Source organism: Pedococcus sp. P1_H8, from assembly GCF_056405175.1.
In genome coordinates, this window is the sequence record NZ_JBFUCP010000007.1 from 112,356 (window position 1) to 169,389 (window position 57,034).

Annotated in this window: 50 protein-coding genes (2 of these 50 only partly in view); 20 read left to right on the top strand and 30 right to left on the bottom strand. The window is 70.8% G+C overall.

What is annotated here, in order from left to right:
- A protein-coding gene (sucD, locus tag AC1DYG_RS11620; protein ID WP_477616338.1) for a succinate--CoA ligase subunit alpha crosses the window boundary here: on the top strand, positions 1-364 show its 3' portion. Its footprint begins 527 nt before the window's first position; only the last 364 of its 891 coding nucleotides appear in the window; the start codon falls outside the window, past its left edge; its stop codon occupies positions 362-364.
- 139 nt (positions 365-503) lie between these two features.
- Here the strand turns inward: sucD and AC1DYG_RS11625 are convergent, their stop codons facing one another.
- Together AC1DYG_RS11625 and AC1DYG_RS11630 are read right to left on the bottom strand one after the other, a co-directional pair.
- Positions 504-1,931 carry a hypothetical protein gene (locus tag AC1DYG_RS11625; protein ID WP_477640017.1) on the bottom strand — a complete coding sequence of 476 codons (1,428 nt, stop codon included), beginning with the start codon at positions 1,929-1,931 and terminating at the stop codon, positions 504-506.
- Entirely contained in the window at positions 1,924-2,424 is a 501-nt protein-coding gene (locus tag AC1DYG_RS11630; protein WP_477640018.1) for an RNA polymerase sigma factor, read from the bottom strand. The genes AC1DYG_RS11625 and AC1DYG_RS11630 overlap by 8 nt, the downstream gene beginning before the upstream one ends.
- A gap of 154 nt (positions 2,425-2,578) precedes the next feature.
- Between AC1DYG_RS11630 and AC1DYG_RS11635 the strand changes: the two genes are divergently transcribed.
- Genes AC1DYG_RS11635 through purH form a run of 3 tightly spaced genes read left to right on the top strand, consistent with a single transcriptional unit; the run spans position 2,579 to position 6,095 of the window.
- A complete protein-coding gene (locus AC1DYG_RS11635) occupies positions 2,579-3,814 on the top strand; it encodes a cell division protein PerM (protein WP_477640019.1) in 1,236 nt (411 codons plus the stop codon).
- Between the two features lie 56 nt (positions 3,815-3,870).
- Positions 3,871-4,458, top strand: coding sequence for a phosphoribosylglycinamide formyltransferase (gene purN / locus AC1DYG_RS11640; RefSeq protein WP_477640267.1), 588 nt, complete (start codon positions 3,871-3,873; stop codon positions 4,456-4,458).
- Complete coding sequence (gene purH / locus AC1DYG_RS11645; protein WP_477640020.1) at positions 4,455-6,095, top strand: bifunctional phosphoribosylaminoimidazolecarboxamide formyltransferase/IMP cyclohydrolase; 1,641 nt, start codon at positions 4,455-4,457, stop codon at positions 6,093-6,095. The genes purN and purH overlap by 4 nt, the downstream gene beginning before the upstream one ends.
- Positions 6,096-6,114: 19 nt before the next feature.
- Here the strand turns inward: purH and bar are convergent, their stop codons facing one another.
- From bar to AC1DYG_RS11665, 4 genes are all read right to left on the bottom strand, one after another.
- Complete coding sequence (bar, locus tag AC1DYG_RS11650) at positions 6,115-7,254, bottom strand: barbiturase (RefSeq protein WP_477640021.1); 1,140 nt, start codon at positions 7,252-7,254, stop codon at positions 6,115-6,117.
- A 6-nt stretch (positions 7,255-7,260) separates the two neighbouring features.
- Positions 7,261-8,211, bottom strand: coding sequence for a carbamate kinase (locus tag AC1DYG_RS11655; RefSeq protein WP_477640022.1), 951 nt, complete (start codon positions 8,209-8,211; stop codon positions 7,261-7,263).
- Between the two features lie 146 nt (positions 8,212-8,357).
- On the bottom strand, positions 8,358-9,866 hold the full coding sequence (locus AC1DYG_RS11660; protein WP_477640023.1) for a carboxyl transferase domain-containing protein: 1,509 nt from the start codon (positions 9,864-9,866) through the stop codon (positions 8,358-8,360).
- Between the two features lie 28 nt (positions 9,867-9,894).
- Positions 9,895-11,064 (bottom strand): PucR family transcriptional regulator, encoded by a 1,170-nt coding sequence (locus tag AC1DYG_RS11665; RefSeq protein ID WP_477640024.1) that lies wholly within the window; start codon positions 11,062-11,064, stop codon positions 9,895-9,897.
- 152 nt (positions 11,065-11,216) lie between these two features.
- Here AC1DYG_RS11665 and AC1DYG_RS11670 point away from each other — a divergent pair, with 152 nt between their 5' ends.
- Positions 11,217-12,326: a ferredoxin reductase gene (locus AC1DYG_RS11670; protein WP_477640025.1), complete on the top strand. Its 1,110-nt coding sequence runs from the start codon at positions 11,217-11,219 to the stop codon at positions 12,324-12,326.
- Between the two features lie 9 nt (positions 12,327-12,335).
- Positions 12,336-13,652 (top strand): fatty acid desaturase family protein, encoded by a 1,317-nt coding sequence (locus AC1DYG_RS11675; RefSeq protein WP_477640026.1) that lies wholly within the window; start codon positions 12,336-12,338, stop codon positions 13,650-13,652.
- Positions 13,653-13,736: 84 nt separating this feature from the next.
- Here the strand turns inward: AC1DYG_RS11675 and AC1DYG_RS11680 are convergent, their stop codons facing one another.
- The 12 genes from AC1DYG_RS11680 to AC1DYG_RS11735 form a co-directional block, all read right to left on the bottom strand.
- Complete coding sequence (locus AC1DYG_RS11680) at positions 13,737-14,918, bottom strand: CaiB/BaiF CoA transferase family protein (RefSeq protein WP_477640027.1); 1,182 nt, start codon at positions 14,916-14,918, stop codon at positions 13,737-13,739.
- Positions 14,919-14,926: 8 nt separating this feature from the next.
- Positions 14,927-16,864: a hydantoinase B/oxoprolinase family protein gene (locus AC1DYG_RS11685; protein WP_477640028.1), complete on the bottom strand. Its 1,938-nt coding sequence runs from the start codon at positions 16,862-16,864 to the stop codon at positions 14,927-14,929.
- Entirely contained in the window at positions 16,861-19,032 is a 2,172-nt protein-coding gene (locus AC1DYG_RS11690; RefSeq protein WP_477640029.1) for a hydantoinase/oxoprolinase family protein, read from the bottom strand. Before AC1DYG_RS11690 ends, AC1DYG_RS11685 begins: the two co-directional genes overlap by 4 nt.
- 75 nt (positions 19,033-19,107) lie before the next feature.
- The gene (locus AC1DYG_RS11695) at positions 19,108-20,586 is read right to left on the bottom strand and encodes a serine hydrolase domain-containing protein (protein ID WP_477640030.1); all 1,479 of its coding nucleotides are present in this window, start codon (positions 20,584-20,586) and stop codon (positions 19,108-19,110) included.
- An 8-nt stretch (positions 20,587-20,594) separates the two neighbouring features.
- Entirely contained in the window at positions 20,595-21,029 is a 435-nt protein-coding gene (locus AC1DYG_RS11700; RefSeq protein ID WP_477640031.1) for a VOC family protein, read from the bottom strand.
- 39 nt (positions 21,030-21,068) lie between these two features.
- Positions 21,069-21,965, bottom strand: coding sequence for a carbon-nitrogen hydrolase family protein (locus AC1DYG_RS11705; RefSeq protein WP_477640032.1), 897 nt, complete (start codon positions 21,963-21,965; stop codon positions 21,069-21,071).
- Positions 21,965-22,579, bottom strand: coding sequence for an SRPBCC family protein (locus AC1DYG_RS11710; RefSeq protein ID WP_477640033.1), 615 nt, complete (start codon positions 22,577-22,579; stop codon positions 21,965-21,967). The genes AC1DYG_RS11705 and AC1DYG_RS11710 overlap by 1 nt, the downstream gene beginning before the upstream one ends.
- Positions 22,576-25,059: an aerobic carbon-monoxide dehydrogenase large subunit gene (gene cutA, locus AC1DYG_RS11715; RefSeq protein WP_477640034.1), complete on the bottom strand. Its 2,484-nt coding sequence runs from the start codon at positions 25,057-25,059 to the stop codon at positions 22,576-22,578. Before cutA ends, AC1DYG_RS11710 begins: the two co-directional genes overlap by 4 nt.
- The gene (locus tag AC1DYG_RS11720; RefSeq protein WP_477640035.1) at positions 25,056-25,619 is read right to left on the bottom strand and encodes a (2Fe-2S)-binding protein; all 564 of its coding nucleotides are present in this window, start codon (positions 25,617-25,619) and stop codon (positions 25,056-25,058) included. Before AC1DYG_RS11720 ends, cutA begins: the two co-directional genes overlap by 4 nt.
- A complete protein-coding gene (locus tag AC1DYG_RS11725; protein WP_477640036.1) occupies positions 25,616-26,557 on the bottom strand; it encodes an FAD binding domain-containing protein in 942 nt (313 codons plus the stop codon). Before AC1DYG_RS11725 ends, AC1DYG_RS11720 begins: the two co-directional genes overlap by 4 nt.
- Positions 26,558-26,706: 149 nt before the next feature.
- Entirely contained in the window at positions 26,707-28,161 is a 1,455-nt protein-coding gene (locus tag AC1DYG_RS11730) for a uracil-xanthine permease family protein (RefSeq protein ID WP_477640037.1), read from the bottom strand.
- 272 nt (positions 28,162-28,433) lie between these two features.
- Positions 28,434-30,182, bottom strand: a complete 1,749-nt coding sequence (locus AC1DYG_RS11735; protein WP_477640038.1) for a helix-turn-helix domain-containing protein — start codon at positions 30,180-30,182, stop codon at positions 28,434-28,436.
- Between the two features lie 92 nt (positions 30,183-30,274).
- Here AC1DYG_RS11735 and AC1DYG_RS11740 point away from each other — a divergent pair, with 92 nt between their 5' ends.
- The 5 genes from AC1DYG_RS11740 (at position 30,275) to AC1DYG_RS11760 (ending at position 35,417) form a co-directional block, all read left to right on the top strand.
- Positions 30,275-31,213: an oxamate carbamoyltransferase subunit AllH family protein gene (locus AC1DYG_RS11740; protein ID WP_477640039.1), complete on the top strand. Its 939-nt coding sequence runs from the start codon at positions 30,275-30,277 to the stop codon at positions 31,211-31,213.
- The gene (locus AC1DYG_RS11745) at positions 31,210-32,781 is read left to right on the top strand and encodes an FdrA family protein (RefSeq protein ID WP_477640040.1); all 1,572 of its coding nucleotides are present in this window, start codon (positions 31,210-31,212) and stop codon (positions 32,779-32,781) included. The genes AC1DYG_RS11740 and AC1DYG_RS11745 overlap by 4 nt, the downstream gene beginning before the upstream one ends.
- Positions 32,778-34,199, top strand: coding sequence for a YlbE family protein (locus AC1DYG_RS11750; protein ID WP_477640041.1), 1,422 nt, complete (start codon positions 32,778-32,780; stop codon positions 34,197-34,199). The genes AC1DYG_RS11745 and AC1DYG_RS11750 overlap by 4 nt, the downstream gene beginning before the upstream one ends.
- A 70-nt stretch (positions 34,200-34,269) precedes the next feature.
- Entirely contained in the window at positions 34,270-35,142 is an 873-nt protein-coding gene (locus tag AC1DYG_RS11755; RefSeq protein ID WP_477640042.1) for a bifunctional methylenetetrahydrofolate dehydrogenase/methenyltetrahydrofolate cyclohydrolase, read from the top strand.
- Positions 35,143-35,147: 5 nt separating this feature from the next.
- Positions 35,148-35,417 (top strand): DUF3017 domain-containing protein, encoded by a 270-nt coding sequence (locus tag AC1DYG_RS11760; RefSeq protein WP_477640043.1) that lies wholly within the window; start codon positions 35,148-35,150, stop codon positions 35,415-35,417.
- Between the two features lie 153 nt (positions 35,418-35,570).
- On the opposite strand, the gene AC1DYG_RS11765 is transcribed toward AC1DYG_RS11760, so the two are convergent.
- Entirely contained in the window at positions 35,571-36,563 is a 993-nt protein-coding gene (locus tag AC1DYG_RS11765; protein WP_477640044.1) for a malate dehydrogenase, read from the bottom strand.
- 103 nt (positions 36,564-36,666) lie between these two features.
- On the opposite strand from AC1DYG_RS11765, the gene AC1DYG_RS11770 reads away from it, so the two are divergent.
- On the top strand, positions 36,667-37,746 hold the full coding sequence (locus AC1DYG_RS11770; RefSeq protein WP_477640045.1) for a GNAT family N-acetyltransferase: 1,080 nt from the start codon (positions 36,667-36,669) through the stop codon (positions 37,744-37,746).
- Complete coding sequence (locus AC1DYG_RS11775) at positions 37,743-38,147, top strand: DUF6855 family protein (RefSeq protein ID WP_477640046.1); 405 nt, start codon at positions 37,743-37,745, stop codon at positions 38,145-38,147. Before AC1DYG_RS11770 ends, AC1DYG_RS11775 begins: the two co-directional genes overlap by 4 nt.
- Before the next feature lie 29 nt (positions 38,148-38,176).
- On the opposite strand, the gene AC1DYG_RS11780 is transcribed toward AC1DYG_RS11775, so the two are convergent.
- The 3 genes from AC1DYG_RS11780 to aqpZ all read right to left on the bottom strand — a co-directional run bounded on the left by AC1DYG_RS11780 (position 38,177) and on the right by aqpZ (position 41,763).
- The gene (locus AC1DYG_RS11780) at positions 38,177-38,587 is read right to left on the bottom strand and encodes a nitroreductase family deazaflavin-dependent oxidoreductase (RefSeq protein ID WP_477640047.1); all 411 of its coding nucleotides are present in this window, start codon (positions 38,585-38,587) and stop codon (positions 38,177-38,179) included.
- 38 nt (positions 38,588-38,625) lie between these two features.
- Complete coding sequence (locus tag AC1DYG_RS11785; RefSeq protein WP_477640048.1) at positions 38,626-40,839, bottom strand: NADP-dependent isocitrate dehydrogenase; 2,214 nt, start codon at positions 40,837-40,839, stop codon at positions 38,626-38,628.
- Between the two features lie 132 nt (positions 40,840-40,971).
- A complete protein-coding gene (gene aqpZ / locus AC1DYG_RS11790; protein WP_477640049.1) occupies positions 40,972-41,763 on the bottom strand; it encodes an aquaporin Z in 792 nt (263 codons plus the stop codon).
- Positions 41,764-42,151: 388 nt separating this feature from the next.
- Here aqpZ and AC1DYG_RS11795 point away from each other — a divergent pair, with 388 nt between their 5' ends.
- Positions 42,152-42,601 (top strand): hypothetical protein, encoded by a 450-nt coding sequence (locus AC1DYG_RS11795; protein ID WP_477640050.1) that lies wholly within the window; start codon positions 42,152-42,154, stop codon positions 42,599-42,601.
- A gap of 2 nt (positions 42,602-42,603) precedes the next feature.
- Here AC1DYG_RS11795 and AC1DYG_RS11800 read toward each other — a convergent pair whose 3' ends face one another.
- The 3 genes from AC1DYG_RS11800 to AC1DYG_RS11810 are packed head-to-tail and all read right to left on the bottom strand — an operon-like array spanning position 42,604 to position 44,019.
- Positions 42,604-42,909 carry a PqqD family protein gene (locus AC1DYG_RS11800; RefSeq protein WP_477640051.1) on the bottom strand — a complete coding sequence of 102 codons (306 nt, stop codon included), beginning with the start codon at positions 42,907-42,909 and terminating at the stop codon, positions 42,604-42,606.
- The gene (locus AC1DYG_RS11805) at positions 42,902-43,162 is read right to left on the bottom strand and encodes a hypothetical protein (protein WP_477640052.1); all 261 of its coding nucleotides are present in this window, start codon (positions 43,160-43,162) and stop codon (positions 42,902-42,904) included. The genes AC1DYG_RS11800 and AC1DYG_RS11805 overlap by 8 nt, the downstream gene beginning before the upstream one ends.
- Complete coding sequence (locus AC1DYG_RS11810; protein ID WP_477640053.1) at positions 43,159-44,019, bottom strand: hypothetical protein; 861 nt, start codon at positions 44,017-44,019, stop codon at positions 43,159-43,161. Before AC1DYG_RS11810 ends, AC1DYG_RS11805 begins: the two co-directional genes overlap by 4 nt.
- A gap of 89 nt (positions 44,020-44,108) precedes the next feature.
- Here AC1DYG_RS11810 and AC1DYG_RS11815 point away from each other — a divergent pair, with 89 nt between their 5' ends.
- Positions 44,109-45,764 carry a tyrosine-protein kinase domain-containing protein gene (locus AC1DYG_RS11815; RefSeq protein WP_477640054.1) on the top strand — a complete coding sequence of 552 codons (1,656 nt, stop codon included), beginning with the start codon at positions 44,109-44,111 and terminating at the stop codon, positions 45,762-45,764.
- A gap of 12 nt (positions 45,765-45,776) precedes the next feature.
- Here AC1DYG_RS11815 and AC1DYG_RS11820 read toward each other — a convergent pair whose 3' ends face one another.
- Positions 45,777-47,327: a S10 family peptidase gene (locus tag AC1DYG_RS11820; RefSeq protein ID WP_477640055.1), complete on the bottom strand. Its 1,551-nt coding sequence runs from the start codon at positions 47,325-47,327 to the stop codon at positions 45,777-45,779.
- 50 nt (positions 47,328-47,377) lie between these two features.
- Between AC1DYG_RS11820 and AC1DYG_RS11825 the strand changes: the two genes are divergently transcribed.
- Positions 47,378-48,181 (top strand): exodeoxyribonuclease III, encoded by an 804-nt coding sequence (locus AC1DYG_RS11825; protein ID WP_477640056.1) that lies wholly within the window; start codon positions 47,378-47,380, stop codon positions 48,179-48,181.
- A gap of 99 nt (positions 48,182-48,280) precedes the next feature.
- Positions 48,281-49,267: an SMP-30/gluconolactonase/LRE family protein gene (locus AC1DYG_RS11830; RefSeq protein ID WP_477640057.1), complete on the top strand. Its 987-nt coding sequence runs from the start codon at positions 48,281-48,283 to the stop codon at positions 49,265-49,267.
- Positions 49,268-49,273: 6 nt separating this feature from the next.
- Here the strand turns inward: AC1DYG_RS11830 and galK are convergent, their stop codons facing one another.
- Genes galK through AC1DYG_RS11850 form a run of 4 tightly spaced genes read right to left on the bottom strand, consistent with a single transcriptional unit; the run spans position 49,274 to position 54,442 of the window.
- A complete protein-coding gene (galK, locus tag AC1DYG_RS11835; protein ID WP_477640058.1) occupies positions 49,274-50,437 on the bottom strand; it encodes a galactokinase in 1,164 nt (387 codons plus the stop codon).
- Positions 50,434-51,648 carry a galactose-1-phosphate uridylyltransferase gene (gene galT, locus AC1DYG_RS11840; protein ID WP_477640059.1) on the bottom strand — a complete coding sequence of 405 codons (1,215 nt, stop codon included), beginning with the start codon at positions 51,646-51,648 and terminating at the stop codon, positions 50,434-50,436. Before galT ends, galK begins: the two co-directional genes overlap by 4 nt.
- Positions 51,645-52,457, bottom strand: a complete 813-nt coding sequence (locus AC1DYG_RS11845; RefSeq protein ID WP_477640060.1) for a DeoR/GlpR family DNA-binding transcription regulator — start codon at positions 52,455-52,457, stop codon at positions 51,645-51,647. The genes galT and AC1DYG_RS11845 overlap by 4 nt, the downstream gene beginning before the upstream one ends.
- Complete coding sequence (locus AC1DYG_RS11850) at positions 52,457-54,442, bottom strand: beta-galactosidase (protein ID WP_477640061.1); 1,986 nt, start codon at positions 54,440-54,442, stop codon at positions 52,457-52,459. Before AC1DYG_RS11850 ends, AC1DYG_RS11845 begins: the two co-directional genes overlap by 1 nt.
- A gap of 291 nt (positions 54,443-54,733) precedes the next feature.
- On the opposite strand from AC1DYG_RS11850, the gene AC1DYG_RS11855 reads away from it, so the two are divergent.
- The 3 genes in view from AC1DYG_RS11855 to AC1DYG_RS11865 are tightly spaced (at most 36 nt apart) and all read left to right on the top strand, a layout consistent with a single transcriptional unit that may run on beyond the window.
- Entirely contained in the window at positions 54,734-56,080 is a 1,347-nt protein-coding gene (locus tag AC1DYG_RS11855; protein WP_477640062.1) for an ABC transporter substrate-binding protein, read from the top strand.
- A gap of 36 nt (positions 56,081-56,116) precedes the next feature.
- Complete coding sequence (locus AC1DYG_RS11860; RefSeq protein ID WP_477640063.1) at positions 56,117-57,013, top strand: carbohydrate ABC transporter permease; 897 nt, start codon at positions 56,117-56,119, stop codon at positions 57,011-57,013.
- Positions 57,010-57,034, top strand: partial view of a carbohydrate ABC transporter permease gene (locus tag AC1DYG_RS11865; RefSeq protein WP_477640064.1) — the 5' end (the start) only. It continues 908 nt past the right edge of the window; the window shows 25 of its 933 coding nt (coding positions 1-25); it begins with the start codon at positions 57,010-57,012; the stop codon falls past the right edge of the window. The genes AC1DYG_RS11860 and AC1DYG_RS11865 overlap by 4 nt, the downstream gene beginning before the upstream one ends.

Consider the following 57,034-nt stretch of genomic DNA (forward strand, 5'->3'; position numbering starts at 1 on the left):
GACGGCGGTCGGCATCGGCGGTGACCCGATCATCGGCACCACCCACATCGACTGCCTCGAGGCGTTCGAGAAGGACCCCGACACCGACGCGATCGTCATGATCGGCGAGATCGGTGGCGACGCCGAGGAGCGGGCCGCGGCCTACATCAAGGACCACGTGACCAAGCCGGTCGTCGGCTACGTCGCCGGCTTCACCGCTCCCGAGGGCAAGACCATGGGCCACGCCGGCGCCATCGTGTCGGGCTCGGCGGGCACCGCTGCCGCCAAGCAGGAGGCCCTCGAGGCCGCCGGCGTCAAGGTCGGCAAGACGCCGTCCGCGACCGCCGACCTGATGCGCGAGATCATGCAGGGCCTGCAGAAGTAGCCTCTAGAACGCAGGCTCGGCAACGAGCTTCTGCTGCCGGCACGCGCCGGTTGCGAGTCTGAAGGATCCTCCGTGTCTGGACGCGGGGGATCCTTCAGTCTCGGGGGTCGTGGAGAGGCCGGTATGCCGTGTGGCCGGCTTACTTCTGGCGGGCCAGGGCGAGCAGACGGTCGAGCTCGGCGAAGCCCTGGGCGGCGGTCCCCTGGAAGCCCTGACCGTCGTCCGTCCCGTGGAAGACGACAGTCGTCATGGCGCCGGACGTCGTCACGGTCGTCGTGCCGACCCAGCGATAGGCCGTGCCGCTGGCGTCGCCGGTGACCTTCTTGGTCTGCAGGAAGGTGCCGGCATGGGGACCGCGCGTCACGGTGACCTTGCCGTCGGGTTCGGTGCACCCCTTGGCCAGCAGCGACTGCTCCTGCGAAACCTGGTCCTTCGCCCACGCCTTGCGAGCGGCTGAGCCTGCCGACTGGTCCACGCGCACCCGCTGGTGTCCGATCACGTTGGCGTCCCCAGCACCGGCCCGGAGCTCGACGACTCCGAACTGGCCGCCGATGCCGGACAGGTAGTCATCGGTCTCACAGAACACGCCGATCCCGCCCAGATCGGCCGACGAGCCGGCAGCGCCGGCGTAGGCCGCAGCGCCCGCGGCGAACTGCGTCGAGGTCCACTGCGAGGCCGCGACGAACAGGTCCGACGAGGGCAGCGGGTCCGCTCCGGCCACCGGCATCTTCTCGTTGATCGCCTTCGCGCCCGGGCCGCTGGGCACCGTCGTGGACGGCGTCGGGCCTGCGGCGGCGTAGCGGTCGAGTCTGACCTGTGCGGCAGTGGCAAGGGTCTCCACCTGGTCGACGGTGAAGCGGGATTTCGCGGCGCCGTTCTCCGCGATCGTCAGCAAGACGATGCCTCGACCGCCGGTCACGATCGCGTACCACCCGACTCCTGCATCCCCAGCGACGTAGGAGTAGATGACCGTGTTGGAGACCCGCTCGTTGCGGGTGGAGAAGCCCGGCCCGTTGTCGCATTTCTCGATGGCGTCGCGGGCCTTGGCTTCGGCGTCCTTCTGGTCGGCGACCAGCCAGTAGGCCCCGCCGATGGTGACCGAATCGGCCCCTCGCACGGTGCCGGAGTCCTGGGCGGTCGGCCCACCCAAGGGTGGCCCACACTCGACGCCGCCGCCCTTGGTCACCGGGGTGACGGTCACGGAGCCGACGGGCAGCTGCAGCGACTTCTGCCACTCCGTCGCGATGGGCAAGACCCCCGGGGTGTCGAGGCTGCTGGTGGTCGTGGGGGAGGGGGCGGCACTTGTCGTGCTGCTGCGCGTCGCGGGGACCAGTGGGCTGGCCGCGTCGCGACCGAACTGGGAGTAGCCCACCGTCCCCACCACCACCGCTGCCGCGGCAGCCGCCGCCGTCCACGTGAGCAGCCGCTGGCGACGACGCGCCATACCCCTCGCCTTGACGAAACGGACGTCGGGCAGGGGGGCGGCTTCGACGTCGGCGCGCAGCGACGTCAGGGCAGCCCGCAGCTGGGCGTCGTGGTCCGCCGTCCAGTCGTCGTGGTCAGCCATGGGGTTTCTCCTCGTGCCGCAGGGCCTGCGCGAGCTGCGCGCGGCCCCGGTGCAGGCGCGCCTTGACGGTGCCTGCGGGGGTGTTGGTCTCGTGGGCGATCTGGTCGATGCTCAGGTCGCCGATGTAGTGCAGCGTCACGGCCTCGCGGACCGGGTCGGGCAGCGTCCGCAGCGCCGCCACCACCGCGACCCGGTCCTCGGTCGGGGGCCCCGTGGTGTCGTGGGCGCCGTGGCGTTCGTGGGCGCGGTCCTGGCTGGTCCGCTTGCGCCAGCCGGAGATGGCGACCCGTCGGGCGACGGTGCGCACCCAGGCGAGGGGGTCGTCGTGCGTGCGGACGGTCGACCACTGCTGCCAGGCCCGGGCGTAGGCCTCCTGGGTCGAGTCCTGGGCCACGGTGAGGTCGCCGGTGAAGGCATAGACGAGGTGCACGACCCGGCGGGCGGTGTCGCGGTAGAACGCGTCGAACTCCGCCTCGGCGGACTGCGCGCCCATCGCCACCCCCTGTCTGGTCGAAACCACTGTGGCCATCACACCGCAGCAGACGCGCTCGCGCGAGGTTGGGTTGCGGCGCGTTCGGACATTTCTCCGGGGGTGTTCGGCGTTGCACGCCGGCTGCGTCGACCCCGTCGGCGACGATGGAGCAGCGATGACTGTGATGGAACTACTGCGTGGGGGCACCTCGTCGACCGACGGCGGGCCTGGCCTCGTCGCGCACCGGGGGGCCCTGGCGGCCGGGGCGTTGGCGGCGGCGGGTTCGGCGGCGGTCTTCGTCCTGCCCGCGCTGCTCGTCTGGGTGGCCGCGCCCGAGAGCACCGTGTCCTGGACCAGCTCACTGGGGGTCGGAGCCAGCCTGTGGCTGCTGTCCGGCGGCGCGCACCTGACCCTCGGTGCCGCGCACCTCACGGTGGTCCCGCTGCTGGCCTTCGCGGTCAACGTCGCGATCGGCTCGTGGGCCGCGGCACGCGCCGCCCGGGAAGCCGCCGAGGCGCGCACCATCCGCCTCCTGCGGGACACCGTGCACCGCCCCGTGGCCTTCGCCCTCGGAGCCTGGACCGCCGGGTATGCCGCGTGCGCGCTGCTGTGGGTCCTCGTCGCCTTCCTCGCCGGCCCGAGCCCGGTCGCCTGGACCCTTGTCCTGCCCGTGCTGGTGGTCCCGGTGCTGGCGGCCGCGACCGCACTGGCCAGGCTCGTCAAGGGGCGGCCCGAGCTCGCCGGACCGGGCCTGAGCCGACCGCGCTGGTTCCCCGATGCCGTGCGCCGGGCCGTGCGCCCGGGGCTGGAAGGTGCCGCCACGGTGCTCGGGATCGGCATGACGCTCTGTGTGCTCCTCGGTGTGCTCCACTTCGACCAGGTGGGCCACCTCCAGGGTGAGCTGGCCCCCGGGGTCATCGGTGGCGTGGTCCTTGCCCTCGCCCAGCTGGCGGTGCTGCCCAACCTGGGCCTCTGGGCGGTGTCGTTCGTCGCCGGCACGGGGTTCTCCGCGGTGGAGGGCGCGTCGGCGACCTGGACCGGCAGCCGCACCTCGCTGTTGCCGATGGTGCCGGTGTTCGGGGCGCTGCCCCAACCGGGTGCCTTCCCGGGCCTGCTGCCCCTCGTGGTCCTCCTGCCGGTCGCGGTCGGCGCCTTCATCGGCTGGCGGTCGCTGCGTGCGGTGGCCCGCCTGTCGACCGAACGCACCAAGCTCACCGTCACCGGCACCGCCGTGCTGGTGGCCGCGGGGGCGCTGGGTCTGCTCGACGCCCTCGGTGGCGGGTCGCTCGGGGTCGCGCGGCTGTCCGACATCGGGGCGCCGGCCGCGAGGCTGACCCTTGCGCTGCTCGTCGAGTTCGGGATCGGTGCGTCGCTGGTCCTGGCGTGGGACCGCTGGAAGCTCCGCCGCTAACCCATGCAAAAGGCGAGTTAGCGCCGCTCGCTGGCGGCGCTAACTCGCCCACCGGGATCGTCGTCCTGGTCTCCGGGTCGGGCACCAACCTCCAGGCCCTCATCGACGCCACGGCCGACCCTGCCTACGGAGTGCGCATCCTCGCGGTGGGCGCCGACCGCGCGGGCATCGCCGGTCTGCACCGCGCAGGTGCCGCGGGCATCACCGTGTTCGTATGCCGGGTCGAGGACTTCGACTCGCGCGCCGAGTGGGACGCCGCTCTCGCTGAGCGGATCGGCGACCACGACCCGGCGTTCGTCGTGTCCGCAGGCTTCATGAAGCTGCTCGGCCCGGCCGTCCTCGGCCGCTGGACCGTGATCAACACCCACCCCGCCCTGCTGCCGGCCTTCCCCGGCGCTCACGCGGTGCGCGACGCCCTGGCCGCCGGAGCCGCGCAGACGGGCTGCACCGTGCACGTGGTGGACGCGGGGGTCGACACCGGACCGGTGCTCGCCCAGGCCACGGTCGACGTCACTGCCGACGACACCGAGGACACGCTCCACGAGCGCATCAAAGCTGTCGAGCACCCGTTGCTCGTCGAGATCGTGGGCCGCGCGGCCCGCGAAGGAATCACCGTTTCCGATGGGAAGGCCACCATCCCGTGACCGAGCAGTCCGCCTCCACCACCCCCGCCGACGCCCCGGACTCCGGGCGCCGCCCGATCCGCCGAGCGCTGGTCTCGGTCTACGACAAGACCGGACTGGAGGAGCTGGCGCAGGGGCTGCACGAGGCGGGGGTCTCCCTCGTGTCGACGGGTGGCTCGGCCGCCCTCATCGAAGGACTCGGCCTCCCGGTCACCAAGGTCGAGGAGCTGACCGGCTTCCCAGAGTGCCTCGAAGGGCGGGTCAAGACCCTGCACCCGCGAGTGCACGCCGGGATCCTCGCCGACACCCGCAAGCCCGACCACCTCGCCCAGCTCGCCGAGCTGGAGGTCGAGCCGTTCGAGCTCGTCGTGGTGAACCTCTACCCGTTCCGCGAGACCGTCGCGTCGGGCGCAGGACCCGACGAGGTGATCGAGCAGATCGACATCGGTGGCCCCTCCATGGTGCGGGCCGCCGCCAAGAACCACCCGAGCGTGGCAGTCATCACGGACCCCGCGGCATACCCTGCCGTTCTTGAAGCTGCTGCGGGCGGTGGGTTCACGCTCGCCCAGCGCAAGCGGCTGGCCGCCCAGGCGTTCGTGCACACCGCCGACTACGACAACGCGGTGGCCAACTGGATGGGCAACGTCTACACCGACACCACCGACGGCACCGGCTTCCCTGCGTGGACGGGCGCGACGTTCCGGCGGGCCAACGTGCTGCGCTACGGCGAGAACCCGCACCAGCCGGCCGCCCTCTACACGCACTGGCGACCCGGCGTGGCCTCCGCCGAGCAGCTGCACGGCAAGGAGATGTCCTACAACAACTACATCGACACCGACGCCGCCGTCCGCGCCGCATTCGACCACGGCGACCAGCCGACGGTGGCGATCATCAAGCACGCCAACCCCTGCGGCATCGCCGTGGGCGCCTCGGTGGAGGAGGCGTATGCCGCGGCCCACGCCTGCGACCCGGTGTCCGCCTACGGCGGCATCATCGCGACGAACGTGCCCGTGACCAAGGCCATGGCGCTCGCAGCCAACGAGACGTTCAGCGAGGTCATCGCGGCCCCGTCGTTCGACGCCGACGCGCTGGAGGTGTTGCGGGAGAAGAAGAACCGCCGCCTGCTCCAGCTCCCGGCCGGCTTGGCGGCGCACCGCGACCCCATCGAGACGCGGCCGATCAGCGGCGGCCTGTTGGTGCAGCTGCCGGACCGCATCGACGCGGTCGTCGAGGGTGAGGTGCCGGGTGGCGACGACGCCTCCCGCTGGCGCCTGGTCGCCGGGGCGGCCTCCGATGAAGGGACGTTGGCTGACCTGCAGTTCGCCTGGCGAGCCGTGCGCGCGGTGAAGTCCAACGCGATCCTGCTGGCCAAGGACGGCGGCTCGGTCGGCATCGGCATGGGTCAGGTCAACCGGGTGGACTCGTGCCACCTCGCCGTGTCACGGGCGAACGCCGACGGAGCCGACCGGGCCCGTGGTGCGGTCGCCGCGTCGGATGCGTTCTTCCCGTTCGCGGACGGGCTCCAGGTGCTGCTAGACGCGGGGGTGCGCGCCGTCGTCGCCCCCGGCGGTTCGGTGCGCGACGAGGAGGTCGTGGCCGCGGCCGAGGCAGCCGGCGTGACGATGTACTTCACCGGCACCCGCCACTTCTTCCACTAGGCACAGCGCCGATGAGAGCTCAGGTGGTCGGGGCGCGGTAGCCGGTGGGCTCGCCCGAGCCGAGGTCGACGATCGCGGCCACCGGGCCACCGCCGTCCGGTCCCTGGTGGGCCGCCGACACGGACACGAAGACCGCCGGGTCGCCGGTGACCGACGCGGTGACCCCGCCGACTGCCGACTTGATCTGGCGGTGCCAGTGCACGTCGGAGTCGTCCAGCATGGCGTTGCGTCGACCGCGCACGGCGCCGTCCTGGCTGACCTCGCACTTGAGGAAGACGTTGACCAGCCGGCCCTGGAGGTCGCTCGTGTGCGGACGCTCGGGGAGGTCGAGGCCGGCGTCCTTGATGGCCGCCCAGATGCCGTCTGCGTCGAGGGCGTCGCGCATGACCGAGTGACCGATGCGGTAGCGACCACCGATCCCCTTGGTGTTGCCGACCACCACGACCTGGGCCTGGTCGAGCTCGACTCCCGAGGAGCAGGACGCGACCGCCGAGAACAGTGAGCGGTTGTTCATCACGTCCTCGTTCGTCGGCATCTCGATCTCGCCCAGCGCCACGGCGATGCCGAGACCGGTCGTGCCGTTGGACAGGTCCATCGACTCGTGGGTGTGGTGCGTCCAGACGGACTTGCCGCGGGACTCGGCGTCGCGGATGGTGTGGATCGTCAGCAGCGGGGTCTTGGTCTGCACGTAGTGGACGTCGGCGGGGTCGGTGATGCCCGCCTTCTCCATCGCGGCCCGCACGGCCGCGGCGACCTTCTCGATCATGCCGGTGTAACCGATCTCCTCGGGCAGGATCGGCTCACTCATCGCGAACCCGACCGTCAGCCGCGCCTCGTCGGACTGCTCGGCCTGGTCGGCCGGCACGGTGGCGAAGATGGTCGCGTGCGGGCTGATGATCCCGTCGGTGCCGCCGGACCAGACGATCGGCACCTGCTTCACCTGGTCGGCGGGAGCGCCCTTGGCGACCAGCAACTCGCGGAACGCGCGGTCGGCGATGATGCGGGTGTAGTCGTTGACCCCGCCGTTGCCCTCGGTCTTGCCGATGATGGCGATGACGCGGCTCGCGTCCATCACCCCGTCGTCGATGAGCTTGGCCAGCTCGCTCGCATCGGACACGCTGTGGATCGGGACCTTGCGGACCTCAATGGGCTCGGGCATGGGTGGTCACCTTCCGTTGTCTGTCGTGGATTCGATGATGGTGCCGACGTCTCCTGAGAGGGCGTCGGCGATGCGGTCGAGGGCGGTGATGACGCTGCGTCCGCCGCCTTCGCGGACGAACCGCATGGCGGCCTCGACCTTGGGGCCCATCGAGCCGGAGGCGAACTGGCCGTCCGCGGCATACCCCTCCATCTCGGTGAGGGGGACGCGGCCGACGGGTCGCGCCTGCGGCGTCCCGAAGTCGAGGACGGCGTTCTCGACGTCGGTCGCGATGACGAGCGCGTCGGCGCCGATGGCGCGGGCGAGGACGGCCGCGGTGAGGTCCTTGTCGATGACCGCCTCGACACCGCGGACGGTGCCGTCGGCGTCACGCACCACGGGTATGCCGCCGCCCCCGGCCGCCACGACGACGTAGCCCGCGCCCAGGAGGGTGAGCAGCGTGTGGGTCTCGAGGACCTCGACGGGTGCAGGGGAGGCCACGATGCGACGCCACCCCTTGTCGCCGCGGTCCTCCCACGTCTCGCCGTGCTCGATGAGCGGCCGGGCCTGGTCGTAGGGCAGGAAGCGGCCGATCGGCTTCGTGGGCGTGGCGAACCCGGGGTCGTCGGGGTCCACCAGGGTGCGGGTGACGAGCGCGGCGACGGGGTGGCTCAGCCCCAGTGCGGCGAGGGCGGGCTCGAGGGTGTCGAGGATGGTGAACCCGATCGTTCCCTGCGTCTGGGCGCCGCACCAGTCGAGCGGGACCGGGGGGACGACGTTGGCGGCGAGCTCGTTCTTGACGAGCAGGTTGCCGACCTGCGGACCGTTGCCGTGGGTGAGGACGACCTCGTGGCCGGCTGCGACGACCGTCGCGACGTGACCCATCGCCCGCCCGATGGCCTCCCGCTGGGCCTGCGGGGTGGCGCTGCCGTCGGGACCGGTCATGGCGTTGCCGCCGAGCGCGATCAGGACCCGCATGCCACCTCCGTTCGTCGTCCGTGCGGCGAGCCTAGGGATGCGCGACCGCCGATGACGTTGGCAGGACCTGCCCAACGGCCGGTCCCGCCTTGGCAGATGTATGCCGTGGGGCTGGGTGGGTTGCCCGCGGCACCCGCCCGGTTTGGTCACCCCAGTCGGCGGTAGCGCTCCAGCCTGGCGGCCAGCCTGGCGGCCGGTTCCTCGCGGGCGAGGGTGGCCAGCTCGTGCTGGATCGCCTGCGACATCCGGCGGCAGAACTCCTCGGGCTCGTCGGCGGCGTCGGGGTGCTCGGCGACGATGCGGTCCACGATCCCGGCGTGCAGCAGGTCGAGCGCGCGGACCCGTTGGCTGGTGGCCAGCTCGGGGGCGTGGCTCGTGTCGCGATAGAGGATCGCCGAAGCGCCTTCCGGGGGCAGCGGGGACAGCCAGGAGTGCTGCGCACTGATCACCCGGTCAGCCGGCATGACAGCAAGCGCACCGCCTCCGGTGCCCTGGCCGAGCAGCACGCAGACGGTCGGCGCGTCGAGCATCACCAGCTCGGCGAGGCAGCGGGCGATCTCGCCGGCCATGCCGCCCTCCTCGGCTTCCTTGGAGAGTGCGGCTCCAGCCGTGTCGATGATGCTGACGAGGGGCAGCTTGAGCTCGTGGGCCAGCTTCATGCCCCGCCGAGCCACGCGAAGTCCCTTGGGGGACAACGGTTCGTCGAAGGTCTGACGGTCCCTGTCCTGACCCAGCACGATGCAGGGGGCGCCTCCGAACCGGGCCAGGGCCATCAGCATCCCGGGGTCGTACTCGCCCTGGCCGGTGCCGTGCAGCGGCAGCACGTCGGTCGCGCCGAGCCGCAGGAGGGCGCGCACGCCGGGTCGGTCGGTGCGCCGCGACCTGGCGATCGACTCCCACGCAGGGATGTCGGCGAGCTGCTCCTTGGGCACCTCGGGGACGTCCGGCAGGTCATGGCGCGGGCCGGTCAGCACGGTGAGGGCCCGGTCGGCCACCTCCGCGAGCGCCTCGACGGGCAGGATCGCATCGATGAGCCCGTGCTCGAAGAGGTTCTCGGCCGTCTGGACCCCCTCCGGGAACGGGTGGTCGTAGAGCGCCTCGTAGACCCGGGCCCCGAGGAACCCGATCATGGCGCCGGGCTCGGCCACCGTGACGTGCCCGAGCGACCCCCACGAGGCGAAGACGCCGCCCGTCGTCGGGTGGCGCAGGTAGACCAGGTAGGGCAGCCCCGCCTCCTTGAACGCCGCACAGGCGGCGCTGATCTTGACCATGCCGACGAAGGCCGGTGTCCCCTCCTGCATGCGGGTGCCGCCCGACGAGGGTGCGGCGAAGAGCGGCAGCTCCTCGCGGCGGGCGCGCTCGAACGCGAGCACCACCCGCTCGGCGGCCGTGCTGCCGATCGAACCGGCGAGGAAGCCGAACTCGCCGGCGATGAGGGCGACCCGGCGCCCCCGGATGCGTCCCTCGCCGGTGATGATGGCCTCGTCGGCACCAGAGCGCTCGCGCGCCGCGGCGAGCTCCGCGGCATACGCCGAGCCGTCCTTGGCCACGTCACGGACGGGACCGTCCCACGAGACCCAGCTGTCTGCGTCGAGCACCGTGGTGGCGAGCTCGAGCCCGCCGAGTCGGCGTGCGGGCCTGGACGGGACTGACATGCCACCTCCGGAGTGCGAGGCGACGAGCCTAGGGCGTAGGCGTCCCGCCCGTGGGTGGAACGCCGAGCGCGAGGACGAGGTCGAGGACGACGAGCGGGTCGTCGAGGTCGTCACCGAAGAGCTCGCGCAGCTGCCCCATGCGGTATCGCACCGTCTGCGGGTGCACGAAGAGCCCGGCTGCCACCGCCTCGCGCCGACCACCGAACAGCAGCCACAGGCGCAGGGTCTCGACGAGCTTCTCCCGGGCCGTGGGCGACAGGTCGTCCAGCGGCTTGAGCGCGCGGGCCCGCAGGTCCGCGAGGGCTTCGGGGTCCGCGCTCAGGACCAGCTCGGCCAGGTGGGCGTCGGTGTCGTAGGCCGTGGTGATGCGGGTGTTCTCGCCCGCGAGCAGGCGCGCCGCCCGCAGCGCACGCCGGTAGGAGGCAGCCGTCTGCAGCCACGGCCTGGCCGGACCGAGCACGCAGCCGTAGTCGCGCAGGGACCGCAGCAGCCGGCGTCGGGCGGCCGCCCGGAGGTCGGGCACCAGGAGGACGACGTAGTCCTCGGAGGCCGTCAGATCGGGCAGGTCCTCACCGAGGAACAGTGACCGCGGGTCCACGAGGGCTCGGGCCTGGTGCAGCCGCTCGTCCGGTACGAGCAGCACGGTGACCGTCGTCGGCGCGGCCCAGTCGGCCCGCTCCGCGCGGCGGGTGGTCACCTCGTCGGACGCGCCGCGCACGAGGTCGAGGGCCAGTCGCTCGAGCCGGCGCTCCTGGCTGCGCTCCGCGGTGGCGAGCTCGTCGGCGTGACCGGCGACGCTGGCCGCGGAGAGCTCGTCGATGTAGGCGAACACCAGCTCGGCGAACTGCGCCAGGAGCGGCGCGGACATCCCCGCCCGCACGCCCACCGCCGACAGCTCACGCCACGAGACGCGGGCGCCGATGCGGTAGGCGGAGAGCAGGGCGTCCATGCTCCGTCCGCTGCGGGCCTCGCCGCGGCCCAGGGCGTAGGAGGCCTGGCGGGCGGGGCCGAGCGGCGAGCTGGGGTCGTCGGACCGGGCGGCCATGGTCAGGAAGCTGCCGAGGGCGACCTGCACCGCCGACTCGATGTTGCCGACGAGGTAGTCGCGGGCCTCGGCGTAGCTGGGAACCTCGACGATGATGGCCTGGACGGCGTCGGCCGCCACCTGGGGGAGAGCGCGCTTGAGCTCGCTCTGCACCTCGGGTGGGATACTGAGTTCCGCCGCGTGCTCAGCAGCGGTACCGCTGGCTGACGTCACCATTGGCTTTTGTCCTTTGCGAACAATTCTGGTCGCGATTCTCACGCGCTGTGGTCAGGAAATTACCCTACCTGATCGCCCATAGTGGAACCATGACCGCAGTTCTCCCGCTCCGCACGACGCCAGGGTCCACGAGACCCCGCCCGTCCCTGCGCACGGTCCTCCGCCGAGTTGCCGAGGCAGTCGTCACCCCCGTGCTGCCCGATGACTACCTCGACCTGATCGCGCCCATGCGCGCCGGCGCCGACCTTCGCGGTCGCGTCGTCTCCGTGACCCCCGAGACCCGGGACGCCGTCACGGTGCGCATCAAGCCCGGTCGCTCCTGGGCCGGCCACGTGCCCGGCCAGTACATCCGAATCGGCGTCGACGTCGACGGTGTGCGCAACTGGCGTGCCTACTCGCTCACCTCGCCCGTGGCCGCCCCGGACGGGATCATCTCGATCTGCGTCAAGGCGATCCCGGACGGCAAGGTCAGCAACCACGTCGTGCGCGCCCTGCAGCCCGGCACCCTGGTCCACCTCGACCAGGCGACCGGCGACTTCACGCTCCCGTCGCCGCGTCCGGCTCGCGCGCTGTTCGTCACCGCGGGATCGGGCGTCACGCCGGTCATGGGAATGCTCCGCAACCACCTCGACGAGCTGCACGACGTCGTCGTCATCCACTCCGCCCCCACCGAGGCCGACGTCATCTTCGCCGCCGAGCTGCGTGAATGGGCCGAGGCCGGCCGCATCCGCCTCGTCGAGCGGCACACCGACACGCAGGGGATGGTCGGCACCGACTCGCTCGACGAGCTCGTGCCCGACTGGCGCTTCCGCGAGACCTGGGCCTGTGGCCCCACCGGCATGCTCGACGCCTTCGAGGCGGCCTGGGCCGACGCCGAGATCACCGACCGACTCCACACCGAGCGCTTCCGCCCGGTCATCATCGCCGAGGGCGAGGGTGGCACCGTCACCTTCGGCACCCAGCGCATCACCGTCGATGCCGACGGCGCGACCCCGATCCTCGACGCCGGCGAAGCCGCCGGGGTCCTGATGCCGTCCGGTTGCCGGATGGGCATCTGCTTCGGCTGTGTCGTGCCCCTGAAGGAAGGTGCCGTGCGCGACCTGCGCAGCGGCGACCTCACCATTGCCGCCAAGGGCGACGGCATCCGCATCCAGACCTGTGTGTCGGCGGCTGCCGGCCACTGCGAGATCGACCTCTAAGGAGACGCCATGACTGCCACCGCAGAGAAGTTTGACCTCACGATCGATGGTTCCGCTGCCTCCACCCCGAAGGCACCTGGCGCTCCCTCCGTGCGCACCGCGACCCGGTCCACGAACAGCCGGCTGTCGACCGCCATCGCCGAGCGTCGCCACGTGCCGAAGCGCTCTGGCAAGGCCGACCCGACCGCGCACCTGACTGCCGAGGACGTCGAGGCCCTGGCCATGGAGCTCGACGAGCTGCGCCAGGGAGTCCTGGACTCCCGCGGAGCCGAGGACGCGGCATACATCCGCAAGGTCATCAGCGTTCAGCGCAAGATCGAGCTCGCCTCGCGCGCCGTGCTGTTGTTCTCGATCTTCCCGCCGGCCTGGATCGTCGGCACCGCCGGCCTGTCCGTCGCCAAGATCCTCGACAACATGGAGGTCGGCCACAACATCCTCCACGGCCAGTGGGACTGGATGCGCGACCCCAAGATCCACTCGACGACCTGGGAGTGGGACAGCGCCACCCCCGCAGCCCTGTGGAAGCACAGCCACAACGAGCTGCACCACACGTACACCAACGTGATCGGCAAGGACAACGACCTCGGCTACGGCATCATGCGCGTCGACGAGGACCAGCGCTGGATGCCCGCCTACCTCGGCCAGCCGCTCTACAACTTCCTCAACATGTGCTTCTTCCAGTACGGCATCGCCGCCTACGACCTCGAGATCGGCAAGCAGCTTGCCGGCCGCGGTGACAAGGAGGAGTTCAAGCGCAACGGAAAGATGGTGCTGCGCAAGGTCGGCCGCCAGGCGCGCAAGGACTACCTGCTGCACCCGCTGCTGTCCGGCCCGTCCTTCCTGCACACCATCGCGGCCAACGCGACGGCGAACTTCGTCCGCAACGTCTGGACGCACTCGATCATCATGTGCGGCCACTTCCCCTCGGGCGTCGAGACCTTCGCCCGCGCGTCCATCGAGGGCGAGAGCCGGGGCGAGTGGTACCTGCGCCAGATGCTCGGCTCGGCCAACATCTCGGGCAGCAAGGCCCTGCACATCATGTCCGGCAACCTGAGCCACCAGATCGAGCACCACCTGTTCCCCGACCTGCCGAGCAACCGCTACGGCGAGATCGCCCCGCGGGTGCAGGAGATCTGCGAGCGCTACGGCCTGACCTACACGACTGGGCCGCTCTACAAGCAGGTCGCGTCAGCCTGGGGCCAGGTCATCTCCCTGTCGCTCCCGAACCCCGAGCCCGGCCGCAACCGCCTCGGCATCGCCGCGCAGGCGATCGGCAAGCAGGTGCGGCGCAAGCTGCGCAACCGTCGCCCGGTCCGCACCGCCTGAGGCGCTGCTCCTGCGCCGCAAGGCCACACACGTCAGCCCGCCCGGACTCCGGGCGGGCTGACGCGTTTGCTCCGCGCTCAGCGCTCAGCCCTGATGTTCGTCCAAGCCGTCGAGCCAGGCACGGACGCTCTCGTCGTGCTGGCCCAATGTCGGTGGCGCGAGGTGCTCGCTGCGCCCCCCGGCATACGCGTTGTCGTCGAAGCGGATCGGTGGGCCGGGGACCTCGATGTGCCCCAGGACGGGGTGTTCGATGTCGAGCACGAGTCCCTGCGAACGCGTCTGGTCCCAGTCGTAGACGCGGTCGATGCTGCGCACCTCGCCCGCGGGGATGCCGAGCTCGGCCAGGCGCGGGAGGAGGACATCGAGCGGGTATGCCGCGAAGGCGGCGTTGAGCGCGGCCGTCACCTGGGCGCGGTTCACGGTGCGCTCGCGGTTGGTGGCCATGCCCGGTGTGGCGGGGTCGATGTCGAACTCCTGGGCGAGCTTGACCCACAGTGACTCGCTGCCGCAGGCGACCTGGATGTCACCGTCCTGGCAGTGGAACAGGCCGTAGGGCGACAGCGACGGGTGGTGGTTCCCCTGCGCGCGACCCACGTGACCGGCCACGGTGTAGGCGGTCCCCTGGAAGGCATGGGCGCCGACGATTGCAGCAAGGAGGCTGGTGCGGACCACGCGGCCGACGCCGGTGGTGTTGCGTTCGTGCAGGGCGGTGACCACGCCGTAGGCGCCGTACATGCCGGCGAGCAGGTCGCCGATGGGGACGCCCACGCGCTGAGGGGTGTCGGCGTCGGGACCGGTCACCGACATCAGCCCCGCCTCGCCCTGGGCGATCTGGTCGTAGCCGGGTCGCCCGCCCTGGGGGCCGTCGTGCCCGAAGCCGCTGATCGACAGGATGACCAGCCGGGGGTTGAGCTCGTGGAGGCGGGCCGCGGAGAAGCCGAGGCGGTCGAGGACGCCCGGTCGGAAGTTCTCGATCAGCACGTCGCTGTGGGTCGCCAGTCGGGTGAGCACCTCGCGACCGTCGTCGGACTTCAGGTCGAGAGTGATCGACTCCTTGTTGCGGTTGGCGGCGAGGAAGTACGTCGAGATGGGGTCGTCCTCTGGACCGACGAACGGCGGCCCCCAGCCGCGGGTGTCGTCACCCGTCCCGGGAGACTCGACCTTGATGACGCGAGCGCCCATGTCTCCCAACATCATTCCCGCGTGCGGGCCGGCGAGGGCTCGGGACAGGTCGATGACGACGATGTCTTCCAGCGGCGCGTTCACGGGTCTGCTCACATCCAGTCGACGTCGGCCGACGTCTTGCCGTCGGCGAGGCGAGCGTAGCCGGGGCCGCGGTCGAAGAACGGCTCCTCGTCCGCACGGGCAGCACGCAGCTCGGCGCGCAGGGCGTCCGACGCGGCCGTGTCGACGACCGGAGCGTCCTTGGTGCCCTCAGCGACGACGCCATACGAGGCGCGGGCGCCCTCGAAGGACACCTTGCCCCAGCGCAGGTCGCGTTCGACGTCCTCGTAGGGACGTTCGAGCGGGTCTCCCCAGCCGCCGCCACCCGTGGTGCGGATCCTGATCACCTCGCCGGCCTTGACCGGCTCGGCGTCGGCCAGGGCGTCGACCTCGCGCTCCTCGGGTCCGCCGAGGTCGATGGTGACGTTGAACGAGCTGCCCGCCTTGCCGCCCTTGACGCCCCAGCAGGCGAGGATGGAGCGGTCGGCGATGGACATGAAGTGCGCGTCCTTGAGCATCCGGATCTGCTTCTCGTAGCCCAGGCCACCGCGGTAGCGTCCGGCGCCGCCGGAGTCGACCGCCAGCCCGAGCCGCTCGACGATGAAGGGGAACCGGCTCTCGGTGAACTCGGTGGGCAGGTTCCGCGAGTCGGGCACCACGTGGATGGTGTCCTCGCCGTCGGCGTAGTAGCGGCCGCCCGAGCCGCCTCCGAGCACCTCGCGCATGAGGTAGTCGTTGCCGTCGCGGTCCTTGCCGTAGACGCCGGTGTAACGGATCGTCTCCTGGTCGGCGGGCATCTTGCCGTCGACGGCCTTGGCCACGACGCCCGCCAGCACTCCGAGCAGGCGCAGGATCACGAAGGTCCGGGCGTTGGTGGGAGCCGGGAAGATGGGCGTGAGCAGCGTGCCCTTGTCGGGAAAGCGCATCTCGATCAGCGGCACGATGCCCTCGTTGACGTCGAGCTCGGCCATCCGCTCGGGGGTGTCGGCGAGGTTGCGCAGGATCGGTGCGAGCCACTTCTTGAGGAAGTTGCCGCCGACGTAGTCACCGCAGTGGTTGATCGGACCCTTGGCCTGCGGGGCAGTGCCGGTGAAGTCGATGATGAGCCGTGGACCACCGTCGCTGCCCGGAGTGGTGTCGGGGCCTCCTGTCGAGGTCTTGGTCAGGGTGATCCGCTGGGTGTGCAGCCTGGGGTCGTCCACGCCGTCGTGCTCGGCGTAGTCCTCCCAGACGTAGGTGCCGTCGGGGATCTTCGAGAGGATCTCGCGACGGTAGGTCTCAGTCGTCTGGTCGAGGATCGTGTCGAAGGCCGCCTCGATGGTGTCGCGGCCGTAGCGCTCGAACAGCTCGGACAACCGACGCGCCCCCATCAGGCAGGCCGAGCACTCCGCGTCGAGGTCGGCCGCCAGGGAGTCCGGCATCCTTGAGTTGCGGGTCATGATCCGCAGGGCAGCCTTGTTGGGAACTCCCTTGTCCCACAGCTTGATCGGCGGGACGGCGAGGCCCTCCTCGTAGACGCTGGACGCATTGCTGGGCATGGACCCGGGCACGGCGCCCCCGATGTCGTCGTGGTGACCGAACGCCTGGACGAAGGCCACCACCTCGCCACCGCATAAGACCGGCACCGTCACGCACAGGTCAGGGAGGTGGCCGATGCCGCCCTCGGACTCGTAGACGTCGTTGTGGAAGAAGACGTCTCCCTCGGCCATCTCCGACAGCGGGAAGTCGCGGGCGATCGGGTGCACGAGGGCCGAGTAGGACCGGCCGGTGAGCTTGCGCAGCTGCCGGTCGTGGATGCCCGCCCGGAAGTCGTGCGCGTCGCGGATCATGGGCGAGCGGCTGGTGCGCGCGATGGCGGTCTCGACCTCCATCTCGACGCTCGCCAGCGTCCCCTGGACGATCTCCACGAGGATCGGGTCGACGGTGCTTCCCGGGGGCGTGAGCCGGTTGCCGTGCTCGTATGCCGTGGGCAGGCCGGCGGTGTTCATCGGGCACCTTCCGTCGTGGTCGTGGTCGTGGTCGTGGTCGTGGTCGTCGTCGCAGTCGCTGTTGGGGTGCTCCGTGTGATCACGAGGTTTCCGATGGAGTCGACGCGCACCGTGAAGCCGGGGTGGACCGGCACCGTCGAGCCGAACTCCTCGATGACCGCAGGGCCCTCGAGCGTGTCGCCCGCCCGCAGGTCCGGACGCCAGTAGATGGGGGTGTCGCGAAAGGCCTCGTCCGCGTCGAAGCACACGGGCCGGGCCGCCGAGTCTGAAGGATCGTGGGCGCCCTGATCCTGACCGGTCTTCAAAGTCGCGGCGTCGCGGGTCTCGAGCTCGCGGAGCTCGGGACGGGTGATCGGGCCGACGCCGGTCACCCGGAGGTTGACCCACTCGACCTGCTGGGTCGGGTCGTCGCGGAAGTCGTAGCCGTACAACGCGCGGTGCTCCGCGTGGAAGGCGTCGGCGACGCCCGCGGCATACGCATCGTCGACGGTGCCCTCGGGGGCGGCGACGCGCACCTCGAAGGCCTGACCGAAGTAGCGCAGGTCGACGGTGCGCGAGTAGCGGTGCTCGTCGCGCGAGAAGCCTTCGCCGTCAAGGGCTTTCGCGGCCTTGGCGGTGAGCTCGTCGAACGTCTTCTGCACCCCGGGGTGGTCGAGCGTGGCGTGCTTGGACACCATCGTCTGGACGTAGTCGTTCTTGACGTCCACGGTCAGCAGCCCGAAGGCGGAGACGTTGCCCGGGTTCTGCGGGACGACGACGCCGGCGAGGTCGAGGATGTCGACCAGCCGACAGCCCAGCAGGGACCCGGATCCGCCGAACGTCGTGAGCATGAAGTCGCGGACGTCCAGCCCTCGCTTCACCGAGACCTGGCGCAGCGCGTTGGCCTGGTTCCACGCGGAGATCTCGAGGATGCCGGTGGCGCAGCGGACCGGGTCGATCCCGAGCTGCTCGGCCAGGGCGTCGATGCCCGCACGGGCGGCTTCCACGTCGAGGGGGATCTCGCCGCCCAGGAGGTGTGGGGGGATCCGGCCCAGGACGACGTGTGCGTCGGTGATGGTGGGCTGGGTGCCGCCCTTGGCGTAGCAGAGCGGGCCGGGGTCGGCCCCGGCAGAGTGCGGTCCCACCTTCAGCGTGCCTTCGGGCGAGACCCAGGCGATGGATCCGCCACCGGCGCCGACCGTGACGACGTCGATCATCGGGATCTTGCTGGGGTAGGCGCCGACCGTGCCCTCCGTCGTCAGGGTCGGCTCGCCGTCGAGGACGACGCTGACGTCGGTCGAGGTGCCGCCACCGTCGCAGGTCAGCACCTTGGGGAACCCGGCCCGCCTGGCGATCAGGCCCGCTCCGAGCGCGCCCGCCGCAGGCCCGGACAGGACGGTCGTGATCGGCTGGTGCACGACCTCGTCCGCCGACAGCACGCCGCCGTTGGACTTCATGATGTAGAACGGGATGCCGCTGGCGAAGTCGTCGAGCCGCGTGTGGATGTTGGTGACGTAGCGGCTCACGTTGGGCTTCACGGCCGCGTCGACGAGCGTGGTCATCGAGCGTTCGTACTCGCGGTACTCGCGCAGCACCTCGCTCGAGATCGACACGATGGCCTCGGGGTGCTCCCGCGTCAGGATCTCGCGCATCGCCAGCTCGTGGGTGTCGTTGGCGTAGGAGTGCAGGAAGCAGACGCCCAGCGTGGTGATCCCGCGGTCCCGGAACCAGCGGGCCGCCGCCACGGCCGTGGCCTCGTCGAACGGCCGGAGCTCGTTGCCCTGGAAGTCCATCCGGCCACCGACGGTGCGCACGGCATCTGCCGGCACGATGCGTGGCGGCTTGACCCAGAAGTAGGAGTTGCCGTAGCCGTCGGGCACCGCCTGGCGCGCGATCTCGAGCATGAACTCGTAGCCCTCGCTGGTGATGAACCCGAGCCGTTCGACCTTGCCCTCGAGCAGCTTGTTGGTCGCCACCGTGGTGCCGTGGCAGACCGCCGTGATGTCGGTCCCGGCGGCCCCCATGAGGTCCAGCACCTTGGCGACGCCGTTGATGAAGCCGTCAGCCGGGTTGCTCGGCGTCGACGGCGTCTTGGTCGTCACCATCTCGCCGGAGTCCTCGTCGAACGTCACGACGTCCGTGAAGGTGCCGCCGGTGTCGATGCCGATCCTGATCCGCCGCTGAGCCATGGGTGAGATTCAACCGGTCACGCGTCCGGCTCGCCTTGGCACAAGTTGCCAACCGCGTCGGTGAAGGCTGTGGCGTCAGTCCTGCGCGGGGAGGCCCGGGCCCCGCACGGCACTCAGGAGCGGGTCGGCTCCGAGCATCGGCACCTCGCGCCAGCCGAGGTGCACCGTCCCGTCGCTGCGGGTGCGGAGGCGGACGGTGTGTGGGGTCTCGATGAGGCGGACGTCCGCGCTGAAGCAGCCGTCACCGTCCCAGCCGCCCGACGCGACGACGGGGAGCTCTACACCGCCCACCGCGATCGTCGACGATGCCCACGTGCCGTCGCCCACCTCGAGGGCCACCCGGGTGCCATGGCAGTCCAGGACCACCTCGTATGCCGCGCCGCCGGGCGCGAGGCTCATCGCGGCATACGCCGGTGGGAGTTGACTGTCGTCGGCACGCACCCACCACCCGCTGTCCGGGCCGGGGGCCGACGACGACGGGGTGGGGACCGCCAGGGTGGCGATCCGCTCCTCAAGCGCGGCGTCGGCGAGTTCGTCGCCGCACTCGTCCTCACGCCCGACGGCTGGCAGCAGGTGATCCCAGACGAGGTCGAGGACGGCCTGCATGTCGGGGGTCTCGCTGGTGATGGCGACCGCCAGGTCCTGGTCGGGGAGCACGATGGCGTACTGGCCGTAGGCGCCGTCACCGCGGTAGCCGTGCCGGGCGCTCCAGAACGAGCAGCCGTAGCCCTGCCGCCAGTCCGGGTTGGGGTCGGCCTCACGGTTGGGCAGACCGGTCGGTGTCGTGGCCGTCGTGACCCACTCGGGCGACAGCAGCGCAGTCCCGTCCCACTGGCCGTGGTCGAGGTGGAGCTGGGCCAGGGCGAGGATGGCGTCGGTGCCGACGTGGAGCCCCGAGAACCCCAGCTCGCGGCCGGTCGCGCTGCGGTGCCACACCACGTCGTTACCGCCCCGAGGGTCGAGCAGCGGCAGGACCCGGTCACGCAGCAGCGACAGCACTGACGAGCCGGTCACCCCCCGCACGGCACCCGCGACGAGGTAGGTGGCGATCTGGTTGTAGGCCCACGCCGTGCCGGGCTCGTGCTCCTGGTGGGTGGCCAGGATCGCGGCCAGCACGGGGTCGGTGTGGTCGCCCTCGGAGGTGCGCTGCTGGGCCGCCTCCGTCACGGCCGGCCCCCAGCCCTCCCCGTCGTGACCGGTCGCCATGGTGAGGCAGTGGCCCAGGGTCAGCCGCCGGTAGCGGTCCGGCACCTCGACCACGGCAGGGAGGTCGCCGGGAGGTAGGAGGTCGAGCACCGGCTGGTCGAGCGAAAGCCGTCCTTCGTCGACGAGCAGCCCGACCGCCGTGGCGGTGAACGACTTGCTCAGTGAGTAGACCAGCTGGACGCGCTCGGGGGCATAGGGCGCCCACCACCCGCGCGCGACGACGTGGCCGTGCCTGGCGACCAGGAGGCTGTGCGGGTCGTGACCGTCCGACTCGAGGGCGTCGATGAGGGCGAGGAGGCCGAGGGCGTCGACGCCCTGGGCAGAAGGCGGGCTGGTGGGGAGGGGCACCGTGGCGGCTAGGCGTCGTCGCCGAAGCGGCCACGGTGGTCGAGGGGGATCAGCGGCTTCTCGCCGCGGGCCTTGAGCTGCTGGACCGCCCAGGTGTTGCCGTCGGGGTCGGCGAACCCGAAGAAGGTGCCCCCGTCACGCTCGTCGAACACCGTGATCTCGCTGCACTCGACGCCCCGGCCGGTCAGCTCCTCACGGGCCGCGGCCGCGTCGGCGACGACGAGCTGCAGGCCGCGCATCGAGCCCGCTGCCATCTCCCGCTGCGAGGGCAGCGTGCCGATGACGATCGAGCAGCCGGAGCCTTCCGGAGTCAGCTGGGCGACGTCCATGAAGTCGTTGGTGGTGTGGTGGTCGAGGTGGAAACCGACCTTGTCGCGGTAGAACTCGATGGCCGACGCGAGGTCGGAGACGGGCAGGATGACGACTTCGAGGGTCCAGTCCATGCGCCCATCCTGCCGGGTGCGGGTCAGTGCTGGAAGAAGTCAGTGCGGGAAGGACGTCTCCGCCGGGCGTTCGAGCTCGTCGCGGTGGTTGCGGATCAGGTCGAGGTTGCGGTCGCGCAGGTGGTCGAAACCCTGGCTGATGTTGGAGCCGGGCGTGAGGGAGGACAGTGCCGTTGCCGGGTCGAGCAGGGCCGACACCCACCCCTCGTGGGAGGCAGCCTTGGCCGCGATGTGCGCGGTGGGCGTCACGATGTGGGAGTTGCCGAAGTAGAGCACCCCGGCCGGGTCGATGCCGGTGGCGTTGGCGCCGATCACGAAGACGTGGTTGTCATAGGCGCGCGCCCGAGAGGTGAGCTCCCAGATGTCGGCCGACCGCAGCAGTGCGCTGGGCCGGCAGATGACCTCGGCGCCCTGCACGGCCTGGATCCGCGACAGCTCGGGGTAGTCGCCGTCGAAGCAGATGATCATGCCGATCTTGCCGAGATCCGTGTCGCAGACCGTGACGGTGTCGCCCGGGGTCACCCAGCCGCCACCGTCGACGTGCTCGGTGCAGAACGGGTGCGTCTTGCGGTAGATCCCGAGGACCTCTGCGTCCCGCCCGATCAGCACCGAGGAGTTGTAGACGACCCCCCGCTCCGGGCCACGCTCGTAGGTGCCCAGCACGGCATACACACCGAGGTCGCGGGCCACCGCCTGCATGGGTTCGGTGACGGGACCCGGGATCTCGGACACGAGGTCCCACAGCTCCTCGGTCGTGCAGTCCGGGGTGAACCCGGTCGTCGCGGACTCGGGGAGCACGACGAGCTCGGCGCCGGTCGTGTCGACGCAGCGCCGCGTGAAGTCGACGCACTTGTCGAGGTTCTTGCGCACCGACTCCGGGGACATCGGTCCCGGCACTGGCGCGAGCTGGATGGCAGCTGCCGTGAATGCGCGCATCAACGTCCTCCGATCGCCCATCCCACGATAACGCCGGCCAGCGCGATCGCCCCGCCCGTGACGACTCCCCAGGCGTACGGCTTGCCGCCGAAGGCCGCCGTGGAGGTGCCCACGGCCTCGATCGGGCGGGGCCCTGCCGGCACCTCGACCGGCTTGGTCTTCTTCTCCTTGCGGACCCCGGCGATGTCGTCGTCGACCGCCTCGAAGAACTGCCCTGCCATCTTCCTGGTCACCCCGGCGAGCATCCGTTGACCGACGCCGCCGATCACCCCACCGACCGCCGCGTCGGCGTCGTAGCTCAGGTCGGTGCCACCAGCGGCCGCGGGTGCGAGGCGGACCACGACGTCGGCGTCGACGGTGCCCGGCCCACCCGCGCCCTGCGCCTTCATCGTGAACTGCTCGGGGTGCCGCGGGTCACGCAGCGCGACCTTGCCCTCGTAGGTGCCCTTGATCGCCGCGACGCCCGCAGTGACGGTCATGGCGTACTCGTCGGGGCCGACCTCGGTGAGCGCCTCGCAGCCGGGCAGGCAGCGGGCGAGCACCTCGGGGTCGTGGAACGCGTCCCACACCTGTTGGGGCGTCGCCTTGAGGGCGGCGGTGCCGGAGATCTTCATCGTGCCTCCTGGGCAGGTGTTGCGGGTGCGGAGCCTGAGGACGCGGTGGGTGCAGGTGCAGGTGCGGCCGAGGTATGCCGCGTGCGGGCGAGCGAGGGGATCTCACCGCGGGCGTGCCGCTGGCGCAGCTCCCACAGCTCGACCGGCGAGATCGGCATCGAGGTGATCGCGAACCCCTCGGCGTCGGAGATCGCCGAGGCGATGACGGCCGTGACGGGGATGCACCCCGCCTCGCCGGCGCCCTTGATGCCCAACGGGTTCAGCGGCGACGGGGTCTCGAGGTGGTCGGTCTCGATGTGCGGGACCTCGGAGGCGTAGGGCATCAGGAAGTCCATGAAGCTCGCGTTGAGCAGCTGCCCGGACTCGTCGTAGACCATCCGCTCGTAGAGGGCCCCACCCACGCCCTGCGCGACGCCGCCGTGGACCTGGCCCTCGACGATGAGCGGGTTGATCATGTTGCCGCAGTCGTGGATGACGCAGTAGCGCAGGATGCGGATCTCGGCGGTCACCGGGTCGGTCTCGACGATCGCCGCGTGCATGCCGTTGGCGAAGGTGGCCTGGGTCGGGGAGTAGAAGTCCTTGCCCTCGAGGCCGGGCTCGTCGTCGTCGGCGACAGGCGGTTTGTCGGGGTCGTTGCTCCCTGCGAACTGGGTGGCCGCCTTGGCCGCGTCGTCGAAGGCATAGCGCAACGGGTTGGACATCACCGAGATGGTGCCCAGGGACATCGTGGTGCCGGGTGCGCCCTTGACCTGCACGATGCCGTCGACGATCTCGAGGTCCTCGGCCGACACCTCCAGCGCGTCCGCCGCGATCCGCAGGGCCTTGGCCCGCACGTTGCGCGCGGCGAGGGCTATCGCGTTGCCGCTCATCACCGCCGCGCGGGAGGCGAACGTGCCCACGGCATACGGCATCCGGCGGGTGTCACCGGTCGTCACGAAGACGTCCTCGATGGGCACCCCCAGCTCCTGCGCGACGATCTGGGCGAACGACGTCTCGTGGCCCTGGCCCTGCGAGGTCAGACCGGTGGACACGTTGACCCGCCCACTCGTCTCGATCTGGATGTGGCCACCCTCGTAGGGCCCGACGCCGGTGCCCTCGACGTAGCAGCCGATGCCCAACCCGACCCTGCGCCCCTCTGCCTCGGCCTGCGCGCGGTAGTCGGCGAAGTCGTCCCAGCCGACCAGTGCCTTCAGCTTGGCGAGCGAGGCGGGGAAGTCGCCCGAGTCGTACTTGAGCGGCCGACCGTCCTGGAAGAGCAAGCCGTGGTCGTAGGGCATCTCGCTCGGGAGGATGAAGTTGCGCGACCGCACCTCGGCGCGGTCGAGGCCGAGGCGGTCGGCGATGGCGTCCATCGTGCGTTCCATGGCAAAGCAGCCCTGGGGGCGTCCCGCACCGCGGTACGGCGTCACGAGGACGGTGTTGGTGTAGAGCGACCAGAACTCACAGCGGTAGGCGCCGGGCTTGTAGGGTCCCAGCAGCTGGGTCGAGGTGATGATCGGGACGATGATGCCGTAGGGGGTGTAGGCGCCGTTGTCGTGCCAGAACTTGACGTCGAGGCCGAGGATGCGGCCCTCGTCGTCGAAGCCGACGCGGATCTGCTGCAGCTGACCGCGCTCGTGCGCGCTGGAGATGAAGTGCTCACGACGGTCCTCGGTCCACTTCACCTCCTGCTCGAGAAGTCTTGCGGCCCAAGGGATCAGGACCTCTTCGGGCCACGGGTGGTTGATCTTCACCCCGAAGCCGCCGCCCACGTCGGGGGCGATGCACTCGACCTTGGCGAGCGGCAGGTCGAGCTTGGCGGCCACCGCTGCGCGCACGCCCGTCGAGGTCTGGGTGGAGGAGAAGATGCGCAGCTCACCCTTGTCGGTGTCCCACCGGGCCAGGACGCCCTTGCCCTCCATCGGCATGCAGGCGCTGCGTTCGATGTCGAGATCCAGCTCCAGGGTGTGGGGCGCGGCGTCGATGGCCGCGTCGACGTCGCCGACCTCCTGGAGCATGCGACAGGCGACGTTGCCGGGTACGTCCTCGTGGACCAGGGCCGACCCGTCGCGCGCGTTGGCGATCCCGACGACGGGCGTCAGCAGCTCGTAGTCGACCCGGATCCGCTGGCAGACGTCCTCGGCGACGTAGCGGTCGCGGGCGATCACCATGACGATCGCCTCGCCGACGTAGTTGACCTCGTCGCGGGCCAGGGCGAACTGCGTGCGACCGTGGGTCAGCGTGGGGTGGGGGATGAGCAGCGGCAAGGGTTCGCCCACCTTGCCCGGCAGGTCCTCGTGGGTCCAGATGCCGACCAGGCCGTCGATCTCGAACGCGTCGGTGACGTCGATGTCGACGATGCGGGCGTGCGCGTGGGGGCTGCGGACGAACGCCGCGGCGAGGGCGCCGTGCCCCATGTCGTCGAGGTACCGACCACCGCCGGTGACCAGGCGTGGGTCCTCCTTGCGCGTGACCCGCGCCCCGAACAGCTGGGTCGTCACGTCGTCTCCCCGGTCACAAGCCCACCGGTATGCCGCGGGCCCGCCTCCGCGGCATACCCCTCGCGTCCGCGCTCGGCCTTGATCTCCGCGGCGCGCAGCACGGACTTCACGATGTTCTGGTAGCCGGTGCAGCGGCACAGGTTGCCGGAGATGGCCTCGCGGGCCTCCTCGGAGGTGGGGTGCGGGTGGTCCTCGAGGTAGGCCGTGATGGTGGTCAGGAAGCCGGGCGTGCAGAAGCCGCACTGCAACCCGTGGCACTCCGTGAACGCCTGCTGCACGGGGCCCATGGCGTCGATGGTGCCGAGGCCCTCGACGGTCGTGATCTCGTGGGCCTGGGCGGTGACTGCGAACATCAGGCAGGACCGCATGGGCTGGCCGTCGACGAGGACGGTGCAGGCGCCGCACACACCGTGCTCGCAGCCGACGTGGGTGCCGGTGAGACGCAGGTCGTGGCGCAGGAAGTCCGACAGCAGGCGTCGGGCCGGAGCCTGGGCGTGGCGTGGGACCCCGTTGACCGTCACAGTCAGGTCGAGCAGCTCCTCGATGGCAGGTTCGGTCATGCGACACCTCCCGGCGCAGACTCATGCAAAAGGCGAGTTAGCGCCGCGTCTTGCTGCGCTAACTCGCCTTTTTCATGAGAGAGCGACGCTGCGGCAGCCTGGGCCAGGGTCAGTCGGGCGAGCTCGGCGGCAAGCATGGCGCGGTACTCAGCCGTGGCGTGGATGTCGCCCTCGGGCTCGATGGCGTCGCGCACGAGGTCGGCCGAGGCCGACCAGTCCACGGCGCCCGGCTCCTGCCCGGCGAACAGCGACGTCACGTCCAGGGTGCGGGGGACGTCGGTGACCGAGACGAAGGACAGTCGGGCCTCCGTGACGACACCGTCGCTCGTGCGGACCGCGGCTGCCACGCCGGCCATGGCGTAGTCGCCGTGCCGCCGGGCGCGTTCCATGAAGGCCGTGCCGGTGCCGGCCGCGAACCGCCGGAACCGCACGGCGACGGCCAGCTCCTCGGCGTCCAGCGACGTCTCGAGGGCGCCCTGGAAGAAGTCGGCCACGACGATCTCCCGGGAGCCGGAGGTCGAGACCGCCTCGACGACCCCGTCGGTGAGGGCAAGCATGGCGGGCATCTCTCCGGCGGCGTCGGCGTGCGCGATCGAGCCGACGGTGGTGCCGCGGTTGCGGATGACAGGGTGGGCCACGTTGACCAGCGCCTGGCGCAGCAGCGGCAACGCGGCATACGCCTCCTCGTGGTGCTCGAGCTGCGCGTGGCGCACCAGCGCACCCACCCGCACCTCGGTGTCGCTCACGACCACGTCGGCGAGGTCGGCGACCTGGTTGATGTCGACGAGGTGGGCGGGCGAGGCGAGCCGCATGTTCAGGATCGGGATGAGGCTCTGGCCGCCCGCAAGGATCTTGCCGTCGTGCCCGACCTCGGCCAGCACCGCGACCGCCTCCGCGACGGTGCGGGGGGCGTGGTGCACGAACGGCGCGGGCTTCACGGACTGATCCTGCCTTCTCGGGTCGGTGGGGCGAAAGGGTGGGGGTACGGCGGGGGTGGGAGTCGGCAGAGGGGGTGCGGAACGGGCGGGGGAGAGGTCGGGGAAAAGGCATGGCCCCCGACGCGGGGTCGGGGGCCACGCCGAGTGCGTTAGCGGCGCTGGTTGAGGTCGTCGATCCCGTCGCTGTCGCCATAGGTGTCATGCCCGCCGACGGTGAGGACCGCTCCCTCGGCGCGCGCCCGCAGCTCGGCAGGAGCGAGCGCCTTGGCGACGTGGTAGGCCACCACGGCCACGATCGTGCCGAGCGCGATCCCGGTGAGGGAGAAGCTGTCGGTGAACTTCAGCGTCACGTTGCCGATGCCGATGACGATGCCCGCGGCGACGGGCACGAGGTTGATCGGGTTGCCGAAGTCGACGCCGTTCTCCTTCCAGATCTTGGCGCCGAGCAGGCCGATCATGCCGTAGAGCACGACCGTGATGCCGCCCAGGACGCCGCCGGGGGTCGACGCCACGAGGGCACCGAACTTCGGGGAGAACCCGAAGAGGATCGCGACGATGGCGGCGACGTAGTAGGCGGCAGTCGAGTAGACCCGAGTGGCAGCCATGACCCCGATGTTCTCGGCGTAGGTCGTCGTCGGCGAGCCACCCACCGCGGATGCCACCACGGTGCCGAAGCCGTCAGCGGCGATGGCGCGGCCCATGTAGGGGTCGAGGTCGGTCTTGGTCATCTCTGCGACGGCCTTGACGTGGCCGGTGTTCTCGGCGATGAGCGCGATGACGGCGGGGACCACGAGCAGGATGGCGGCCATCGAGAACGACGGGGCGTGCCAGCCGACGACCTCCTTGCCCGCGACGATCTCCGTGTGCGGCGGGAAGCCGAACAGCGCGGCGTCCTTGATGCCCTGGAAGTTGGTGCGGAAGTGCGTGGTGATCTTGCCGGCGCCGGCGTCGAAGGAGGTGATCTGGCCGAAGCCCTTGTCGAACAGCCACGACACGACGTAGCCGAAGATGAGGGCGAGGAAGATCGCGATCCGTCCGATGAAGCCCTTGAAGGCGACCGCACAGATGATGGTGAAGGTCATCACCAGCAGCGCAACCCACTGGTCCTGCGGCCAGTAGATGTTGGCGACCACCGGCGCGAGGTTGAAGCCGATGAGCATGACGACTGCACCGGTCACGACCGGTGGGAGAACCTTGTGCAGCACGCTCGAACCGAGGAAGTGGATGAGCACCCCCACGAGGGCCAGCACCACACCGGCAACGAGGATCGCCCCGGTGACCGTGGCAGAGGTGGCCCCCGCCTGTGCCCGGATCGCCACGACGGCGCCGACGAACGAGGCCGACGTGCCGAGGTAGCTGGGGACCTTGCCCTTGACGATCAGCAGGAAGCAGATCGTCGCGACGCCGCTCATCATGATCGCGAGCTGGGCGTTGAGTCCCATGATCAGCGGGAAGACGAACGTTGCGCCGAACATGGCCACGACGTGCTGGGCGCCGAGCCCGACCGTCTTGCCCCACGACAGTCGCTCGTCGGGGGCCACGACGTCGTCGGGGCCCATGGTGCGGCCGTCTCCGTGCAGTTTCCAACCCAGGCCCAATGACATGCGGACTCCTTCTCCACTGGCGTGGCCAGCCGACATGGCATGGCGCGCAGCCCCTTGCGGGATAGGCGAAAACTAGCGGCCAGACCGCCCGCTGCATTGGGCAATTGTTGCTATCGGGGCCGGAGCGGCTTTCGGCAGAGTATGCGGAGTGGCGCGCTCGCATTGCGGGCTCGGCAGGAGTCGAATGGGCTGTGCCGCGTCCCTCCCGCCAGAGGGCGCGGCACCTTCGTGCCCCGGGCGATGACATGCGCCCACGCGGCATACCCGGGCGGTCAGATGCCGCGCATCTGGTGCACCTTGAGCGCCAGGGCGAGCTTGAGCCGCAGCTGGGGGTCGGTGGTGAACGGGCCGAGCATCTTCTCGAGCTTCACGATGCGGTAGCGCAGCGTGTTGTAGTGGAAGAACAGCTGGCGGGCGGTCTCGGCGACGTTCATGTTGGTGTCGATGAGGATCGACAGGGTGCGGCGCAGGTCGACGTTCTCGGGGGAGTCGTCGGCGGCGAGGCCACCGAGCGACTCGTCCACGAACCGGCGCAGGTCGGCGCTGTCGGGGATCAGCGCCAGGAGTCGGAACACCCCGAGGCCGTCGAAGTGCGTGACCGCCGAGTCGCCGTGCAGCTGACGTCCGACGCTCACCGCGCTGAGGGCCTCCTCATAGGCCTGGGGCAGGTCGGCGACGGAGTCGATCGGGCGCGAGACGCCGGTGGAGAAGGTGCGCCGACCGCCGCCGCCGATGCCGCTGATGACCCGGACGACCTCGGAGACCGTGCGCATGATCGCGTCGGTGTCCGCGCTGGGCAGCACCCCGCACAGTGCGACGACCTCCTGGCTGAACCCCATGACCGGGGCGCGTGGATCGCGTACTGCCATCGCCTGGCTCCACGCGCGCGAGAAGCGCTCCTGCAGGACCCCGACCTCCGCCGGGGAGCGCGTCGAGTGCTCGTCGTCCTCGTCGGTCTCGGCCACGACGACGACGAGCCTGCGGTCGATGTCCCAGCCCAGGGAGGCCGCGTGGGCCACGGCCTCGATGGGGGAGCCGGCGCGCCCGGAGAGGGCGTCGCGCAGGAACTCGGCGCGGTACTTGCTCTCGACGGCCGAGACCGCCTGCTCCTTGGTGATCGCCAGGGCCGCCACGGTCGCCGCCCGCTCGAGCAGGTGGACGTCGTCGGCCGTGAGGGGCCGGTCGCCCACGAACGCGGCCAGCAGCCCGTGGTTGAGGTTGCCCGCCGCGATCCGCACCATGGCGCGACGGGCGTTGGCGCCGTGCGCGGGGCGGATGCCGACCGGTTCGTGCTCGGTGATGAGCCGCCCGGTGCGGTCGAAGCAGTCGAGCGCCAGAGCCGCGGCGAGGTCGTCCTCCGACCCGGCCCTGGCCAGCACCCGACCGTCGCTGCTGGTCACCATCGCCGCGCCCCCGAGGAATCCGGCGAGACGCTGGCAGAGGTCTTCGAGCCCGCCACCGGCGAGGACGACCCCGACCAGGATCTGGTGGGCTTCCTCGACGCGTTCGAGGATCCCGGCCTGCTGGTCGAGCACCGCCCCGAGGACCTCGGTCACCATCCGCTCGGGCGCGGCCGTTGCGGCGGCCAGCACGAGCGGGAAACCCGCGGCGCCGGCCCGGGTGCGCCAGTCCCGGGCCTGGTCGGCGGTGCCGCCGGCGATGGCGAGGGCGGTGGCGCCGTCGAGCGAGCACTGTTCGAGGGGATCGCGCCCGGCCGCCTCCCACGCGAGGACGGCTTCAGCGTCGGCGCAGACGAGGTGGTGGCGCGGGTCCGGCGCGGCCCCGAGCAGCGAGGCCCGCATGACGCCACGCGGCGGCTGGTCGGGGCCCTGGAGCAGTTCGGCGCCGGCGAGCGACGGCAGGGCCAACAGCGCCTCGAGGCTCACCCCACCGACGAGGTCATGGCTGGGCGCCCGGGTTGCTTTGGTTGCGTCGGACGCCGGGGTTGCTGGGGGTGTCAGGAGCGGGGCCGATGGCAACTCCGCGTCAACCAGGCCGCCATCCTTGGCAACATTCACCATGAGGCGACTGTAACGGCAGTCGATAGCGTCGCTGCGTCAGTCCGAGGAAACGAGGAACCCGTTCGCACCGGAGGTCGTCCGTGACACCGTCCGTGACAGGCGACGTGACATCGCCCGAGCTGCTCTGGCCGGCAGCGGTGTCCGAACGCGCTGCTGCGCTGGTCCACGGTCCGGCCCGCTGGGCGAAGGTCCTCGGCGCCTTCCCCACGGCGCTGTACCTGCAGGTCGGTGGTCACGCGCGCGTCCTCCCCGTGGTGACACCCGACGGCCTGCGCCTGCCGACAGCGCTGGCTGTGGCCACGCCGCTGCCCACCCTCGGATGGGGCGTCCAGCCGGGCGACGACGTCGTCGTGGGCGGCGGCGACGTGCTGCTGGCGGGCCTCACGATCCGCGCGGTCCGCACCTGGCGCCCACACCAGGTCCAGACCGCGTCTGTCGCGGCGGACGTGCTCGGCGCACCCCTCGCGTCCCTCAACCTCGGCTGGCGCGCCGCCTCCCGCAGGCTGACCGACGCACTGGCCACGGATGGCCAGGACTCACTCGCCGCTCGGGTGCACGCCCTCGTGGGGACAGGGTCGGGACTCACCCCCAGTGGCGACGATGTCCTGTGCGGGATCCTGCTCGGCCTGCGCCTGCACCCCCACGGATCGGACTCCCTGGTGGACCGGCTGTGGCAGGTGGTGCACCCACGGCTCACGACCACCACGAGCCTGTCCGCCGCGCTGCTCACCGAGGCAGCCCAGGGGTATGCCGTGGCGCCCCTCGTGCGCCTCACCGAGGCTCTCGCGGGCACGCACCCCACCGATCAGCGCGAACCCAGCGATTCGGACCAGGTCGACCTGGCCGTCCGGGCGGTGCTCGCGATCGGCCACTCCTCGGGTGCCGACCTGCTCGGCGGGCTCGCCGGGTGCCTCGACGCGCTCGACTCCCGCGACTCCCTCGACTCCCGCGACTCCCTCGACTCGCTCGGCGGCCCGGAGCTGCGCGCCCACTCCCCACGACCAGCCATGACGCACAGGAGCCTCCCGTGACCGACCACCTCGAACTGCGCGGCGGGGCCTACTACGACTCGGTCAGCCTGATGCAGGTGTCCCGGCAGGTTGCCGGGGCGCCGGGCGTGGCCGCCGCCCAGGTCGCCATGGCCACCGAGCTCAACCTCGAGGTCATCGGCGGCATGGGGTTCTCGGTGCCCGACGGCGCCCAGCCCAACGACCTCGTGGTCGCGATCCGGGCCGACGGCGACGACGGAGTCGCGAACGGTCTGGCCGCCCTCGACACGGCGCTGGCCGCCCTCAAGTCGGCTGGCTCGCGGGCCGGAGGCTTCGGCGACGCACCCGCGCCCCGGACGCTCGGACGGGCCGTCGCCGTCGGTGGGGCCAACCTCGCCCTGGTCTCGGTGCCCGGTCAGTACGCCACGATCGAGGCTTTCGACGCCATCGACCGCGGCGTCTCGGTGATGCTCTTCTCCGACAACGTCCCGGTCGAGGACGAGGTGCGCCTCAAGGACGCCGCCGCGGACCACGACGTGCTCGTGATGGGTCCGGACTGCGGGACGGCAGTCGTCGGCGGGGTCGCGCTCGGCTTCGCGAACGTCGTCGAGCGGGGCCCGGTCGGCATCGTGGCGGCGTCAGGCACGGGCGCGCAGCAGGTGATGGCGTTGCTCGATGCCGCGGGTGTGGGGGTGAGCCACTGTCTCGGGGTCGGCGGGCGTGACCTCTCGGCCGCCGTGGGCGGGCGTTCCACGAGACAGGCACTCGCGGCGCTCGCCGCCGACGAGACGACCGAGTCGATCGTGGTCGTCTCCAAGCCGCCGGCGGCCGAGGTGCTCGCCGACCTCGAGGGGTATGCCGCGGGGCTCGGCAAGCCGGTCCACTGGGCCACCTTGGGCGCGGGTCGCCCCGACCTCACGGCCGCCGTCGAGGCCTTTCTGCGTGACTCGGGGCGCGACGTGCCCACCTGGCCGACCTGGCAGCCCCGCCCCGAGCCCGCGACTCTGAAGGATCGTGGGCACCAGGACCCGCACGATCCTTCAGAGTCGGGCGGGTCACGGGAGGACCGTCGCTTCCTGCGGGGGCTGTTCTGTGGAGGCACCCTGGCGGACGAGGCGATGCTGGTCGCCAGCGGTGAGCTGGGCGGCATACGGTCCAACATCCCGCTTGCCCCCGACCTGGCGCTCGACGCGGGCCTGAAGGCCGACGCCCACGTCGTGATCGACTTCGGCGACGACGGTCTGACCCGCGGCAGGGCCCACCCGATGATCGACCCGACCCTGCGGCTGGAACGGATCTCGGCAGAGGGAGAGGACCCCCACTGCGGAGTGCTGCTGCTCGATCTGGTCCTCGGCCACGGCGCCCATCCCGCCCCAGGCCCCGAGCTGGCTGAGGCCATTCGCGGGGCTCGCGCGGCTGCCCGCGCAGCCGGGCGCGACCTGCCGGTCGTGGTCTCGCTCACCGGCACGCGAGGAGATCCCCAGGACGTGGGCGGCACCGCCGCCGCCCTCTCCGCGGCCGGTGCGTCGGTCCACCTGTCCAACGCCGACGCCACCAGGACGGCCCTGTCGCTCTTGTCCGGCGCCGACCACGACGGAGGATCCCGATGACCACCCCACTGCACGGGCTGCTGGGCGCCGACCCGGTGCTCGCCACGGCCGGCGCGTCGATGTTCGCCGACGCCCTGCGCGATCAGGCGGTCGTCGTGACCGAGACGGACTGGCAACCCCCGCTCGACGGGACCGCCCCCCACCTGGGCACGGTCCTCGGCGACCCGCGCCGCGTCGCCGCGAACGCCCTCGCGCTGCAGCGGATGACAGCGGCGGGGGCAGACTTCGTCGACGTCCGTCCGGCCCACGAGGCACTGGAGCTCGAGCGCGGGACGTTCCTGCACGCCGGGCCGCCCATTGAGTGGGCCCGGGCCTCCGGACCCCTCAGGGGCGCCCTCATCGGGGCCATGCTCTTCGAGGGGATGGCCGACACCGCCGAGGCAGCGGAGGCCGCACTGGCTCGCGGCGACGTCGAGCTCGAGCCGTGCCACCACCGCGACGCCGTGGGGCCGATGGCTGGCGTGATCTCACCCTCGATGTGGGTCTACGAGCTGCGCGACGAGGTCCACGACCACACGTCCTGGTGCTCGCTCAACGAGGGACTCGGCAAGGTGCTGCGCTACGGCGCCTTCGGGCCAGAGGTCATCGACCGGCTGCACTGGATGAACTCCGTCCTCGGACCGTTGCTGCAGCAGGCGATCCGCGCCGCCGGACCCATCGACGTCAAGTCGATCATCGCCCAGATGCTCCAGATGGGCGACGAGGGCCACAACCGCAATCGAGCCGGTTCCCTGATGCTGCTGCGTGAGCTGCTGCCCTCGCTCATCGTCGCCGACGGCTCGTCGACCGACATCGCCGAGGCGGTGCGCTTCTCGGGCGCCAACGAGCACTTCTTCCTCAACCTGGGTATGCCGGCCTGCAAGTTGTCGACGCTGGCGGCGGAGGGGATTCCGGGCTCCACGGTCGTCACCACGATGGCCCGCAACGGGACCGACTTCGGCATCCGCACTGCCGGTACCGGCGCCCAGTGGTTCACCGGTCCGGCCAACACCCCCGAGGGACTGTTCCTGGGCTCCTACGGACCGGACGACGCCAACCCCGACATCGGCGACTCGGCGATCACCGAGACTGCCGGCATCGGCGGTTTCGCGATGGCAGCGGCCCCGGCGATCGTCCGCTTCGTCGGTGGCGACGTGCCGCTCGCCCTGCGGGCCACGCGCACGATGTACGAGATCACGGTCGGCGAGCACACGGCATACCAGGTGCCCATCCTGGAGTTCCGCGGGACGCCCACCGGGATCGACGTCGCCGCCGTCGCCCGCACCGGGATCCTGCCCCAGATCAACACCGGCATGGCCGGTCGCGTGGCGGGGACCGGCCAGGTCGGTGCCGGGCTGGTGACGCCACCGGCCGAGTGCTTCACCCAGGCGATCGCGGCGCTGGCCGCAGCGGTGGGTCCGGCGGCGGGTCCGGACTGACCCCGCACCTTCGCCCGCGCACTGGCACTGCCGAAACCTGGTGGACCGGGGCGTGGCAGGATACGGGCTCGTGACGGCACGCATCCTCGACGGCAAAGCGGTCCTGGCGACCATCAAGGACGAGCTCCGCGGACGGGTCGACGTGCTGCGCGAGCACGGCGTCGTGCCGGGGCTCGGCACCGTGCTCGTGGGGGATGACCCCGGCAGCCGGTGGTACGTCAACGCCAAGCACCAGGACTGCGCCGAGATCGGGCTCACCAGCATCCGTCGCGACCTGCCCTCGACCGCCACCCAGGCGGAGGTCGAGGCCGTCATCGACGAGCTCAACGCAGACCCCGAGTGCACCGGCTTCCTCGTGCAGCAGCCGACGGGCCTCGACGAGTTCGCCCTGCTGTCCCGGGTCGACCCGACCAAGGACGTCGACGGGCTGCACCCCACCAACCTGGGCTGGCTCGTCCTGGGCAAGCCGGCACCGCTGCCCTGCACCCCCGCGGGCTGCATCGAGCTGCTGCGCAGGTTCGACGTGCCGATCGCGGGCGCACGCGTGGCACTGGTCGGACGCGGGATCACCGTCGGTCGGCCGCTCGGCCTGATGCTCACCCGACGCAGCGAGAACGCCACGGTCGTCCTGTGCCACACCGGGACCCGCGACCTCGCCTCCGAGGTCCGCCAGGCAGACATCGTCGTCGCCGCAGCCGGCCAACCCGGCCTCATCACGGCCGACATGGTCAAGCCGGGAGCCGCCGTCCTCGACGTCGGCGTCAGCCGGATCGTTGCCGAGGACGGCAGGTCCAAGGTCGCCGGAGACGTGGCCGACGACGTGGCGGAGGTGGCCGGCTGGGTCAGCCCGAACCCCGGTGGCGTCGGGCCGATGACGCGCGCCATGCTGCTGTCCAACATCGTGGCAGCCGCCGAGCGCCAGCTCGCCGAGACGTCGGCCTGACCCGGATGACCGCGCCGCGCCTGGGCTGGTGGTGGGTCGCCGCCCCGGTCCTGGTGCTGGGTGTCGTGTTCTTCACCCTCGACAAGGTGCTGCTCGCCGGCTACACCATCGCGGCGGGCCTCGGCCTGGCGGCGCTGCTGCGCCTCGTGCTCCCCACTGCCCGCAGCGGTGGTCTGGCGGTGCGCTCGCGTGGCGTCGACGTGGCCACCATGGCTGCGCTCGGCCTGGCCCTCGCCGTCATCACCTCGGTGCTCGACCTGCGCCCCCGCGGCTGACCCCCGCGCGCTGGGACTTGTTGCCGGCTGGTGGTCATCCGGGGCCGGAATGGGGGTCCGGCGACGATCTCCGGGCAACAGGTGCATCACCAGGAACGTGAAGCGGCCGCCCCACCAAGGGACGGCCGCTTCGACGGATGGCGGGTGGCTGGGTCAGCCGAGCAGGCCCAGACCGCGGACCGCGTCGCGCTCCTCCTCGAGCTCCTTGACGGAGGCGTCGATGCGGGCGCGGGAGAAGTCGTTGATCTCCAGGCCCTGGACGATCTGCCAGTCGCCGTTGCTCGTGGTGACGGGGAAGGAGGAGATGAGGCCCTCGGGGACGCCGTAGGAGCCGTCGGAGCGGACCGACATCGAGACCCAGTCACCGGCAGCGGTGCCGAGCGCCCAGTCACGGGCGTGGTCGACCGTGGCCGACGCTGCGGAGGCCGCCGAGGAGGCACCCCGGGCGTCGATGATCGCTGCGCCACGCTTGGCGACGGTGGGGATGTACGTGTCGGCCAGCCACGCCTCGTCGTTGACCAGCTCGGCGGCGTTGCGGCCGCCGACCTCGGCGTGGAAGAGGTCGGGGTACTGGGTGGCGGAGTGGTTGCCCCAGATGGTCATGTGGGTGATGTCGGTGACAGCGGCACCGGTCTTGGCGGCCAGCTGGCTGATCGCGCGGTTGTGGTCCAGGCGGGTCAGCGCCGAGAACCGCTCCTGCGGGATGTCGGGCGCGTTGCTCATGGCGATGAGGGCGTTGGTGTTGGCCGGGTTGCCGGTCACCGTCACGCGGATGTCATCTGCCGCAACGGAGTTCAGCGCCTTGCCCTGGGGGGCAAAGATGCCGCCGTTCGCCTCGAGCAGGTCGCCGCGCTCCATGCCCGGACCGCGCGGACGCGCGCCCACGAGCAGCGCGTGGTTGACGCCGTCGAAGACCTTTTCGGCGTTGTCGCCGATCTCGACCTTGGCCAGCGTCGGGAACGCGCAGTCGTCGAGCTCCATGACGACACCCTCGAGCGCCTTGAGCGCCGGGGTGATCTCGAGCAGTCGCAGCTCGACGGGGGTGTCCGGGCCGAAGAGCGAACCGCTCGCGATCCGGAAGAGGAGGCTGTAGCCGATCTGGCCGGCGGCGCCGGTGACGGCGACCTTGACGGGGGCAGTGCTCACGGTGGGACCCTTCGCGTCTCTGGGTGGTGCGTCTGTGTGGAATGACTGCCGTCGACGCTAGCAGGCTGGCCGCCGCACGCAGCCGGGTGGTTAGGGTCGTCTCATGCCGACTCCCGACTTCGTCCTGGCCCTGCGTGAACGGGTCGGCACCCACCCCCTCTTCCTGACGGGCGTCACTGCGGTGGTGCGCAACTCGCAGGGAGAGGTGTTGCTCGCGCGCCGCGTCGACAACGGCCAGTGGGCCCTCGTCAGCGGCATCCTCGAACCGGGCGAACAGCCCGCCGAAGGGCTGCGTCGGGAGATCGAGGAGGAGACCGGGGTGGTGGCCCGCATCGACGACCTGACGGGCGTGTGGACCCTCCCGCCGCAGGAGTACCCGAACGGCGACCGCGCCCAGTACCTCGACCTCTGCTTCACCGCGACGCACGTGTCGGGGCAGGCCCGGGTGAACGACGACGAATCGCTCGAGGTCGGCTGGTTCGCGCTCGACGACCTCCCGCAGCTGATGGAGCGCTCGCGGGTGCGCCTCGAGCGCGCCCTCGCGTTCCGCGGCCGCGTCTGGTTCGAGGGCGGCGGCCCCTCACCCGACGGGTATGCCGCCGTCCCCGACGACCACGGTTCACCCGCTGCCGCGACCCCAGCCCTCGCGACCCCAGCCCTCGCGACGCCAGCCCTCGCGACCTTCGAGGCGGGCGACCGACAGGTCGTGCTGCGGCGAGCCACCGCCGAGGACGTGGGCGCCGCCGTCGCCCTGATCGCCGACGACCAGCTCGGGGCGAGCCGGGAAGACCCCGGCGAGCTCGCGGCATACCTGCGGGCCTTTGCGTCGATAGACGCCGACCCGGGGCAGCTGCTCGTGGTCCTGGACGACGGCGGCGTCGTGGTGGGCACGCTGCAGGTGAGCTTCATCCCCGGGCTGTCTCGCGGCGGCGCGCTGCGCGGGCAGGTCGAAGCCGTCCGGGTCGCGGACAGCCATCGCGGCCAGCGGCTGGGTGAGCAGATGATCCGGTGGGCGGTGGCCGAGGCGGTCCGCCGCGGCTGCGCCCTCGTGCAGCTCACGACCGACAAGCGACGCACCGACGCGCAGCGGTTCTACGAGCGGTTGGGGTTCACCGCCTCGCACGAAGGGTTCAAGATGGCGCTGAGGGGCGAGCAGGCCTCCCCGACCGAGGAGCAGCGATGAGTGGCAGTGGCACGAAGGGCGACCCCTGGGCGCTGAAGACCCCACCGGGGACCGGTGACTACGTGATGTACCGCGACGACGACGCCGATCCGGCCCAGCTGGTCTGTCAGGTCGGCTCGACCAGGCTGCTCTACGACGCCCGGGTGATCGAGGACCTGCATGCGTGGCTGCGCGACCAGGGTGACTGGGTGCCACTCGGCAGCGCCGACGAACAGAAGCCGGCCAAGGACGGCACCGTCGAGGCGTGGGGCCGCTCGGAGTCCAATCCCGTGGGCGGCTGGTACGGGCTGCGCAAGGGCTACCGCGGCCGGGTCGGCATGTACCTGCCACCCCTGCTCGAGGAGCTCGGGCTCGCAGAGGTCGAGCACAACCCGCGCAACAACCGGATGCGGGCCATCTGAGGTCCGCCACGCGTCACGCGGATGCTCGGTCAGGCGACCTTGCGCAGACGCATGACCGGCATGACCCGGGTCGTCTTCGTCTCGTAGTCGCCGAAGCCGGGGCGCTCGGCCACGATGCCCGGCCAGGCCTTCGCGCGCTCGTCAGGGTCGAGCTCTAGCGCCTCGACCGTGAACGTCTCGGTACCGACCTCGACCTCGAACCTCGGGTGGGCCTTGAGGTTGTGGTACCAGTCGGGGTTGGTCGGTGCGCCACCCTTGGAGGCCACGACGAGCATCGAGCCGTCGTCCTGCGGGAAGTAGACCAGAGGCGTCACCCGCACCGTGCCGCTCCTGGCGCCGACGTGGTGGAGCAGGATCATCGGCGCTCCCTTGAAGTAGCCACCGACCTTGCCCTCGTTGGCACGGAACTCCGCGATGACACCGTCATTCCAGTCGCTCATGTCCGGTGCAACCCCGGGGCGCTTCCTCCCATTCCGGGTCAGGACAGGGAGGCGAGGGCCTCGTTGAAGGTGGCGGAGGGCCGCATCACGGCGGCGGTCCTCGTCTCGTCGGGACGGTAGTAGCCCCCGATGTCGGCGGGGTGTCCCTGCACGCCGAGGAGCTCGTCGTTGATCTTCGCCTCGTTGGCGGCGAGGGTCTGCGCGACGGCCGCGAAGGAGGCGGCGAGCTCCGCGTCCTGGGTCTGGGTGGCGAGCTCGTGGGCCCAGTAGAGCGCCAGGTAGAAGTGGCTGCCACGGTTGTCGATCTGACCGACCTTGCGGGCCGGGCCCTTGTTCTCGTTGAGCAGCCGCTCGGTCGCCCGGTCGAGGGTCTCGCCGAGCACCTCGGCGCGGGCGTTGTCCGTGCTCGTCGCCATGTGTCGCAGGCTCTCGGCCAGGGCCAGGAACTCGCCGAGGCTGTCCCATCGCAGGTAGTTCTCCTGGACCAGCTGCTGGACGTGCTTGGGAGCCGATCCGCCGGCACCGGTCTCGAAGAGGCCGCCACCGTTCATGAGCGGCACGACCGACAGCATCTTGGCACTGGTGCCGAGCTCGAGGATCGGGAACAGGTCGGTGTTGTAGTCGCGGAGCACGTTGCCGGTGACCGAGATGGTGTCCTCGCCCTTGCGGATCCGCTCGACCGACAGCGTGGCCGCCTCGACGGGGTTGAGCACCTGGAGGTCCAGGCCGTCGGTGTCGTGGTCGGCGAGGTAGGTCGTGACCTTGGCGATGAGGTTGCGGTCGTGCGCGCGGGTCTCGTCCAGCCAGAAGACCGCAGGCGTCCTGGAGGCACGGGCGCGGGTGACGGCGAGCTTGACCCAGTCCCGGATGGGGGCGTCCTTGGTCTGGCAGGCGCGCCAGATGTCGCCCGGTGCGACCTCGTGCTCCATGAGCACGTCGCCGGCGGCGTTGACGACCTGGAGGGTGCCGGCCTCGGCGATCTCGAAGGTCTTGTCGTGGCTGCCGTACTCCTCGGCCTTCTGTGCCATCAGGCCGACGTTGGGCACCGAGCCCATGGTGGTCGGGTCGTAGGCGCCGTGCGCGCGGCAGTCGTCGATGACGGCTTGGTACACACCGGCATACGAGCTGTCGGGGATGACGGCGAGGGTGTCGGCCTCGGCGCCGTCAGGGCCCCACATGTGGCCGGACGTGCGGATCATCGCCGGCATGGACGCATCCACGATGACGTCGCTGGGCACGTGCAGGTTGGTGATCCCCTTGTCGGAGTTGACCATGGCCAGTCGAGGGCCGTCGGCGAGACCCTGGTCGATCGCCGCCTTGATCTCGGCGCCCTTCGCGCCGAGGCCCTCAAGGCCGTCGATGATCGAGCCGAGGCCGTTGTTGGCTGACAGGCCGGCTGCGGCGAGGTCGGCGCCGTACTTCGCGAAGACGTCGGGCAGGAACGCTCGCACGACGCGGCCGAAGATGATCGGGTCGGAGACCTTCATCATCGTGGCCTTGAGGTGGACCGAGAACAGCACGTCCTCGGCCTTGGCCCGGGCGATCTGCTCGGTGAGGAAGGAGTCGAGGGCGGCAGCGCGCATGACGGTGGAGTCGACGACCTCGCCAGCGAGGACCTCGAGCCCTCCCTTGAGGACCGTCGTGCCGTCCTTTGTGACGAGCTGGATGGTGAGGGTGTCGTGCGACGGGAGGACCACGGACTGCTCGTTGGAGCGGAAGTCGTCTGCCCCCATCGTCGCCACGTTCGTCGCGGAGTCAGGGCTCCAGGCGCCCATCGAGTGAGGGTGCTTGCGGGCGTAGTTCTTCACTGCGGACGGCGCCCGACGGTCGGAGTTGCCTTCGCGCAGAACGGGGTTCACCGCGCTGCCCTTGACGCTGTCGTAGCGGGCACGCGCGTCGCGCTGCTCGTCGGTGGTGGCCTCGTCGGGGTAGTCCGGCAGCGCGTAACCCTGGGCCTGGAGCTCGGCGACAGCCGCCTTGAGCTGGGGCACCGAGGCCGAGATGTTGGGGAGCTTGATGATGTTCGCCTCGGGCGTCTTGGCCAGCTCACCCAGCTCTGCGAGGGCGTCGCCGAGTCGCTGGTCCTCCGGGAGCACGTCGTCGAAGGCCGCGATGATGCGCCCCGACAGGGAGATGTCGCGCGTCTCCACGTCGACCCCGGCGGTCCCGGCGAACGCCTCGATCACGGGGAGGAAGGAGTAGGTCGCCAGCATGGGCGCCTCGTCGGTCAGGGTGTAGATGATCTTGGCCATGGAGGCGACTCTCTCCTGAGGTGGTCTGGATGTCGAAGCGGTGCGGAGACGACGTTCAGGCTATCGGCCCTCGACGCTGTCGTCCCTCGACTCGACCACAGTATCTTGATATCAAGATACTCGCACTACCGCTCAGGTAGTGGGCTTGAGGTCCTCGGGGTCGACCACTCCCGTGATGTCCTCGTCCCGACGGTCCACGCCGGTCACCAGGTGGTAGGTGGCGCCTGCGATCGCCGCACCGACGATGGGGGCGAGCCAGAAGGCCCACAGCTGGGCGGGCGCGCCGTTGCCGTTGAAGAAGGCGACCGCGGTCGAGCGGGCGGGGTTGACCGAGGTGTTGCTGATCGGGATCGAGATCAGGTGGATGAGGGTGAGCGCCAGCCCGATCGCGATGGGGGCGAAGCCGGTCGGCGCACGGTCGTCGGTGGCGCCGAGGATGACGTAGAGGAAGAACGCGGTCAGGATCGCCTCGGCGCAGAGCACGGCGACGAGGGTGTATCCGCCGGGGGAGTGGTCGCCGTAGCCGTTTGCGGCGAGGTTGCCGGTCGCGTCGAAGCCGGAGACGCCGCGGGCGATCCCCCACAGGGCCAGGCCGGCCACGAGTCCTCCGACGACCTGCGAGCCGACGTAGGCGGGCACATCTCGCCACGGGAAGCGCTTGGCCACGGCGATGCCGATGGTCACCGCGGGGTTGAAGTGCGCCCCGGACACGTGCCCCACGGCATACGCCATCGTGAGGACGGTGAGGCCGAAGGCGAGGGCAACACCCAGAAAGCCGATGCCGAGCTGGACCCCTTGACCCGCCACGACGTTGGGGGCGAGGTACTTCGCCGAGAAGATGGCGCTCCCGCAGCCCCCGAAGACAAGCCAGAAGGTGCCCAGTGCCTCCGCGCCGAGGCGTGAGGTCAGTGCCGGTGTGCGCATGTGAATCCCCTAGGTGCGGCCGGAGGTGGTGCGGCAGGTGGGTGGTGCGACCGGTGGGCCACCGCTGGCCCGTGCCGGGACCACTCTGCCGCACCGGCGCGTTTTGCACACGCGCGACACCCGCACGGGTGGGCGCCGGGGCGGCGCGCAGGAGTGGCGGGGAGGCCGTGGCCGTGGATCGCCCTGCGAGGCCGGTGGGTAGTCCTGGGCCATCACCCAAAAGGACTAGTTCCCGGTCCTCGGATACGTCGAATGAATGAGGACATAGCCGGACAAAAGATGTCATTGACTTTTCATTTCTTTACCAAATGCTGGTGAAACCCATTCCCTTCCTTTACGTTCGGCGCACACATCAAGCGGGCCGCAGGGGCTCGGAAGCGGGGTTTCGATGGAGCAGCAGGGGATCGTCAAGGACAGCGGTGCGCCGTTGGTCAAGCGCCGCACGGTGGCGCTCGGGGCAGTGTGGTCGGTGCCCGTCATCGTGCTGGCGACGGCTGCGCCGGCCGCCGCCGCCTCGGGGGACGCGCCCGTGGTGGCTGCCACGGTGGTCGCGGACAAGGATCCGGCCAACCAGTTCGGCACGAAGAAGATCAACTTCACGATGACGCTGACCAACACCGGGACTGCGGCGGGTTCCGTCGAGGTGCTCTCGGTGACCTCCAGCGCCACGACCGGGACCACGAACGGGGTGCCGACGACGGTGACCGTGCCCGTGGGAAGCAGCATCCCGGTGAGCTTCTCGTACACGTACTCGGGCAACGCCGGCACCGCCACCTACACGATCAGCTACCGCGTCGGAGGCGGCGCGGTCCAGATCGCCCCCCAAGTCACCGCCTGAGCTCAGTCGGTCGTCATGGAGCGATCAGGCCGAACGCGCGACACCAGCCCTCGTGACTCCAGCTCGGTCAGGAACGCCACCACGTCTGGTTCGACTTCGGCAGCAGGGATGCCGAAGTCAGCCGCGACACGGTCGAGGACCTGCGCAGTCGTCGACTGGTGGTTCAGGGCTTGCCAGATGGCGTGTGCCGAACCCTCCATGACGAAGGGTCGGGCGGTCTGGGGAGTGGCCAGGTCGAGCACCACGACCCGCCCCGGTGACTCGACCACGGCAACGTCGGGGTGGCGGCGCCACACGGTGTCAGTCAAGTTCCACCAGCCCCTGGGCCGCCAGCGTCCTGAGGGCCACGTCGGTGGACACGACGGCATCGACACCCTCGGGCGCCGGGCCGAAGGTTTCGAGCAGCACGTCGACGAGCTCCGAGGCCGGGGTCCAGTCGGGGCACGCGTCGAGCAGCGTCGTGGCCAGTGCCGAGAGGCGCACCACGTCCCGTCCGACCAGCACGACGGCCTCACCGTCCCGGTCCACCCGGTCCAACGCCGGCAGGTAACGCGCCCTCACGGCGTCCCACCCACGATCTCGTCCACCACCGGCTCGTCCGCCAACAACCCGTCCACCACCCCGGCCACGTCGGCCGACTCCCGATAGGTGATCCGATGCACACCACCGAGCGACTCACACAGCGCCGCCAGGCGCTGCAGTGGTCGTGCCATCTCGGGCAGGTGCGAGGTCTGGGGCACCAGGGCAACCAGGGCATCGAGGGTGGGCAACGTCTCGACGATCGGCCCGCCCTCGTGGGTCGGGTCACGCTCGAGCAGGCAGAGTGCCGCGAGCTGCACGCGGCGAGTGGGTGCCTCGAGGCCGACTGCACTCGGCGGGGTCTCGTTCTTGAAGAGGCTGTCGGGGGTCCGGCGGATGGACAGCGGCTTGGGATAAGGCACGACCGTGCGGTCGTCCAGCACCACGGTCGTCTCGTCGGTGACGTACCAGCGACCCGGCGCCACGGTGCTGACCAGCGTCGTCTTGCCGGTGCCGCCCCGGGCCACGAAGGCCGCGGCAGCGCCGGTCAGCGGGTCGGCGATGCAGGCGGCGTGCAGCATGAGGCACTCGCCGGCACGGGCATCGATGGCAGACAGGGTGATCCGCTGGGTCAGGACCTGCAGCAGGTCCTCGAGCTCGCGGCGCGACACGGCGCCGGCGGCATCCGCCGCGGCCCAGGCGTCGGGGTCGCTGTCGAAGACCACCTCGACGGTGACCTCGCCGGTCGCGCGGCCCGGAGCGGTGCAGAACTCCCACAGCCGGGGCAGCCGGTCCAGGACCTCGGTGGCCCGGTCGCCGCGCACCCGCACCTCGACGTGCACGCCGAAGGCGTCCACGACGGCGCTGTGGCTGGAGGTCGCCAGTTCTGCTGCGGTCACAGGCCGCACAGTAGAGCAGTCCGCACCACCGCACCCGGCAACCGCAATCGGGTGGCCGCGCGCGTCGACACCGCACCCCAGGAGCCACGGTGGAACTGACCGACTACCTCAGGGTGCTGCGGGCCTACTGGCGCGGCGTCGCAGCCTTCGTCCTCCTCGGGGTGGCCGTCGCCGCCGGGGTCAGCCTGGTCCAGCCCAAGGTCTTCCAGGCCGACGCGAGTGGTTTCGTCAGTGCGGGCACCACGAACTCGGCCGGCGAGGCGTCCGTCGGGGACAGCCTGGCCAAGTCGCGGGCGGCGTCCTACGTCGATTTGGCGCAGTCCCGCGCCACGGCCCAGACGGTGATCAGCGACCTCGGCCTCGACGTCGCGCCCGCAACGCTGATCGGCGCAGTCTCGGTGTCACAGCCCCTCGACACGGTCCTGATCAAGATCAGCGCCCGCGCCTCCACCCCACGCTCGGCCCAACAGCTGGCGGACGCGTGGGTGCAGGCCCTGAAGCAACAGGTGGACCAGGTCGAGAACCCTTCCGGGTCCTCCAGCCAGGCCCTGCGGATCGTCCCGATCGAGTCCGCTGCGCTGCCCTCCTCACCCGTGTCGCCGAACACCACGCGGAACGTCGGCCTCGGGTTCGTGGGCGGTCTGCTCCTCGGCTTCGCGTATGCCGTGGCGCGCAGCCAGCTCGACCGCAAGCTCCGCCGGGCCGAGGACGTGGAGCGCGACTTCGGGGTCACCGTCGCCGCCACGATCCCGGCCAGCCCCGCCATGGTCCGCAAGCGCGGTGCGCTCGTCCCGCTGGTCGTGGGCCACCCCCAGGTGAAGGACCCGGTGCACGCCGCCGAAGCCTTCCTCAAGCTGCGCACGAACCTGCAGTTCATGGACATCGACAACCCGCCCCGCGTGATCGTCGTGACCAGCCCGCTGCCCGGGGACGGCAAGTCCACGATCGCGGCCAACCTCGCCGCGGCGCTGTCGATGTCGGACCGGCGCGTCGTGCTCATCGACGGCGACCTGCGTCGGCCCGTCGTGGCCGAGTCCTTCGGCCTGGTCGAGGGTGCCGGACTCACCGACGTCCTCATCGGCCGGGTCGACTTCGCGGACGTGGCGCAGCCCGTGGCGTCACTGCCCAACCTGACCGTCCTCGCGGCTGGCGGCATCCCGCCGAACCCGAGCGAGCTGCTGGGGTCCAAGGCGATGCGCAGGCTGCTGGACTGGCTGGCCGACAGCGGGTACGTCGTGATCGTCGATGCGCCCCCGCTCCTGCCTGTCACCGACGGCGCGGTGCTCACCGCGGCGGCCGATGGTGCACTCGTGGTCGTGACTGCCGGTCGGACCCTCGACACCCAGCTCGGGGCGGCGCTGGCCAGCCTGCAGGCGGTGCAGGGGCACACCCTGGGGGTGGTGCTCAACCGCGTCGAGCCCAAGGCGGCGGGCAGCGGCTACTACGGCGGCTACTACGGCACCGAGAAGCCCGACAAGGACCCGCGTCAGGCCACGCCGCGCCGCAGGCCGGAGCACCAGCCCGCAGGCAGGCCGGAGCAGGGGTCGGCACGAGGGCCGGAGCACGCGCCGGTGCGGCCGGTCGAGCCAGTTCAGGCGGTCGAGGCGGCGCGGGCGGCGGCCGAGGGGGTCAAGGCGGCTCAGGCGGCTCGACCCAGCAAGCCTGCTCGCGGGGCGCGGCAGGGCAGGCCGAACGCCGTGGCTCAGCAGCAGCGCGGCCCATCGGCGGCCGGCGCGCGTCGCTGAGAGCGTCCCTGCTCAGCCAGCCGCGGTCCCGCTGGAGCTGATCACGAACGCAGCGAGGTCCTGCGACTGCTGGAGCCGGCTCGGCTCGTGGACGTACATCATGTGTCCGGCCTCGTAGTACGCGTGCTCGATGTTGGCCCGCAGGGACTCCGGGATCTCCAGGTGGGCCACGACGTCCTGCGCCCCGTAGTAAGGCGTCGCCCCGTCGTGGTAGCCGTAGGCGATGTGGACCCTCAGGTGGGGGTTGCCACGCATCGCCCTCGCGAGCTGCGAGCTGACGTCGATCGGCTTGCCCTCGAACTCCTTGAACGACCACTCGGTCGATGCGAGCTCAGAGATCTGCGCGTAGGGCAGGTCGTTCTCGTAGCCCAGCTCGTCCCGCACGTAGTAGTTCCAGGCGGCGGCATAGGGACCGCTGATCGCGTCGTGGGACGGATCTGCGTCCCACTTCTCGGCGTTGCCGTGCACGAGCTGCCCCGTGAACCGCGAGTCGAGCCGGCCGACCGCCAGGCCCTGGTCGCGCAGCAGCTCGGTGAAGAACCGGACGTGCTCGACCCTCAGGTTGGCCCGGTCGACGTACTCCTCGGACAGACCGATCAGCGCGGCGAGGCGGCTCACGTGCTCGGCGCGCTCGCCGGCGGTGAGGCGTGACCCCCGTGACAGCGCCCACGGGTAGTCGCGCGCGGCATACTCCTCCGCCTCGGTGAGGACCGTCCTGAGCGACTTGCGCCCGTGCTTGCCGTGGTGGTGGGCGGTCGCGGCGTAGGTCGGGAGGTAGTCGACGTGGGCCCGGTCGTTGCGGAACTCGAAGTCGACCGTCGCGAGGTCGAGCACCGAGCTGATCAGCATGATGCCGTTGACGTAGAGGCCGTGGCGGGTCTGCAGGTGCTCGGCCAGGGCGGCGGCCCGGATGGTGCCGTAGGACTCGCCGGCGATGAACTTCGGTGACAGCCAACGGTTGTGGCGGGTGGTCCACAGCCGGATCAGCTCGCCGACACTCTCGATGTCGGCCTTGAAGCCGTGGTAGTCCTTGGGCTTGCCACCCTCGACGGCGCGCGAGTACCCGGTCGACACGGGGTCGATGAAGACGAGGTCCGACACCGCGAGCAGCGTCTCGGTGTTGTCCAGCAGGCCGTAGGGCGGCGGGGTCGGGTTGCCCACGTCGCCGGAGTCGACCCGGCGCGGGCCGAGCAGACCGAGGTGCAGCCACACCGAGCTGGAGCCCGGTCCGCCGTTGAACGCGAAGGTGACAGGGCGCGTGGTGCCCTTGGGGGCGTCGAGGACGTAGGAGGTGACGCTCAGCTCGGCCTTGGCCTTGTGCCCCTTGAACACGCCGTCCTCGAAGACCTCCTCGCGCAGCACGATGCGCCCGGCCGTCGCCGTGTAGCGCAGCGTCCTGCGCCCGATCTTGAGGGTATGCCGCGTGGTCACCAGGTCGTCCTTCGGCGGCACCGGTGGTGCCTCCGCGTTGGGCTTGTCGGTGGGTGACTCGCCCCGGGCCATGGGGGAGGACTCCGCTGGGGTCGTGGGCGCGGGTGAGGTCTGGGTGGACTCGTCGGGCATGCGTCGCACCCTAGTGCGGGCCGCCGACGGGTGGCACGCACAATGGCCGGATGCGCGTGATCTCGGCCAACGTCAACGGTATCCGGGCCGCCGCCCGCCGCGGGGGCATGGAGTGGCTGGCCCGGCAGCAGCCGGACGTGCTGTGCCTGCAGGAGGTGCGCGCGACTGACGACCAGCTCCGGGAGGCTTTGGAGCTCGGCGGTTTCGGTGGGTGGCACGTGGCCCACACCGAGGCGGAGGCCAAGGGGCGGGCCGGCGTGGCCGTCGTGAGCCGGGTCGAGCACGCCAGGTCCCGGGTGGGGGTGGGCCCGCAGGAGTTCGACGGTGCGGGGCGCTGGGTCGAGGTCGACCTGGCGACGCCGATGGGAACGGTCACCGTCGCGTCGACCTACGTGCACACGGGGCACGCGGGTACCCCACGGCAGGAGGAGAAGCTCCGGTTCCTGGACGCCATCGGCGCCCGGCTCGATGCCTGGGCGATCTCCGGCGCGATGGCCGTGGTCACCGGCGACCTCAACGTCGCGCACCGTGAGGACGACCTCAGGAACTGGAAGGGCAACCTGCGGAAGTCGGGGTTCCTGCCCGAGGAGCGGGCTCGCTTCGACACGTGGTTCGCCGCCGGTGAGTGGGTCGACGTGCACCGTGCCGCCCATGGGCCGGGTCCGGGCCCCTACACCTGGTGGTCCTGGCGCGGGCAGGCGTTCGACAACGACTCGGGCTGGCGGATCGACTACCAGCTGGCCAGCCGACCACTCGCGGAGCGCGCGGCGAGCGCCACGGTCGGACGCGCCGCGGCCTACGACCAGCGCTGGTCCGACCATGCTGCCGTGACGGTCGACTACGACCTGGACTGAAGGTCCGGTGACTGGGTCCTAGTGCAGGTGGCGGATGCCTGGACGGGGGTCCCGTGGTAGCCCGTAGGGAGGGCAGGGACTCCCACGGAAGAGGTCGTCATGCATCACAAGTCCGCCGTTGCCGCCCTGCTCGCCGCCGCCTGCCTCAGCCTCGGGGCCGGAGCGGCCCCGTTCCCCTCCTCCATCGACCTGCCTCGCGACTTCGCGCCGGAGGGCGTGGCCGTCGGTGGTGGGAACACCTTCTACGCCGGCTCCCTCTGGGACGGCGACATCTACACCGGTGACCTGCGCACCGGCGCCGGGCGGATCCTCGTGGACCGCCCGCCGACCGGCCAGGGGGCCAATCCGGCCGACACCCCACCGGGGATGCAGGCCGCCGGCATGAAGGTCGACGGTGACCGGCTCTGGGTCGCCGGTGGGCTGAGCGGCCGGGTGTTTGCCTACGACACCGGGAGCGGCAGCACGCTCGCGGACATCGCGGTCGCGCCCCCGGGCACGGTCCTGCTCAACGACCTGGTGGTGACCGCGGGAGCCGTCTACGTCACCGACTCGTTCTCACCCCGGCTGTTTGTCGTGCCGCTGTCGCCGAGCGGTGCCGTTGGTGCACCTCACGCGCTGGCGGTCACCGGGCCCGCCGGTGCGAACCTCGGCTTCCCCGGCCTCAACGGCATCGACGCCACCGAGTCGGGCAACCTGCTCGTCGTGGGCCACACGCTCCTCGGTGGCATGTACACGCTGGACCCGGTCTCGGGTGTCAGCGCCGCGATCGACCTGCCGGAGGGAGCGGTGCCTCCCGGCGTGTCCGACGGGATCCTGCTGCGCGGCCGGACCCTGTGGGTCGTCGAGAACTTCGCCAACCGCATCGTGGAGCTTGACCTGTCCAGCGACCTCTCCGCGGGGTCGGTGGCGCGGGTGATCGACAACGACGCGGCTGGCGGACTGTTCCGGATCCCGACCACCATGGCCCTGCGTGGGGACCGCCTCGTCGCGGTCAACGCCCGGTTCGACCTGGGCTTCCCGCCGCCCCTCGGAGCGCCGGCGCCGCGGGGTACTGACTACGACGTCGTCCAGGTGCCCGCGCAGTGACCCAGGTCAGGAGTCGCGGGCCGCGCTCGCCGAGGCGGTCACGGTGAAGCAGTCAGGGGCACGGAAACCCTTGGCCGCAAAGGCGTCCTCCACGGCGGCCTGAACGGCCGCGGCCCGGCCTGCGGCGACCAGGGCAATGGCCGAACCCCCGAAGCCACCCCCGGTCATCCGCGCGCCGAGTGCACCCGCGCCGACCGCCGACTCCACCGCCGTGTCGAGCTCCGCCACGGAGATCTCGAAGTCGTCTCGCATCGAGTCGTGCGAGGCCCGGAAGAGATCGCCCACCGCTTGGAAGTCGTTGCTCCGCAACGCAGCCGTGGCCTCCTCGACGCGCGCGATCTCGGTGACGACGTGACGTGCCCGTCGGCGCAGCAGGTCGGAGGACAGCGCGGACAGCCGGTCCTCGAGGTCGTCGGCCGACACCTCGCGCAGGCTCGGGACGCCGAGCTCGCGGACGGCCGCCTCGCACGACGCGCGCCGCTCGGCGTACTGGCCGTCGACCAGCGCGTGCTCCGCACGGGTGTCGACCACGAGCAGGGCGAGCCCGTGCGCCGACAGGTCGAACGGCACCTGCTCGGTGTGCCCGTCCCGGCAGTCCAGCAGCAGGGCGTGACCGGCGCGGGCGAGCAGCGCGGCGGACTGGTCCATGCCGCCGGTCGGCGCCAGGGCGATGGTGTTCTCCGCGTCGATGCAGGCCACCGCCAGCGTGGTCCGGCCGATGTCGCCGGACAGCAGGCCCAGTTCGAACAGGTCCGACGCCGCCGCGCCCACGGCACACTCCAGGGCTGCCGAGCTGGAGAGCCCGGCACCCAGCGGCACGCGGCCGTCCACGGCCACGTCGAGGCCGGTCACGGCATACCCCGCCTTGCGCAGTGCCCACGGCACCCCCGCGACGTATGCCGCCCACCCGCCCGGGCGGCCGGGGGCCACGTCGGCGAGGGTCGCCTCCACCACGCCGTCGGCCTGTGCCGACACGATGCGCACCAGGTCGTCGTCGCGCCGGCGGGCGGCCGCGAACGTGCGCTGGGGCAGGGCGATCGGCAGGCAGAGGCCGCTGTTGTAGTCGGTGTGCTCCCCGATCAGGTTGACCCTGCCGGGGGCTGACCACACGCCTGAGGCGTCGGAGCCGAACGTGGTGCGGAACAGCTCGGCTGCCGCATCGGCCGTCACAGTGCGACCTCGGACGGCACGACCTCGGAGGGTGCGCTCTCGGACGGCACGACCTCGGAGGTCGCCACTTCGTGCCGGGCCACGTCGCGGAGCCGGGCCGCGACCTGCTCGGGCGGCACGTCGTTGACCCAACCGCCGACGCCCGACTCCGAGCCGGCGAGGTACTTGAGCTTCTTGGGCGAGCGAAGCACCGACATCACCTGGAGGTGTAGTCGTGACACGTCGCGCCCCTGGCGGGTGGGGGCCTGGTGCCAGCCGGCGATGTAGGGCAACCGGATCGGGCTGCCGTCCTTGGCGACGTAGTAGCGGTCCAGCCGCTGCAGGAGGTCGAGGTAGACGCGCGCGAGGTCGTCGCGCTCGGCATCGGTGAGCGAAGGCAGGTCCGGCACGTCGCGGCGTGGTGCGAGGTGCACCTCCACGGGCCACCGCGCGGCGAACGGCACGTAGGCAGTCCAGTGCTCGGTGTCGATCACCACCCTCTCCCTGGCCTCCCGCTCGGCGGCCAGGATGTCGGCCCCCAGGAGGCGACCAGTGCGTGCGTGGTGCGCGGTCGCCTGAGCCAGGATGGCGGCAGATCGTTGTGGCACATAGGGATACGCATAGATCTGGCCGTGCGGGTGGTTCAGTGTGACGCCGATCTGCTGGCCGCGGTTCTCGAAGCAGAAGACCTGCTCGATCTCTGCGACCGCCCCCAGCTCCGCCGTGCGGTCCGCCCACGCGTCGACGACGGTGCGGGCCCGCTCCGGGGTGAGGTCGGCGAACGTCGACTCGTGGTCGCTGGTGAAGCAGACGACCTCGCAGCGGCCCAGCGCGGGCCGGCTCTGGAGGAGGTCGCCACCGCCCCCGTCACCGCGCCCGTCACCGGCCGCCGCGGAGACGGCCGGCGCGGAGACGGGGGAGTACGAGGGAAACCGGTTCTCGAAGACCACGACGTCGTAGGCCGACTCGGGCACCTCCGAAGGGACGCTGCCAGCCCCGGTCGGGCACAGGGGGCACTCGTCCTTGGGCGGCAGGAAGGTGCGGTTGCTGCGGTGCCCTGCGACGGCGACCCAGTCGCCGACGAGGGCGTCGTGACGGATCTCGCCCGACGCGGCCCGATCCCCGAGCGGCCGGGTGTCCTCGGCGGTGCGCTCCGGCGCCTCGGGGGAGTCGTCGAAGTAGATGATCTCGCGTCCGTCGGCGAGCTGACGGCTGGTGCGCCGCGCGGTCATGCGTGGGTCCTCTGCGAACGCGGTGTCCGCGTCGTGGCAGCGGTGGCCAGGACCATCTCGACCCCGGCGTCGGTGACGGCCCTGCGCGCCCGGGGGGTGAGTCCCGGGTCGGTGACCAACAGGTCCACCGAGGACAGCGGGATGATGGTGCTGAGGCCGACGGTGCCCCACTTGGTGTGGTCGGCGAGGACGCAGACCCGGCGCGCCGTGTCCACGAGGGCCTGGTTGGTCTCGGCCTCGACGAGGTTGGGGGTGGTGAGGCCTGCTCGTGCGTCCATGCCGTGCACGCCGAGGAACAGCCGGTCGACGTGGAGCATGCGCAGCGCGGCGACGGCGACGGGGCCGACGAGAGCATCGGACGGCGTGCGCACCCCGCCGGTGAGCACCACCGTCTGGCCGGGCGTGCCCGACTCGTGCAGGAGCTGCGCCACGGGGACGGAGTTCGTCACCACGGTGAGGTCCGGGACGTAGCGGACGGCGCGGGCGAACTCGTAGGTCGTCGTCCCGGCGGAGATGCCGATGGCAGCACCGGGCTCGACGAGCTGGGCCGCGGTCTGGGCGATGGCGTGCTTCTGCGCCTGCATGAGTGCCGACTTGGCGGTGAACCCGGGCTCCTCGCTGCTGCGCCTGCCCATGGCCAGGGCCCCGCCGTGGACGCGTTCGACCAGGCCCTCCGTCGCGAGCTGCTCGATGTCGCGACGCACGGTCATGTCCGAGACGCCCAGCTGGTCGACGAGCTCGGACACCCGGACGGCGCCGCTGTCCTCGACGAGGCCGAGGATCGTGGCACGGCGCTGGCTGGCGAGCACTATCCCTCCCTGATGACGGCGACCGCACCAGCGGCCAGAGCGGTGTCCGGTCCGAACGGACGGTCGGCGACCAGGTCGTGCCCGGTCACGGCGACGTGCTGCTCCCGGTCGGTGTCATTGACGAGGAACAGCCAGGCCCCATCATCGCTGGTGCGTCGGACCGCCTCGACACCGACCGGCACGTCGGCCGCAGGGGCCACGCCGGCCGCGCTGATCACCGAGTCGAGCAGTGACCCGAGCCCGGAGTCGTCGAGCAGCGTGCTGAGGTACCACGCCGCACCCGACCCGACGTCACGGCGGGTGACCGCTGGGCGTCCCGCGAGCGGTCCGTCGACGTACCTCTCGAGCACCTCGGCGTCGACGGCGGTGACGTCCTCGCTCCACCGCCGACCGGTGCGCCCGCCGACGGACACCGCGTCGCCGTCCATGAGGGGGAAGAACTCCTCGACGCGCACCCCGAGCAGGTCGCGGAACCCACCCGGGTAGCCGCCCAGCCGGACGTGGTCGTTCTCGTCGCTGATGCCGGAGAAGAAGGTCACCAACACCTGGGCCCCCGCCTCCGCCGCGGCCGCCACGGCGGCCGCGTGGTCGTCGCTGACGAGGTAGAGCGTCGGGACGACGACCATCTTGTATGCCGTGAGGTCGGCGCTCGGGTGCACGACGTCGGTCGTGACGCCGCGGTCCCGCAGCAGCCGGTGGATCGCATGCGCAGTCGTCCCGTAGCCGAGCTCGCTCGACGGCATGGCCGGACCGGACGCGGCCCACTGGGCCTGGTAGTCCCAGAGGATCGCCACGTCGGCCTCGACCCGCGACCCGAGCACTTCGCCGAGCCGTCGGGCCACCTGGCCCAGCTCGACCACCTCGCGGAACCGCGCGCTGTCACGACCAGCGTGCGGGACCAGCGCCGAGTGGAACTTCTCGGAACCGGAGAGCGACTGTCGCCACTGGAAGAAGCCGAGGGTGTCGGCACCACGGGCCACGTGCGCCAGGCTGTCCCGCAGGGTCTGCCCGGGCGCCTTGGCCGGGTTGACCGGCTGCCAGTTGACCGCGCTCGTCGAGTGCTCCATGAGCATCCACGGCGCCCCACCTGCGAGGCCGCGGGTGAGGTCGCCGCTGAAGGCCAGCTCCGCCCTCGGGTGCTCGAGGGTGTTCACGACGTAGTGGTCCGTGCTGATGACGTCCTGCTCGGCCGCCCACTGGTGGTAGTCGAGGTGGTCGAAGTGGGCGAGCGTCATGAAGTTCGTGGTCACCGGGACGCCCGGAGACAGGTCGGCGAGGATCGCCTTCTCGCTGCGGTGGAAGTCGAGCAGGGTGTCGGACTGGAACCGCTTGTAGTCCAGCACGTGCGTGGGGTTGCCGAACGTCGTGGTCAGCCGAGGCGGCAGGATCTGCTCCCAGTCCGTGTAGCGCTGGCTCCAGAACGCCGTTCCCCAGGCGTCGTTGAGGCGCTCGAGGGTCTCGTGGCGGCGCTGCAGCCACACCCGGAAGCCGGCGGCGCAGGTGTCGCAGTAGCAGGGGATGTTGTGGCAGGCGTACTCGTTCGAGACGTGCCACATCGCCAGGGCGGGGTGCTCGTGGTACCGCTGGGCGAGCTGGGTCGTCAGGGCAAGTGCGTAGTCGCGGTAGACCGGCGAGCTCGGGCACCACGCCTGGCGGCTGCCCGGCCAGAGCGTGTGGCCCTCGTGGTCGACCGGGAGGATCTCCGGGTGCGCGGCCGAGAGCCACGGGGGAGGGGTGGCTGTCGCCGTGGCCAGGTCCACAGCGATGTCGTTGGCATGGAGCAGACCCATGATGTCGTCGAGCCAGGCGAAGTCGTACTCGCCCTTGGCAGGCTCGAGCCACGACCAGGAGAACACTCCCAGGGTGACGAAGGAGACCCCCGACTCGCGCATGAGCTCCATGTCCTCGGACCAGACCTCACGCGGCCACTGCTCGGGGTTGTAGTCGCCACCCAGGGCGATCCGACGGCTCGGCCATGAACGCATGGGCGTCAGTCTGGCGTCGGGCATGAAGCCATGTCAACAAAAATCAACATGTTGATTCTTGGGCGTCAAGGCTCGCCGTGGTGCGGTGGCCATTGAGCGTATGCCGCGCGGTTGAGCGAATCCCGCAGGATGTCCGCCAGGTGAACCCGGTGGGGCGAAAGCCTTGACAGCGGTGGCCGGGACCATCATCCTCGGGTGTTGTTGGTGGTTTTTGATCGAAACTGTCACTTGACGGGTTCGACCTTCCCGCCGGTGCAGCCCGTGTCAAGCCCGTGTCAAAGGAGACCCGAAATGACCCGCCCGACCTCAGAGGCCGAGTACCTCGCCAGCCTCGTCCCTGCCTCTGTCCGTGGCGTCAGCCGCCGGACCCTGCTGCGCGGCGCCCTCGGCGCCGGCACCCTCCTCGCCGCCCCGTCGCTCCTCGCCGCGTGCGGTGGCGACGGAGGCACGTCCTCTGGCGGTGCCGCGACCGGCACCGTGACCATCGGCTCCAACCAGTCTGATGCCGTCCCGAAGGCCGCCATCCAGGCCGTCATGGAGGCCTTCCAGAAGGCCAACTCCGGCCTGACCGCCAAGGTCAACACGATCGACCACAACTCCTTCCAGGAGAACATCAACAACTACCTCCAGGGGTCCCCTGACGACGTGTGGATGTGGTTCTCCGGTTACCGCATGCGGTTCTTCGCCTCGAAGGGCCTTGCCGGTGACGTCTCGGACGTCTGGAAGAACCTGCCCGGCATGTCGGACGCCCTGAAGAAGGCCTCGACGGGCGACGACGGCAAGCAGTACTTCGTGCCGTCGACCTACTACCCGTGGGCGGTCTTCTACCGCAAGAGCGTCTTCGAGAAGTTCGGCTACACCGAGCCCAAGACCCTCGACGAGTTCAAGACCCTCGGCACCCAGATGAAGAAGGACGGCCTGGTCCCGATCGCGTTCGGCGACAAGGACGGCTGGCCCGCGATGGGCACCTTCGACCAGCTGAACCTGCGCGTCAACGGCTACCAGTTCCACGTCGACCTGATGGCCGGCAAGGAAGCCTGGAACAGCGACAAGGTCAAGAAGGTCTTCGACACCTGGGCCGGGCTGCTCGACATGCACCAGGCCGACTCCCTGGGTCGCACGTGGCAGGAGGCTGCGCAGGCCTTGCAGAAGAAGGAGGCGGGCACCTACGTGCTCGGCTCGTTCCTCGCCCAGCAGTTCGAGAAGGGGGCGGAGCAGGAGGACCTGACCTTCTTCAACTTCCCCGAGGTCGACTCGAACATCGGCGCGGACGCCATCGAGGCGCCGATCGACGGCTACATGATGGCCAAGCGGCCCAAGAACGAGGCCGGCGCCAAGAAGCTGCTCGGCTACGTCGGTTCGGCAGCCGCCCAGAACATCGTCGTCAAGGCCGACCCCAGCGTCATCGCGACGAACGACCAGGCCGACAAGGCGGCATACACGTCGCTCCAGAAGAAGTCGGTGGAGTTCGTCTCGCAGGCCAAGTCGATCGCCCAGTTCATGGACCGCGACACCCGCCCCGACTTCGCCTCCACGGTGATGATCCCCGCCATCCAGTCCTTCCTCAAGAACCCCAAGGACATCGACGGCCTGGTCAACAACATCGAGAAGCAGAAGAAGAGCATCTTCGCGAGCTGACGACCGCGACGACGCCGAGGCACCCGAGGAGCAACCGTGGCCAGACGCAGCAAGTACAAGGGGATCGACCACCTGTCCCCGGTGGACCGGGTGGTCGTGTCCCTGATGATCGGGGTGCCGACCCTGTTGGTGCTGTGGCTGGTCGTCGTGCCGGCGATCGGGTCGGTCCTGCTCTCCTTCACCAACTGGGACGGGATCGGCCCGATCACCTCGGCCAAGTCCGTGGGGCTGAGGAACTACAAGGACGTGCTCACGATCTACCCGCCGTTCATCCCGGCGTTGCAGCACAACCTGATCTGGCTCGCCGTGATGTTCCTCATCGCGACGCCCATCGGGATGTTCCTTGCGGTGCTGCTGGATCGTGAGGTGCGGGGCTCGCGGGTCTACCAGACCGCGATCTACCTGCCGGTGGTGCTGTCACTGGCGCTGGTGGGATTCATCTGGCAGCTGATCTACAGCCGGGACCAGGGCTTCATCAACCAGGTCACCGGCGGCAGCATCGACTGGTACGGCGACCAGCGCTACAACCTCTGGGCGGCGCTGCTCGCGTCCAGCTGGCGCCACGTCGGCTACATCATGTTGTTGTACCTGGCCGGGCTCAAGGGCGTCGACCCGACGCTGCGCGAGGCGGCCAAGGTCGACGGTGCCAGCGAGCGGCAGACCTTCTTCAAGGTGGTCTTCCCGGTGATGTTCCCGATCAACATCATCGTGCTCGTCGTCACCGTCATCGAGTCACTGCGCGCCTTCGACCTGGTGTGGGTCATCAACAAGGGCCGCAACGGGCTCGAGCTGATCTCGACGCTCGTGACGTCCAACATCGTCGGCGAGGCCAGCCGCATCGGCTTCGGCTCGGCGCTGGCGACCTTCATGCTGATCATCTCGTCGATCTTCATCGTCCTGTACCTACGCATCGTCATGAGGGAGCAGCGATGACTGCCGCCAGCGACACCCCGC

What these genes read in the sequence shown, in the direction of transcription:
- AC1DYG_RS11625 (WP_477640017.1), bottom strand. Translation starts at nt 1,931, where the DNA reads ATGGCTGACCACGACGACTGGACGGCGGACCACGACGCCCAGCTGCGG.
- AC1DYG_RS11630 (WP_477640018.1), bottom strand. Translation starts at nt 2,424, where the DNA reads ATGGGCGCGCAGTCCGCCGAGGCGGAGTTCGACGCGTTCTACCGCGAC.
- AC1DYG_RS11635 (WP_477640019.1), top strand. Translation starts at nt 2,579, where the DNA reads ATGACTGTGATGGAACTACTGCGTGGGGGCACCTCGTCGACCGACGGC.
- bar (WP_477640021.1), bottom strand. Translation starts at nt 7,254, where the DNA reads ATGCCCGAGCCCATTGAGGTCCGCAAGGTCCCGATCCACAGCGTGTCC.
- AC1DYG_RS11655 (WP_477640022.1), bottom strand. Translation starts at nt 8,211, where the DNA reads ATGCGGGTCCTGATCGCGCTCGGCGGCAACGCCATGACCGGTCCCGAC.
- AC1DYG_RS11660 (WP_477640023.1), bottom strand. Translation starts at nt 9,866, where the DNA reads ATGTCAGTCCCGTCCAGGCCCGCACGCCGACTCGGCGGGCTCGAGCTC.
- AC1DYG_RS11670 (WP_477640025.1), top strand. Translation starts at nt 11,217, where the DNA reads ATGACCGCAGTTCTCCCGCTCCGCACGACGCCAGGGTCCACGAGACCC.
- AC1DYG_RS11675 (WP_477640026.1), top strand. Translation starts at nt 12,336, where the DNA reads ATGACTGCCACCGCAGAGAAGTTTGACCTCACGATCGATGGTTCCGCT.
- AC1DYG_RS11685 (WP_477640028.1), bottom strand. Translation starts at nt 16,864, where the DNA reads ATGAACACCGCCGGCCTGCCCACGGCATACGAGCACGGCAACCGGCTC.
- AC1DYG_RS11690 (WP_477640029.1), bottom strand. Translation starts at nt 19,032, where the DNA reads ATGGCTCAGCGGCGGATCAGGATCGGCATCGACACCGGCGGCACCTTC.
- AC1DYG_RS11700 (WP_477640031.1), bottom strand. Translation starts at nt 21,029, where the DNA reads ATGGACTGGACCCTCGAAGTCGTCATCCTGCCCGTCTCCGACCTCGCG.
- AC1DYG_RS11705 (WP_477640032.1), bottom strand. Translation starts at nt 21,965, where the DNA reads ATGCGCGCATTCACGGCAGCTGCCATCCAGCTCGCGCCAGTGCCGGGA.
- AC1DYG_RS11710 (WP_477640033.1), bottom strand. Translation starts at nt 22,579, where the DNA reads ATGAAGATCTCCGGCACCGCCGCCCTCAAGGCGACGCCCCAACAGGTG.
- AC1DYG_RS11720 (WP_477640035.1), bottom strand. Translation starts at nt 25,619, where the DNA reads ATGACCGAACCTGCCATCGAGGAGCTGCTCGACCTGACTGTGACGGTC.
- AC1DYG_RS11730 (WP_477640037.1), bottom strand. Translation starts at nt 28,161, where the DNA reads ATGTCATTGGGCCTGGGTTGGAAACTGCACGGAGACGGCCGCACCATG.
- AC1DYG_RS11735 (WP_477640038.1), bottom strand. Translation starts at nt 30,182, where the DNA reads ATGGTGAATGTTGCCAAGGATGGCGGCCTGGTTGACGCGGAGTTGCCA.
- AC1DYG_RS11750 (WP_477640041.1), top strand. Translation starts at nt 32,778, where the DNA reads ATGACCACCCCACTGCACGGGCTGCTGGGCGCCGACCCGGTGCTCGCC.
- AC1DYG_RS11760 (WP_477640043.1), top strand. Translation starts at nt 35,148, where the DNA reads ATGACCGCGCCGCGCCTGGGCTGGTGGTGGGTCGCCGCCCCGGTCCTG.
- AC1DYG_RS11770 (WP_477640045.1), top strand. Translation starts at nt 36,667, where the DNA reads ATGCCGACTCCCGACTTCGTCCTGGCCCTGCGTGAACGGGTCGGCACC.
- AC1DYG_RS11775 (WP_477640046.1), top strand. Translation starts at nt 37,743, where the DNA reads ATGAGTGGCAGTGGCACGAAGGGCGACCCCTGGGCGCTGAAGACCCCA.
- AC1DYG_RS11780 (WP_477640047.1), bottom strand. Translation starts at nt 38,587, where the DNA reads ATGAGCGACTGGAATGACGGTGTCATCGCGGAGTTCCGTGCCAACGAG.
- AC1DYG_RS11785 (WP_477640048.1), bottom strand. Translation starts at nt 40,839, where the DNA reads ATGGCCAAGATCATCTACACCCTGACCGACGAGGCGCCCATGCTGGCG.
- aqpZ (WP_477640049.1), bottom strand. Translation starts at nt 41,763, where the DNA reads ATGCGCACACCGGCACTGACCTCACGCCTCGGCGCGGAGGCACTGGGC.
- AC1DYG_RS11795 (WP_477640050.1), top strand. Translation starts at nt 42,152, where the DNA reads ATGGAGCAGCAGGGGATCGTCAAGGACAGCGGTGCGCCGTTGGTCAAG.
- AC1DYG_RS11820 (WP_477640055.1), bottom strand. Translation starts at nt 47,327, where the DNA reads ATGCCCGACGAGTCCACCCAGACCTCACCCGCGCCCACGACCCCAGCG.
- AC1DYG_RS11825 (WP_477640056.1), top strand. Translation starts at nt 47,378, where the DNA reads ATGCGCGTGATCTCGGCCAACGTCAACGGTATCCGGGCCGCCGCCCGC.
- AC1DYG_RS11830 (WP_477640057.1), top strand. Translation starts at nt 48,281, where the DNA reads ATGCATCACAAGTCCGCCGTTGCCGCCCTGCTCGCCGCCGCCTGCCTC.
- galT (WP_477640059.1), bottom strand. Translation starts at nt 51,648, where the DNA reads ATGACCGCGCGGCGCACCAGCCGTCAGCTCGCCGACGGACGCGAGATC.
- AC1DYG_RS11850 (WP_477640061.1), bottom strand. Translation starts at nt 54,442, where the DNA reads ATGCGTTCATGGCCGAGCCGTCGGATCGCCCTGGGTGGCGACTACAAC.
- AC1DYG_RS11855 (WP_477640062.1), top strand. Translation starts at nt 54,734, where the DNA reads ATGACCCGCCCGACCTCAGAGGCCGAGTACCTCGCCAGCCTCGTCCCT.